Genomic DNA, 56,042 nt, shown 5'->3' with positions numbered 1-56,042 from the left:
ATGATGATGTCGCCCGCCGTCATCAGCTCGGCCAGGGCATTGATGGTGGTCTCGGTGGGCTCGCCGGCGGGCAGCATCACCCACACGGCGCGTGGCGCCTCGAGGCCGGCGACCAGTGCGGCCAGGCTCTCGGCGTGGCCGATGCCGTCGTCGTGCAGCGCCGCGACGGTGGCCGGGTTCTGGTCGTGGGCGATGACCGTATGGCCGCCGCGAGTCAGCCGGCGGGCGATGTTGCCGCCCATGCGGCCGAGACCGATGATACCGAGTTGCATGCGGATTCCTCGATGATACGGAATGGGGGAGTCGGGACGGCGGCAAGCCTACCGTCAGCCGGGGCGGGACGCAAAGCACGACCGCCCCACGCGATTCACGCTGTCCACTCGGGATACGCCAGCGGCAGGACGTGTTCCCGGGTCAGGGCCGCCAGGGCGAGTGTCCCGGCCTGGTGCCGCGCGACCCAGCGCAATTCCTCGATCTCCGCGGCCGCCACGGGTGGGGTGTCGATCGTTACCCGGAACAGCTCGGCGTGCACCGTGACACCGGGTTCGTTGGCCGCGGGGGCTCGGTAGGCGCCCAGGTAGCGGCACGCGGTGACCGCCGATCCCAGTTCTTCGCGAAGCTCTCGATGCAGGGCCTGCTCGGGCGTTTCGCCCTCATCGATCTTGCCGCCCGGTTGCATGAACCACGGACTGCCGCGCTTGCGCACCAGCAGCAGACGCTGGCGGTCGTCGACGATCACGGCGGCGGCGATGGACAGAACGGTGGGGGCAGGCATGGGGGCTCCAGGGGATAACACGAAGAAGCCCCGCCGTGGCGGGGCTCGTGGTCGCTTGCGTCGGGGCTCAATCCCAGCTCAGCGCGCCGCCGACCTGGTATTCGGTGACGCGGGTCTCGAAGAAGTTCTTCTCCTTGCGCAGGTCGATGATCTCGCTCATCCACGGGAAGGGGTTCTGCGCACCGGGGAACTGCTCCTTGAGGCCGATCTGGGCGAGGCGGCGGTTGCAGATGAAGTGCAGGTACTCCTCCATGATCGCCGCGTTCATGCCCAGCACGCCGCGGGGCATGGTGTCGCGGGCGTAGGCGACCTCCAGCTCGGTGCCCTCGAGGATCATCTGGGTGACCTCGTCTTGGAACTCGGCGGTCCACAGGTGCGGGTTCTCGATCTTGATCTGGTTGATCATGTCGACGCCGAAGTTCAGGTGCATCGACTCGTCGCGCAGGATGTACTGGAACTGCTCGGCGACGCCGGTCATCTTGTTGCGCCGACCCATGGAGAGGATCTGGCTGAAGCCGCAGTAGAAGAAGATGCCTTCGGTGACGCAGTAGAAGGCGATCAGGTTGCGCAGCAGCTCCTGGTCGGTCTCCGGGGTGCCGGTGTGGAAGTCCGGGCGCGCCAGCGACTGGGTGTGCTTGAGGCTCCAGGCGGACTTGGCGGAGACCGACGGCACTTCGCGGTACATGTTGAAGACCTCGCCCTCGTCCATGCCCAGCGATTCCACGCAGTATTGATAGGCGTGAGTGTGGATCGCTTCCTCGAAGGACTGGCGCAGCAGGTACTGGCGGCACTCGGGATTGGTGATCAGCCGGTAGACGGCGAGCACCAGGTTGTTGGCGACCAGCGAGTCGGCGGTGGAGAAGTAGCCCAGGCTGCGCTCGACGATGCGCCGCTCGTCGGCGGTCAGGCCGTCGCTGCTCTTCCACAGCGCGATGTCGGCGTTCATGTTGATTTCCTGGGGCATCCAGTGGTTGGCGCTGCCATCCAGGTACTTCTGCCAGGCCCACTCGTACTTGAAGGGCACCAGCTGGTTGAGGTCGGCGCGGGCGTTGATCATGCGCTTGTCATCGACATCGATGCGCGCGGCACCCATCTCGAGCTCTTCCAGGCCGGCGGCGACGTCGAGCTCCTCGAGCGAGGCGCGGGCACGCGCCAGGCGGTCGCTATCGGCGGCCTGGTAACGGCCGGCCGCTTCCTTCACCGCCGTGGCCTCGGGCTCGGCGGCAGGCGCCGCTGCAGGGGCCTTGGCCGGGCTCGGCTGTTCGGCGGTGGGGGCGTCGTCTTCGTGGAAATCGTCCCAGTTCAGCATGATCGTCCTCGTTCCTCGGAGGTGGAAGAGACAAGAGGGAAGCGCCCTTCGGGCGGAAGAGCAGGCGGCCATGAGCCTGCCTGCTGGGTCGGCGCGCAGCGCCGCCTTCCCTCTTCCTTCTTGGTCGTTACTGGCAGGCCTCGCAGCCCAGTTCGTCGATCTCGCCGGCCGACGGCGCGCGCGACCCGCTGCCGCCCTTGCCGGTCAGGAAGTCGTCGATGCCGCGCGGCTCGGACTTGGGCGCCTCGGCCGCCGGGGCGGGGGCCGGTTCGCCAGTGCCGCCGCCGGCGTTGCCCACGGCGTTGAGCTTGCCGCGGTCGACGGTCGATTTCTCCACCGAGGTGGCGCTCAGGGCGCGCAGGTAGTAGGTGGTCTTGAGACCGCGGAACCAGGCCATGCGGTAGGTGACGTCGAGCTTCTTGCCCGAGACCCCGGCGATGTAGAGGTTCAGCGACTGCGCCTGGTCGATCCACTTCTGGCGGCGCGCGGCGGCCTCGACCAGCCACTTGGGCTCGACCTCGAAGGCGCTGGCGTAGCGCGCCTTGATGTCGTCCGGCACACGGTCGATGGGCTGGACGCTACCGTCGTAGTACTTGAGGTCGTTGATCATCACCTCGTCCCACAGGCCGCGTTCCTTGAGATCGCGGACCATGTAGGCGTTGACTACGGTGAACTCGCCGGACAGGTTCGATTTGACGAACAGGTTCTGGTAGGTCGGCTCGATCGACTGCGAGACGCCGCAGATGTTGGAGATCGTCGCGGTCGGGGCGATCGCCATGACGTTGGAGTTGCGCATGCCCTGGCTGGCGATCTTGTCGCGGATGCGCTGCCAGTCCTGGGTCGTGGAGGTGTCGACCTCGATGTAGTCGGCACCGCGTTCGGCCTTGAGCTTCTCGATGGAGTCTATCGGCAGGATGCCCTGGCTCCACAGCGAGCCGTCGAAGCTCTGGTAGGTGCCGCGCTCGGCGGCGAGATCCGAGGAGGCCTCGATGGCGTGGTAGCTGACCAGCTCCATGGAGGTGTCGGCGAAGCTCACCGCGTCGTCCGAGGCGTAGGCGATGCCCTGCTTGTAGAGGGCGTCCTGGAAGCCCATGATGCCGAGCCCCACCGGGCGGTGCTTGAAGTTGGAGTTCTCGGCCTGGGGCACCGCGTAGTAGTTGATGTCGATGACGTTATCGAGCATCCGCACCGCGGTCTTGACGGTCTTGCCGAGCTTGTCGCCGTCAAGCTTGCCGTCGACGATGTGCTGCGCCAGGTTGACCGAGCCCAGGTTGCACACCGCGATCTCGTCGGCGCTGGTGTTCAGCGTGATCTCGGTGCACAGGTTGGAGGAGTGAACCACCCCGGCGTGCTGCTGCGGGCTGCGCAGGTTGCACGGGTCCTTGAAGGTGATCCACGGGTGGCCGGTCTCGAACAGCATGGACAGCATCTTGCGCCACAGGTCCTTGGCCTTGACGCGCTTGAAGAGCTTGAGCTGACCGGTGTAGGTCATCGCCTCGTACTCCTCGTAGCGCTTCTCGAAGGCGGCGCCGTACAGGTCGTGCAGGTCCGGGCAGGTGGACGGCGAGAACAGCGTCCAGTCCTTGTCGTCGAACACGCGCTTCATGAACAGGTCCGGCACCCAGTTGGCGGTGTTCATGTCGTGGGTGCGGCGGCGGTCGTCGCCGGTGTTCTTGCGCAGCTCGATGAACTCCTCGACGTCGAGGTGCCAGGTCTCGAGGTAGGCGCAGACCGCGCCCTTGCGCTTGCCGCCCTGATTGACGGCCACCGCGGTGTCGTTGACCACCTTGAGGAATGGCACCACGCCCTGGCTCTTGCCGTTGGTGCCCTTGATGTAGGAACCCAGCGCGCGCACCGGCGTCCAGTCGTTGCCCAGGCCGCCGGCCCACTTGGAGAGCAGGGCGTTGTCGCGGATCGCGCTGTAGATGCCGTCGAGCTCGTCGGGCACGGTGGTGAGGTAGCAGCTGGAGAGCTGGCTGCGCACGGTGCCGGCGTTGAACAGGGTCGGCGTGGAGGCCATGTAGTCGAAGCTGGAGAGCAGCTCGTAGAACTCGATGGCGCGCGCCTCGCGATCGTCCTCGTTGAGCGCCAGGCCCATGGCGACGCGCATGAACATCACCTGCGGCAGCTCGTAGCGGACGTCGTCGCGGTGGATGAAGTAGCGGTCGTAGAGGGTCTGCAGGCCCAGGTAGGTGAACTGGTTGTCGCGGGTGTGATCGAGCGCATCGCCCAGGCGCTCGAGGTCGAACTCGGCGAGTGCCGGGTCGAGCTGCTCGAATTCGATGCCCTTGGCGATGTAGGCCTGGAAGGCCGGCTTGTAGAGCTCGGCCATCTCCTGATAGGTGGCTTCCTCGGCGATGCCCAGGAAGGCCAGCGCCTCGCGACGCAGGTTGTCCTGCAGCAGCCGCGCGGTGACGTAGGTGTAGTTGGGTTCCTTCTCGACCAGCGTGCGCGCGGTCATCATCAGCGCCTGCGACACGCCGTCGACGCTGACACCGTCGTAGAGGTTCTTCAGCGAGTCGTCGACGATCTTCTTGGCGTTGACGTTCTCGAGCTCGGCGCAGGCGTCATGCACCAGCGTCTCGACGCGGCCCAGGTCGAGCGGACGCACGGTGCCGTCGGCGAGGGTGACGTTGAGCGTGGGGTGCGGCTTGGCGATGTCGCCGCCGGCGGCCTGGCGGGCGCGGGCGTGCTCCTCGCGGTAGAGCACGTAGGCGCGGGCGACCTTCTGCTCGCCGGCACGCATCAGCGCCAGTTCGACCTGGTCCTGGATGTCCTCGATGTGCAGGGTGCCGTTGTCCGGCGTGCGCCGCTCGAAGGCCTCGACGATCTGCGCGGCGGCCTCGGCGACGAAGTCGCGGATGCGCGACGAGGTGCCGGCGTTGTCGCCCTCGACGGCGATGAAGGCCTTGGTCATGGCCACCGATATCTTGCTGGCGTCGAAGGCAACGACGTCACCGTTGCGCTTGATGACTCGCAGTTGCTTGGGGGCGGTCACGTTCATGCCCGTCGGATCGGGAGCGAGAGTGGTTTCCATGGCGCCGGTCATCCGTAGTGAGGAATCTGTAGGAAAGACGTTCGCCCCGGCTCGCGGGGCGTGAAAACGCGGCCCGGAGCGTCGTCGGGACGCTCATTGACAGCGTTTCGCTAAATTGTTAGTAGCCACATCATCTTGTGGCCGTGCTAGGTGGTGACACAAGATAATGTGCTTTTAAGTGCCCAGCAAGCGGATAACTTGTGGATAAGTTGTGCCTCGTCTGGGGGCATTTCTGGCGTCCGGCGCGGGGCGGCATGGTTGCGCCTTTCGTGGCGGAAGATGAATTTTTCGAGGGGCCAAAGAGCGTTTGTCGGGAAATTTATCGGCATTAAAATGTCGAGAAAAAAGGTGTCACTCAGCGTGGTCGCCTGCCACGCCATGGCCCATACTCGGGGCGACAGGGAAAAGTCATAACGGATCAGGGGGTTGCGCGACCGGCGCCACGAACAAGAATGATTTCAGGTATCATCCTCGGCCATTCGCTAAGGTTGAGGGTGACCATCTCGTAACCCCCTGTTGCTCGGTGTAGCATTGGCAGGAGTTGCGGGGGGTCGACAAGACCTGATCGTCAGCGGCGGCGCGCCGCCCCAGTCAACAGGATGGATGACAGCTTGGACAGCAAACACAAGGACCACGTACTGATCATCGAGGACGATGAGCGCCTGGCGAATCTGACTCGCGAATACCTCGAGGCCAACGGCTTCCAGGTCACGCTGGAGGCGGACGGCACGCATGCCGTCGAGCGTATCGTCGAGCTGGAGCCGGACATCGTGATCCTCGACCTGATGCTTCCCGGCGAGGACGGGTTGTCGATCTGCCGGCGGGTACGCCCGCAGTATGCCGGTCCGATCCTGATGCTGACCGCGCGGACCGACGACATGGACCAGGTGCTGGGCCTGGAGATGGGCGCCGACGACTACGTGCCCAAGCCGGTTCAGCCCCGCGTGCTGCTGGCGCGCATGCGGGCCCTGATGCGTCGCAGCGACCCCGTCGAAAGCGGCAGTGGCGCGGTCCGCCTGACCTTCGGCAACCTCACCATCGACAGTGCCACGCGCGAAGCCTGGCTGGAAGGCGAGCGGGTCGACCTGACCAGCGCCGAGTTCGATCTGCTGTGGCTGCTCGCCGACAATGCCGGTCGGGTGCTGACCCGCGAGGAGATCTTCTCGTCGCTGCGCGGCATCAAGTACGACGGCCAGGACCGCTCGATCGACGTGCGCGTGTCGCGCATCCGGCCCAAGATCGGCGACGATCCCAACCAGCCGCACCGCATCAAGACGGTTCGCAGCAAGGGTTATCTATTCGTCAAGGACGCCTGAGTCCGATGCGCCGCACCCTGCGTGACAGCACGTTCCTGCGCGTCTATGCGTCGCTGCTGCTGGCCCTGATCCTGACCTTCAGCCTGGCGATGCTGGGGTATCTGGTGGTCGATCAGGTGCGCCGCGAGCATTATCGGGAACGGCTGGCCAGCGCGCCCATGGCACTGCTCACCACGCTGATCGGCGAGGTCCCCGAGAGCGAGCGGCCGGCCTGGCTGGCCCGCCAGAGCGCGCGTCTCAACATCGCCCTGATTCTGCATCCCGCCGAGCGCGTCGACTTCAATTACTTCCAGCGGGCCCGGCTCGACGAGGGACGTCCGCTGGTCAGGCAGGATGGCCTGGGTACCTGGCACCTGTGGCGGCGGCTGCCCAAGGAGCCGCTGGTTCTCGAGGCCATGTTCTCGGAGCTCACCGAGCAGCAGATGCGCGGTCTGGTCGACAGCCTGCGCGGCTGGCTCGAGTCGATGCCGGCCCCCGAGGTGCCGCTCAAGACCCTGGCCGACAAGCAGGCCCTGCCGATCACCCTGACCGACCAGCCGCCCGACGGGCTCGACGAGCGCCAGCGCGAGCGCCTGCGCGGTGGCGAGGTGGTGCTGCGTCTCGAGCCCGTCGAGCGCAGCCTGTCGGCCCACGCCCGGGTCCTGCTGCTGGGCGACTCGGAGGAGAGCGGCAAGCGCTGGCTGCAGGTGGGCCCGGTGCACGCCTTCGACACCATGCCGCTGACGCTGACCCTGGGGCTGGTGCTGGCGTCGCTGATGCTGCTGGCGGGGGCGATCTACCTGATCGTGCGCGGCGTCGAGGCGCGCATGGCGCGACTCGAAAAGGCAGCGACACGCATCGCCGGCGGTTATCTCGATACCCGCGTCAAGGTCGACAGCAGCGACTTCATGGGCCGGCTGGGGATGGCCTTCAACGGCATGGCCGCCCAGGTACAGTCGTTGATCCGCGCCCAGCAGGAGATGATCCGTGCCGTCTCCCATGAGCTGCGCACGCCGGTGGCGCGTATCCGCTTCGCCGTGCAGATGGTCGACGACATGACCGACGATGACGCGGTGCGCCGCCAGCTCAAGGGCATCGACAGCGACATCGAGGAGCTCGATCAACTGGTCGACGAGATTCTCACCTACGCCAAGCTGGGCAGCGACAACGCCAGCGGCGTGCGCCTGGAGACCGAGAGCATCGATTGCCGGGCGATGGCCGAGCGGGTCGTCGAGGCGCTCGATTCGCTGCACCCGCACATCGCGCTGTCGATCGCCCCGGGCGACGAGATCGAGGTTGTCGCCGAGCCGCGCTATCTGCAGCGTGCCCTGCAGAATCTGGTCGCCAATGCCTGCCGACACGCCGAGTCGCGCGTGATGATCGTGATCTCGCGGGATACCCGGGCGGTACGCCTGGATGTCGAGGACGACGGCCCCGGCGTGCCCGAGAACGAGCGCATGGAGGTCTTCAAGCCCTTCGCGCGGCTCGACGACAGCCGCACGCGACGTTCCGGCGGCTATGGGCTGGGGCTGTCGATCGTCCAGAAGATCATGCTCTGGCACGGCGGCAGCGTGGTGGTCGAGGAGAGCCACACGCTGGGCGGGGCCCGCTTCAGCCTGCTGCTGCCGGCGACCACCCAGCCCACGCTCGGCGGCCCCGTCTGACGTTCCGAGAATGGAGATTCGCCATGTCCGACCCCGTACTTCCCACCCCCGAGGCGCTGGCCGGCGCCTGGCGGTTGCAGCGTTTCGTCTACCGCTGGCCCGACGGACGCGAGCGGGCGCCGCTCGGCGAGGCCGCCGGCCAGCTCCTCTACCAGCTCGATGACGTCGGCCGACCGGGACGCATGGCGGTTCAGGTGGTCGCCCGCCAGCGGCCGCCGCTCGATCTCGGCAGCGACGCCAGCCTGGCCGCCCACTTCCAGAGCGGCTTCGCCTATGGCGGCGACTGGTCGCTGTCCGGCCGCGCGGTGCATCACGACGTCGACATCGCCAGCCTGCCCTTCTGGGAGGGCGCCCGCCTGACGCGCGAGGTGACGCTCGAGGCGGATCGCCTGGTGCTGGCCACCGACGCGCCCAGTCCGCAGCTCCCGGAGGGCGGCTACACGACTATCCTCGAGTGGACCCGCGACGCGCTCTGATTGAACGAGACGCCTAGGCCGGCTTGATCCCCGACAGCACCGCAAACGAGGTCTCGCGGGCGGTGCGCAGGAAATCCTCCATCCACGGCAGTTCGCGGCTGTCCTCGCGGATCGCCGCGAACAGCGTGCTCCACACGCCCTGCTCGCCCAGCGGCAGGGCGCGCACGTAGTCGCGTTCCAGGTATTCGGTCAACGCCCAGTTGGGCAGCGCGCAGACACCTCGGCCGCTGGCCACCAGCTGCATCATCATGATCGTCAGCTCGGCGGTACGCACCTCGCGCGGTGCCAGGCCGGCCGGGTCGAGAAACTGGGTGAAGACATCGAGCCGGGCGTGCTCCACCGGGTAGGTGATCAGCGTTTCGCCGGCGAGTTCCTCCGGCGTCACGTAGGGTCGGTCGACCAGCCGGTGCTGCTTGGCCACCGCCAGCAGCCCCTCGTAGCGGAACAGCGGCTCGTAGTGGACGCCGGCCAGCGGCTGCGGGTCGGCGGTGATCACCAGGTCGAGATGCTCGCGGGCCAGCGCCGGCAGCGGGTCGAAGTTGTGGCCGCTGGGAATGTCGACCTCGACCTCCTGCCAGTGATCGCGAAAGCGGTCGATGGTCGGCATCAGCCACTGAAAGCAGCTGTGACATTCGATGGCCATGTGCAGCCGGCCCTGTTCGTCGCCGGCCAGGCGCGCCAGGTCGCGTTCGGCCATGCGCACCTGGGGAAGGACCTGATCGGCCAGGGCGAGCAGCCGTTCGCCGCTGCGGGTGAAGGTCACCGGACGGGTCTTGCGCAGGAACAGCGGATTGCCCAGGCGCTCCTCGAGATCCTTGATCTGGTGCGACAGGGCGGACTGGGTGAGATGGACCCGTTCGGCGGCTTCCACCAGCGAGCCGGCATCACGCAGGGCGATCAGAGTGCGAAGATGGCGAAGCTCGAGCATATCGTGAAAGCCATTCAAGTTAATGATTAGTTAATTTAGTTTGATTCACCTTGCCTGGCCAGTGAGACTTGCCGTCAGCGCGGATGGCGAAACCTGTTCGCATCTTACCCGGTTAACGATGGCAAGGAATAATCATGACGCTGGCTCATACTCTGGGGTATCCCCGTATCGGCGCCCACCGCGAACTCAAGCGTGCCGTCGAGGCCTACTGGAAAGGCGAGACCGCCCAGGCCGACCTCGAGGCCACCGGCCGCGAACTGCGTCAGCGCCATTGGCAGGCGCAGCGTGACGCCGGTCTGGATTTCATCACCGCCGGCGACTTCGCCTTCTACGATCAGGTCCTCGACGTCTCCACGCTGATCGGCGCGGTACCGGCGCGCTTCGGTCCCGTCGACGGCGAGGTCGATCTCGACACCAGCTTCCGCATGGCCCGCGGGCGGGCGCCGACCGGCACCCCCGCGGCGGCCTGCGAGATGACCAAGTACTTCGACACCAACTATCACTACCTGGTCCCCGAACTGCATCGCGGGCAGACCTTCCGGGTGGCCAGCCAGCGGCTGTTCGACGAGGTCGACGAGGCCCTGGCCACCGGCCATCCGGTCAAGGTGGTGCTCACCGGGCCGCTGACCTGGCTGTGGCTGGGCAAGGCCCGGGACGCGGGCTTCGAGCGCCTCGAACTGCTCGATGAACTGGTCGCCGTCTACGGCGAGATCCTCGCCCGACTGGGCAACCAGGGCGTGACCTGGGTCCAGCTCGACGAGCCGGCGCTGGTCCAGGATCTGCCGCGGGACTGGCAGCAGGCCTACGAGTCCGCCTACAACGCGCTGCAGTCGGCGCCGGTCAAGGTGTTGCTGGCCACCTATTTCGGCGACCTGGGCGACAACCTGGGGCTGGCCACTCGGTTGCCGGTCGAGGCGCTGCACATCGACTGTGTGCGGGCGCCGGACCAGCTCGAGCGGGTGCTTGACCGTCTGCCGACCTACAAGATCCTCTCGGTGGGGGCGATCGACGGACGCAACGTCTGGCGCGCCGATCTGGCGGCGCTGCGCGAACGCCTGGCCACCGCGCGGATGCGGCTCGGCGAGCGCTTGTGGCTGGCGCCGTCCTGCTCGCTGCTGCACGTGCCGGTGGATCTCGCCAGCGAGACGCGGCTCGATCCCGAGCTCAAGGGCTGGTTGGCCTTCGCCCGCCAGAAGCTCGACGAGGTGGCGATCCTGACCCGGCTGCTCGACGGTCGTGGCGACGGCGAAGACCGTGCCGCGCTCGAGGCGGCCACCGCGGCGCTCGACGCGCGAGGGCAGTCGACACGGATCCACCAGCCGGCGGTGGCCGAGCGTCTCGCGGCGCTGCGTCCGGTGGACTCCCGCCGCGCCAGTGCCTACCCCGAGCGCGCCCGGGCGCAGCGCGCTCGGCTCGAGCTGCCGCTGTTTCCGACCACCACCATCGGCTCGTTTCCGCAGACCGCCGAGATCCGTGCCGACCGGCTCGCCTTCAAGCGCGGTGAACTCCCGGCGGCCGACTATGAGCGCCGCATGCGCGAGGAGATCGCGCATGTCGTCGAGCGCCAGGAGGCACTGGGCCTCGACGTGCTGGTGCATGGCGAGCCGGAGCGCAACGACATGGTCGAATACTTCGGCGAGCGGCTCGACGGCTTCGCCTTCACCGATTTCGGCTGGGTGCAGAGCTACGGTTCCCGCTGCGTCAAGCCGCCGGTGATCGTTGGCGACGTCAGCCGCCCGCGGGCGATGACCGTGGCCTGGAGCGAGTACGCCCAGTCGCTCACCGCCAAGCCGATGAAGGGCATGCTCACCGGGCCGGTGACCATCCTGCAGTGGTCCTTCGTACGCGACGATCAGCCGCGCGAGACCACCTGTCGGCAGATCGCCCTGGCGCTGCGCGACGAGGTCGCCGATCTCGAGGCGGCGGGCATCCGGGTCATCCAGATCGACGAGCCGGCGCTGCGCGAGGGGCTGCCGCTGCGCCAGAGCCAGTGGCAGGGCTATCTCGACTGGGCGGTGAACTGCTTCCAGTTGAGCGCGGCGGTGGCCCGCGACGAGACGCAGATCCATACCCACATGTGCTATTCGGAGTTCAACGACATCATCGCCGCGATCGCCGCGCTGGATGCCGACGTGATCACCATCGAGACCTCACGGTCGGACATGGAACTGCTCGATGCCTTTCAGGACTTCGCCTACCCCAACGAGATCGGCCCGGGCGTCTACGACATCCACTCGCCGAACATCCCCGAGGTCGACTGGATGGTCGCCCTGATGGAGAAGGCCGCCGAGAAGATTCCCGCCGAGCGGTTGTGGGTCAACCCCGACTGCGGGCTCAAGACTCGCGGCTGGGCCGAGGTGGAACCGGCCCTGACCGCGATGGTCGAGGCCGCCGGCGTGCTGCGTCGCCGTCTGGGGTAGCGCGCGCCGCATAGCGCCCAGCATCGGTCGTCAAAAGGGCCACTCGCTATGCGGGTGGCCCTTTTTCGGCGACTACCCGGGCCCGGCGACTGGTATGCTTGAGGCGTCACGGATCGATTTTCGTCAGTCTGGAGTTCCCATGCGTCTCAATCCCGTCACCTGTACTGCGGCCATTGTCTCCATCACGCTCGTGCTGGCCGGTTGTGCCACCTCGCCCGCTCCCGAGGTCAAGCGTCCCTCGGTCGCCGACCGGACGGTACAGCCGTCGGCGGCGAGCGCTTCCCGGGCGGTGCAACAGGAGCCGGCCGCCGAGCCGCGGTCGCCACTGCTGCCCTCGGCGTTCTTCGCCGACGGCGCCGAGGACTTCATCGCCTGGCGCTGCACGCCGGCCCAGGACCTGATATCGGCCTTCCCCGACGATCAACTGCGCCTGTGGTCGGCGCAGGGGCATTACCTGCTCGACCGGGCGGTGGTGGCTTCCGGGGCGCGCTACGTCAAGGACGATCTGACATTCTGGAACAAGGGCAAGGAAGCGGTGGTGACCAGCGACAACGGTCGGCTGACCTGCCAGGAGGATGTCCATCGCCGGACCCTGACCCGGGCCGACCATCCCGAGTCGATCTTTCATGCGCTGGGCAACGAGCCCGGCTGGACGTTGGATCTCGATCGCGATGCCCCGTCGATGACGCTGGTCACCGACAATGGCGAACGTTCACGGACGCTGGACTATCGGCTGGTCGCCCTCGACAACGGCGAGCAGGCCAGCGTTACCCTGCGGGCCGACGGCGCCGCCGAGCCGGTCGCCGTGCAGATGCAGGCCCGCGCCTGCTTCGACGCCATGAGCGGCAAGCCCTATCCGGTACGGGTCAGGCTCCAGGTCGGCGAGCGGGTGTTTCGCGGTTGTGGGCAGGGGATCGAAAGGGCACCGCGTTGATTCGATTTCATCGAATGAGCCGGGGAGTTTTTTGCGATTTTCATTGCAAAAAAACCAAGTAGCATGGGTGGCATCGACGCTTCACTACCGGAGACACGACGATGACCACCCCGACCAAGGTATTGCTGCTCAACAGTTCGATCCTCGGCGACAACGGCCAGTCCCGCGGCCTGGCCGAACACTTCAAGGCGCAGGCCGAGCGCCGCGGCGGCGTGACGATCACCGAGCGCGACCTGGTCGCCGAGCCGCTGCCGCACCTCGACGGTGTCGAGCTGGGCAGCTGGATGGTCGCCGAGGCCGAGCGCGACGCCGGCCAGCGTGAGCTGGCCAAGCGGTCCGAGACGCTGCTCGCCGAACTGTTCGCCCATGACGTGATCGTGCTGGCGACACCGCTGTACAACCTGGGGATTCCCACGCAGCTCAAGGCCTGGTTCGACCGCGTGCTGCGCGCCGGGCGGACCTTCCGCTACACCGAGAACGGCCCGCAGGGGCTGGTCGAGGGCAAGCGTGCCGTGGTGCTGGCGGCGCGCGGTGGCCAGTACGCGGGCACCGAACTCGACTCGCAGACGCCGCACATGACCCACATGCTGGGATTGATGGGCATCCAGGATGTCGAGTTCGTCTATGCCGAGGGACTAGCGATGGGCGACGAAGCCCGCGAGAGCGCGCTGGGCGAGGCGCGTCAGGCGATCGAGGCCCTCGTCGACCGGCTGTAATTTCTGGTTCTTCGCGGATCGACATGAAACGCTAAGTCACCGCTATGGGGCAAAATTCTCTCCCACGAAAACCGGGCTGGATGGCCCGCTGGCGCATGGGGATTCTTGTGGGAGGGAACTTGTTCCCGATTGACGCCGCAGGCGCCCGGCGTGTCCGGGGGATAGTGCCCGCCGCGATCGCGAATAAATTCGCTCCCACGAGGACAAGCCAACTGGGGGCTGTGGGAGGGAGCTTGTTCGCGATGATTCGCGCCGCATTTCCCAGCATAATGCGATGAACTTAGTTTCTTACCCGCCGACGCCGGGCCTCAGCGCCCGGCGTCGTCGTGTCCGGTGCGCGCCTCGACGAACGTCCGGTGGTCCTGGGCGACACAGTCGGCATAGCTCATCGCGAGCGTCGTCACCATGTCGACGAAGGCCTCCATGCGACCCTCCAGACGGCGACAGACATGCCTGGCAAAGCGCGCCGGCTCGCCCGGATTCAGGGCGCGCGAGCCGCGCAGATGTTCCCGGGCGAGAATCCGCCCCCACTGGCGGACCAGCTTGCGGTACGCCTTGCCGCCATCGATCTTGTGGGTCGGGTAGTCGGCCTTGAACGGTGAACGCTCGCGTACCGAGAACACCGTGTCGCCGAGATGCAGCCACCCCAGGTAGATGTCGGGATGTTCGGCGATGGCGCGAAACGCCGCGGCGTGGCGGATCCCCTCGTGGGGGAAGGCCGAGCGCCAGGCGCGCTTCTCCGCGCGATTCATCAGTCGCCAGCCTTCCGGCGGGGTCTGCTGCTTGACGTCGAGGATCACGTCGTCGTGGCCATGGGCCTCGTCGGCCTCGATCAGCACATAGAAGCGCTCCAGCCCCAGCGAGCCGGTGCCGGCATCCAGCCGGCGCGCCAGGTCCTTGACGCGAAAATGCCCGGCGGGGCTCTTGGCGGCACCGCCGGCGAGGGTCTGCGGGTATTCCGTTTCCACCGCCTTGCGCAGCTGGCTGGCGCGGTCGGCCGGCAGGTTGGCCAACTTGTTGGGCCGTTCGGCGAAGCGTCGGCCGTCGGCGTCGCGGCGGGTCCATTTGGCGAGCATGCGCGAGCGGCTCTGCTTGGCGCTGACCTCGCCGAGAAACCCCTTGAGCACGCCCTTGGCGGTGTCCAGGTCGACCGCGCCGGGGATATCGCCCTCGACATGGCGGGCCAGCTCGGCCTGATAGTGCTCGAGCAGGGTGGCCACGGCCTTGCGCGTGGCCTTGGCCGAGAGGCCGACGTTCTCGCGGGCGTCGAGCACCACGCTGATCGCCAGGCGCCAGACATCGTACTGGTAGTCGCCGATCAGCGCGTCGTCGAAGTCGTCCATGCCGTAGCGCACGCGGTCGTCGTGATGCCCGTAGGCGCCGAAGTTGTAGGCATGGGCGTCGCCCTGCAGCCAGGTCTGGGTTTCGGCGATGCCGCCGAACAGCGCGAAGCGCCAGTCGTACCAGACATCGTCCCAGTAGAGGTGATTGGTGCCACGAAAGAAGCGATAGGGCGATTCGGCCAGCTTGGCGTACTTGGCCTCGCGGTCGGCCTCGGCGAGATGGGCATTGGCCTGGGCGATGGCGTCCATCACCTGGCGGGGACGATTGTGCTGGGTCAGCGGTTGCGACATGCGGTGCCTTCTCTTGTGACGCGCCGGCGGTGCCGAACGGGATTCACGAATCGATCAGACTAGCATGCCACTGTGTCACGACGATGACGGCGGCGCGACGGCCTCGGCGCGCGCCCAGGGCGGCCGTTCGGCGCGGATGCGGGCCTGCACCGGACAATCCTCGCGGTGGGCGCCGGGCAGGTAGCCGGTACTCATCAGAAACTCGTTGACGATCTCGGGCCCGGTGAAACGGAAGGTGCGCTTGAACAGCTTGACCCAGTCGACCAGGGCCAGTGGGTGGTGGCTGTCCAGCCAGGCCTGGAAGCTGCCGTGCGTCGCCTGCAGCTCGCGGACCACCCCGGCATTGTGAATGGCGGCATCCACCTTCAGGCGATTGCGGATGATGCCGGCATCGCCGAGCAGGCGGGCGCGTTCGGCCTCGCCGTAGTCGGCGACCCGGGCGATGCGAAAGCCTTCGAAGGCGGCGTCGAAGGCCTGGCGCTTCTTGAGCACCGTCAGCCACGACAGTCCCGCCTGGTTGATCTCCAGCACCAGGCGCTCGAACAGCACGTCGTCGTCCGTGACCGGAAAACCGTACTCGTGGTCGTGGTAGGGGCCATGATGGGGATGGCCGGGGGCCAGGTCGCAGTAGTCGGACATGTCGGGTTCCCGCGCCGAGGTGAATGAGGCGCCGTGTGTGACGACGCGGCGATCATCGGGCATCATGCCCCAGGACATGGCGTCGGTGAAAGTTGTCCGACGCCCCGCCAGAACCAGGGAGGAGTGAACATGGAATACCTGCACACCATGGTCCGGGTCAGTGACCTCGACGAGTCGCTGCATTTCTACTGCAACCTGCTGGGACTCAAGGAGATCAGCCGCAAGGAGAGTGAAAAGGGGCGCTTCACGCTGGTCTTCCTGGCCACCCCGGAGGACGAACCGAGGGCTCGCGAGGAGCGCACCGCGATGATCGAACTGACCTGGAACTGGGACCCCGAGGAATACACCGGCGGGCGCAACTTCGGCCACCTGGCCTATCGGGTCGATGACATCTACGCCCTGTGCGAGCACCTCCAGGCCAATGGCGTAACCATCAACCGCCCGCCGCGCGATGGCCACATGGCGTTCGTGCGCTCGCCGGACGGCATCTCCATCGAACTGCTGCAGAAGGGCGATGCGCTCGAGCCGCAGGAGCCGTGGGCGTCCATGGAGAATACCGGCAGCTGGTAAGCGAAGAGGGGAGAGTCAAGAAATAAGAGCTAAGAGGCTATTGGCTCAAGCTCAGGGAGGAGCCCATGCAACTGGATGAGACCCTGCACGCCGCGTTCCGCCGCGAGGCGGAGCACCTGGATGGCGTCGATCTCGCGGCCTACGAGAAGTACGATCGCGACCCCTGCGAGCCGATCATCGGCCTGGGTCCGCGCGAGGCGCCGATCGGTTTCTTCGGCCGCGATCCGGGCGAGCAGGAAGTGCGCTGGGGCGAGCCGTTCATCGGCGCCGGCGGCCAGAAGGTTCGTGAGGGGCTGTATCGGGCGATTCACGGCACGGCGATGCCCGATTTCGCGGCCTCCCGCGAGATCGGCCGGTCGGCGTTCTGGGCCAACACCGTGCCCTACAAGCCGACCGGCAACAAGGCCTGGTCGATGGCCGTCAAGCGCCGCTTCCAGCCGTTGATGGCGGCGGTTCTGATCGACGGCTGGCAGGGGCGGGAGCTGATCACCCTGGGCCGCGAGGCGTTTCTGTGGTTCGGTATCGGCCAGTCGCGCGAGACGCGCCAGGCCCTGGAGGCGTTCTGGAAACGCGATGACCGTTTCGAGACCCACCATGACACGACGCTGACGCTGGAAAACGGCCACCAGGCGACCTTCCGGCTGCACCCGCTGCCGCACCCGTCACCGCTCAACCAGACCTGGTACAAGCGCTTTCCGGAGCTGCTGGCGGCGCGGCTCGAATCGCTCGATGCCGCGCGCCGGCTGGGGTGGGCCTGATCAGTCCGGGCGCACGGCCATCCGCCCGCTGCCCAGGAAGATCAAGGCCAGGGCGCCGATCAGGAACATGCCCTGCAGTTCCAGCGCCCAGCCGCCCCGGTCGGTGAGAGTGAGCAGTTGCCCGGTATGTACCAGGGCGATGGCGACGAGCATGTTGCCGGCCATCAGCGCCCCGGCGATGCGCGTCTGCCAGCCGAGGATCGCCATGACCGGCCCCACCACCTCGCCGAGCAGCACGCCATAGGCCAGGAAGGTGGGCAGGCCGTGATCGGCGACGAGCCCCCCGATCCAACTGAGCGTCCCCGGGTTGAGCAGCTTGGCGATTCCGTGCAGGAGTATCAGGCCGCCGACGCCGAGCCTCAGCAGCAGCTTGCCGAGGGCGTCGTTGTGGAGGGCAGAGAGCATCGTATTCCTCGTCGTGGGTGGTGGGCGTAACGCAGGCCCTACTATTCCACGATTGAGGCGCCGGGCCCAGCCGGGGTGATTCCACGCTGACGGCCGGTGTCGTCGGGTAGGCCCCCTGGCCATGAATCGCTCGGCCTTGCCGATTCGTCTAGCCGTGACGGTTGGCGATTCGCGCTTTCCGCTCGGCCGCCATTCCGGCCACCTCGACGACATCGAGGCTCAGTGCCAGGTCCTGACTTGCCAGGCCATCTACCGGGAACCACCGGGCATCCAGCGCGTCATCGCCGGCCACGGGGTCGCCGGATAGCCAGCGACACAACACGGCGATGAGCACGAAGTGCTGTCGAACATTACCGGATTCGTCGTGATCGAAGACATCGACCGCGGTGAAGGTTTCCAGGGCATCGGCGCGCACGCCGGTCTCTTCGTGGAGTTCGCGTAGAGCCGCGTGTTCCACGCTTTCGCCGAACTCGATCTTGCCGCCGGGAAAGCCCCAGTGGCCGGCATCCGGCGGGTTCTTGCGGCGGACCAGCAAGACATGACCTTCCCGAATGACCGCCGCGATTGTCGCGGGAATGGGGTGGTGAAAAGCCGCTTTCGCCGGCGAGTCGGTGCCGTGTGTCATGGGGTGTCCCGGCTCGATGTGTTCGCCTTTCATGATATGCGATCTGGCCCTGCTCGACAGTGGTGTCACGGTCGTCAGCGCGCCGGGAGAGGCGACCCCGGATGCCAAGGCACGGAGGACATCGATGTGGGATGGCCCGGCCTACGGGCGCGATCCCTGTCAGATATCCGTCATTGGTTGCCTTGATAGGTCAAAGGCCAGCGTGACTTCGGGGCCGTAACACGGAGAATAGGCGCGGTATCGGGCAAACGGTAGGCGGTTATGGACATCGAATATTTAAGAGACGTTCCGGAGACGATTCCGGTGCTGGCCGAAGCCATGGCGGCGCATTGGGAGCGTATTGTCGCCGGTGAATCCTTCGAGCGTCGCAAGGCGAGACTCGAAGCTCATGCGCAATACGATGGGTTGCCGATTGCCTGGGTGGCGATGGTGGCGGGCCAACCTGTAGCCACGAGCGCGCTTCGGGTGTGCGATCTTGACGGTCGAGAAGATCTCACGCCCTGGTTGGCCGGTGTCTTCGTGATGCCGGAATATCGTGGCCGCGGTATCGCCTCGAAGGTCTGTGAAGTCGCTGAACGTCAGGCATGGTCGTGGAATGTCGAGACGCTTTATCTGCATACGCCAGACCAGCAGGCGCTGTATCGAAAGCGAGGCTGGCGACGTCTCGAAACCGCTGACTGGAATGGCGTGGAGACGACGATCATGACCAAGCCGAACCCGAATGCCTGACCCTGGCGGCTCCCTTTCGGACACGGCGCCTGGATGCCTCAGCCGCTCGCCGTGCCCGGACGTTTGACTCGCAAGACGCTGTTCGATGAAGGCCCGGGGATGGTCCGAGTTTCTGTCACGGTGGGCTGACACCATTGGGCCTTGTGGCAGGGGCGCTTAGCACCCGAAACGCTCGCCATAGACCGCCGCCACCCAGTCGACGAACACCCGCACCCGAGCGGCGAGCTGGCGCCGCTGCGGGTAGACCGCCCATAGCGTCAGGTGCTGATAGAGCGCCTGTTTTTGAGTCGAATTGCGGGGATTGCTGCAGGTAATCTGGATGATCACCAAGCCCTGACTTCGCATGATGCCGAGATAGTGGGAGCTACAGTCGAAATCGGCTTCATCCTGCTGTGGCGATTGTAGCTCAACGACGAGAGGAACGCTTTCTGAGTTGAAGGGATATGCCTGTCTTGGCTTGCATAAGTATTAACTTTGTAAGATGCACATTGGCAATTTTTCGCTGCAGGCCGAAAAAGTAGCTGTATGGCGTTTTGTAACCCATGCCGTGTTTCGCTGGCTCATGAGACTAGTTTTTAGCGTTCAGGGCGAGTCCAGCGTCACCAGATCGTTACAGATGATGCGTGACTGGGCACCCGGTGCAACGTTATGGGATAGTCGATCGAGTCGGCGCCAGTATCGAGCGGCGCCTTCGATACGCGAAAAGTTATCCATCAGCCATGCGCGCGACTCGGAGTCCTGCGCCAGGGCGTTGTATGGCGAGGTGGAGACGAAGGCAGCGGGGCTGTCCGGAACGTCTGCCGATCTGCTCAGCAACTGGGACGCAAACTCGACGTTTAGGGCCTGCCGATAGCGAGTCGACTTCTCATGGCCGTCTAGACGTTGAACGTCCGCATTCACCGAGACAGCATCGAGCAGGTAGCGCTGGGCGGCGGTGGGAGATTCGGCCGCAAGAACGTCAGCCAGTTGAGATGCGACGCACTGCTCGATCTCATAAACAGGCGGCCCCAGGATTTCGGCGAAATAGGAGGCGCTCGATGCCTGCTCGAGACTCATTGGCTGCCATATCGTGGTTACTCCGCCCTCGGGAGTTATCATCCAGGTGTCGCCCCGGTTCCGGATGTCGAGTTTTTCAATGGCGAGCCGCTGGAAAAGTTCGCGGAAAATGGGAGTTCGTCTGGAGCTGGAAGCGGTAATAGGTTCATCGCGAGTGTCAGATGGCAGCGTATGCTGTGAGTCAGAATCATTGATATTGATTTGCAGCGTCAGTGCATCTGATACGTTGGGCAAGCAGCCTTCAGAGCCTGGCTCACAAGTCGGTGATTGCCCGAGCGGGCGTCGAATGAGATGCAGAACTGCCACTGTTTGGTCACCATCCTGCTTGAACTGCCCATGCACGAGACGCTGGATTTCAAGGCCTTTGCCGACGCTATCGAGTGGCGGTGCAACCATGACCATCGCCTCGGGCAGGCGTTGCGTTGCCGGTGATGCCCAGCTTATCTGCGTAGCCGATAAGCTCATGAGTGCTATCCATATTTCTCGTTTCATCAGCGGTGCCTCCGCACTCTATCACTGTGGCTGAACATGGAGTGTCCTATACCTTGTGGAATTCAATGGGGCAATAGGTATCATAACGACAGGTCGACTCAGTACCTGCATATTGCGCCGGTCGCTCGATGGTTTTTTATCATCCGAGATCTGCAGTAGATCCGTTGCTGATCATGATCAAAAGCCATTCTTGGATGGAGGGCAAAAGTGAATTTTTCTATGGTCTACCCGATCGAGGGCGAGCTTCGTTACACCTTTGTGGGCTATAGCCATACCGGCTAGAGTTTGAACATGACACCGTATCCTCGATTCGACGGGCATGGGAAGCTCATCGACCTCGATTGGGCATGCTGGAGTGAGGATCTGAAAAATATGTTACCGGATGGCTGTCAAAGAACGGCACCGTAGCGTTGGCACACAGGCCGAGCTGCATGAACGCTCCCGCCGAGTCGTGACGTTGATCGTAGCGTGGGAGGCTTTCCACCATGACCTGGATCGGCCTGGTCGCCGTTGATGAGCCGATGTCAGCCTCGGCGGCGCTGCCGGCGGTGAAGTGAAACTGACGGTATTCGGTGTTTACCCTTGCGCCGTTAACCTGGGCGGTATGTGACCCGCTCAGGCGGGAAAGCGCGCCGTGTAGAGCTCGCTAACCCAGTCGACGAACACCCGCACCCGAGCGGCGAGCTGGCGCCGTTGCGGGTAGATGGCCCACAGCGGCAGGCTCGGCTTCTGCCACTCGCCCAGCACCTCTTCGAGCACGCCCTGGGCCAGTTGCTCCTCGATGTGAAAGCGCGGCAACTGGATCAGCCCGCAACCCTGCCGGGCGGCTTCCACGTAGCTGCCGGCATCGTTGACCGTCAGCCAACCGCCGGCCGCGAACGCCTGTACCCGCCCGTCGATGAGCAGATCGAGGGTGTCGTCCGCGGCGTTGCTGCCGGAGAAGAAGCGCACCACCTGATGCTGCGTCAGCTCGTCCGGATGACGGGGCCGGCCGGCCCGGTCCAGATACGCCGGGCTGGCGCAGATCGTCTGGGGCAGTTCGGCGAGCCGGCGGCCGACCAGGCTGGAGTCCGCCGGTTCGCCGGCGCGCAGGGCGCAGTCGATGCCTTCGCCGACCAGATCGACCCGGCGGTCGCCACTGGTCAGCACCACGTCGAGCTTTGGATAGCGCTGGCGAAATGCCTGGATGCGTGGCAGCACGATATGCCGGGCATGCACGCCGTGCATCTCGATGCGCAGGGTGCCGGTCGGGCTTGCGGCGACCGGGCCCAGCGCCGCCTCCGCCTCCTCGAGTTCGGCGAGCAGATGCACGCAGCGTTCGTAGAAGGCCGCGCCCTCCGGTGTGGGGTGTACCTGACGCGTGGTGCGCGCCAGCAGACGGGCGCCCAGGCGCGCTTCGAGCTGCTGGATGGCCAGGGTGGCGGTGGCCCGTGGGATGCCGAGGCCGTTAGCGGCGCGGGTGAAGCTGCCGGTCTCGACGATTCGGGTGAACAGCGTCAGGGCGTCGAAGCGGTCCATGGCAATTGTTATGTCAGATTGAATGGTATTGCCAGTATAGAGGGGATTATTTTCCCTGGATGAATCTCGATACTGGTTCCGCAGGCAACACACTTTCCCGAGGAGCCCGATCATGAGTCATGCCAATACGCCACACACCGATCAACGGGTAGCCATCGTCACCGGCGGTTCCCGCGGCATCGGCTACGCCGTTTCACGCAAGCTGGCGACCGATGGCTTCGCCGTGGTGGTCAACTATGCCGGCAATACCCGGCGTGCCGAGGAGACCGTTGCCGAGATCGAGGCCGCGGGCGGCCGGGCGCTGGCGGTACAGGCCGATATCGCCGACCCGGCGGCGGTAGAACAGATGTTCTCGACCGCGCGGGAGGCGTTCGGCCGTCTCGACGTGGTGGTCAACAGCGCCGGGGTACTGGAGATGGGCCACGTGGCCAGCGACAACGTGGCGATTCTCGACCGCACCCTGGCGACCAACCTGCGCGGCAGTTGGCTGGTGATGGCCAGGGCCGCCGAGAGCCTCAGCGAAGGCGGGCGCATCATCGCCTTCTCCTCGTCGGTACTCGGCAAGTCGTTCCCCGGCTATGGTGCCTATATCGCCAGCAAGGCCGGCGTCGAGGGGCTGGTGCGGGTGCTCGCCAACGAGTTGCGCGGGCGCGGGATCAGCGTCAACGCCGTGGCCCCGGGGCCGGTCGCCACCGAGATGTTCTTCGCCGGCAAGAGCGACGAGCAGGTCGCCAACATCGCCGCCCTGTCGCCGTTCGAGCGCCTGGGCCAGCCGGCGGAGATCGCCGATGTCGTGGCCTTTCTCGCCGGGCCCCAGGGGCGCTGGGTCAATGGCCAGATTCTGCGCGTCAACGGCGGCATGGTGTGAGCGCCCTTCAGGTTCGATCTGGGGCCGCTTGACGCTGGCGGCGCATTCTCAGCATCAGTCGTGCGCCGATTACCGCGGCGACGAGACCCGACGCAGCGCCCACGCCAAGCGCCCAGCGCGGGCCGGCATGATCGGCGATGAAGCCGACGATGGGGGCGCCGATCGGCGTGCCGCCCATGGTCACCGCGATGCGCAGGGCCATGATGCGTCCGCGCATCGTGGGGGCCGTGGCGAGCTGCATGAGCGCGGTGGCCGCGGTCATGAAGGTCAACGCGGAGAGACCGATGACCGTCAGCGCCGCGGCGAACAGGTATTCGTTGGGGGCGAACGCCGCCGCGGCGCAAAAAATGCCGAAGCTCAGGGTGGCGAAGCACAGCAGGCGTACGCGCGGGCGTTCGCGGCGGGCGGCCAGCAGCGCGCCGACCACCGAGCCGACCGCCAGGCAGGAGGTCAAGATTCCATACTGCCCCGCGTCGCCGTGAAAGACGCTGACCGACATGGTCGAGATATAGATCGGGAAGTTGAAGCCGAAGGTGCCGATCAGGAACAGCATCAGCAGCATTGCCATCAGGTCCCGGCGCCGCCAGACGTAGCGGAAGCCTTCGGTCAGGTCGCCGGCCTGGCGCGGCGGTCGCTCGGTGCGGTGCAGTTCGTCGACGCGCAGCAGGCACAGCGAGCCGAGTACCACGGCAAAGGAGACAGCGTTGATCAGGAACACCCAGCCGGTGCCGACCGCGGCGATCAGCAAGCCGGCCACGGCCGGGCCGACCATGCGCGCGGCATTGAACGAGGTCGAGTTGAGGGCCACCGCGTTGGAGAGATACTGCTCGCCCACCAGGTCGTTGACGAAGGTCTGGCGCGCCGGGGCATCGAAGGCGCTGACGCAACCCAGCCCCAGGGCGAAGGCGTAGACCTGCCACAGCGTGACCACGCCGGTGACGGTGACCAGACCGAGTCCCAGCGCCAGCAGGCCGAGCAGGGCTTGCGTCAGCAGGATCAGGCGGCGTCGGTCGAAATGGTCGGCGGCATAGCCGGTCAGCGGCAACAGCAGCAGTTGCGGCCCGAACTGCAGGGCCATGGTGATGCCCACGGCGCTGGCGTTGTGCTGGGTCAATACGGTGAGCACCAACCAGTCCTGGGCCACCCGCTGCATCCAGGTGCCGGTGTTGGAGATCAGTGCGCCGGCGGCCCACAGGCGATAGTTGTAGATCCGCAACGAGCGGAAGAGTCGGGTGTCGCTCATGGCTGGCGGATGGCGATAACGTGACGACGGGACGGCATGGGGATGGCGTGGACTCCTTGTCTGGGACGGGGCGCGTCGCTGTGCCCGTGTGGCGGCCGGCATCGGTCCGATCGACGCCAGCGTCGTGAAGCGTCAAGGGGTCTAGATTATCAGAATCGCGACGGTGATTCGGGGCGAAGTGGGCTGTGATGGACGCCATGGCCTCGCTGTCGGGCGATAGACCGTCTTTTTCTTGCTGCCTTGTCGGCGTTTCCTTGTTGGCGATTTTTTCGATTGAGTTGCCGTTCATGCTGTTTTGTCAATGGGAAACGTCCTGACATCCTGTAAGATATTTCCGATGCTTAATGGGGTTTGATAACCCGGGTTAATCCGGGAAAAAGAACCATAAAATTCCTGTTTTCTTTCAGGGTGGTCTGTGGCAGGATGCCGCGCTCGTTTTGACCAATCAAAAAAGTACGCAAGGGAATCATGAAGAAAAAGTTCATTATTGGTGCCGTGCTTGGCGCCGTGATGCTGTCTGGCTGCGCAACGATTGTCGGTGACCGTGACGAGACCATTACGCTGAAAAGTCAGCCTGCCGATGCCGATATCGTCATTACCGACGAACGGGGCGAGACGATTTTTTCCGGCACCACGCCAACCACGACGCAGCTCAAGAAGTCGGATGGCTCTTATTTCGGTGGCAAGACCTATACCGTCGAGATTTCCAAGGCGGGTTACGAAGCGCGGACCTTGACGATCGATTCGACGGCCAACGGTTGGTATATCGGCGGTAATCTCTTGTTCGGCGGATTGATCGGCTGGCTGGTCGTGGATCCCATGACGGGGGCGATGTACAACCTGTCTCCCAATGAGATCAATGCCGAGTTGCACCAGGAGCTGGCGACGTCCACCGCCGATGAAGGGGCGTTGAATATCGTCCTTCTGGAAGACGTGCCGAGCCGTCTGCGTGACGAACTCGTGCTGATCGGACAGGCCTGATCGTCCGAGGCGTCGCATGAGCCCCGCTTCGGCGGGGCTTTTCTGTGGGCCGTGCTCCCATGGAGTGGGTGACGATCCGCGCTGTCGGCGAGGTCGTCAGGCCGGTCGAAACGGCGGCGGTGTGAGTGTCTTCCGGGAGCGGATTCGCCATAATCGGGATTCTTCCTACCGGCATTCGGAGTCCCGCACATGGAGCAGGCGTTCTGGCACGATCGTTGGCACAAGGGCCAGTTGGGCTTTCATCTGCCCTTCGTTCACCCGATTCTCACGCGGTATCTCCCTGCCTATGACCTGCCCGAAGGCGCGGGCGTCTTCGTGCCGTTGTGCGGCAAGACGCTGGATATCGGCTGGCTGCTGGCGCAGGGCCACCGGGTGATCGGTGCCGAGCTGAGCGAACGGGCGGTGAGTCAGTTGTTCGCCGAGCTGGGCGTCGAGCCGCATATCGAGGCCTGGAAGGGGGGGCGGTGCTTTCGACACGGCGACCTGACGGTCTTCCAGGGCGATATCTTCGCGCTGGAACCCGACGAGGTGGGGGCGGTGGATCTGGTCTACGATCGGGCGGCACTGGTGGCGATGCCGGCCCCCATGCGCAAGAGCTATGTCGCCCAGGTGTCGTCGCTCTCGGACGACGCGCCGCAGCTGCTGATCAGCTTCGAATACGACCCCCGCGAGATGGACGGCCCGCCGTTTCCGGTACTGCCGGTCGAGCTGGAGCGGCTCTATACCGGCACCCATGCCCTGGCAGAACTGTCGCGCAAGGATGTGATCGCCCATCAGCCGGTATTTCGCGAGGCCGGGGTGACGCGCTTCGTGGAAGTGGCCTGGCAGCTGCTACCCTCGGGCGTACGTGGCGTCTGAGCCTCGCCGGTACCAACAGGTCTTGTGGCTCGACAGGCCTGTCACCGCTGTCGGCCCCATGGCACGCCCGGGTGCGTCGACACGCCCGACAGCACTCGAACGAGGCTATGGGTAGAATGAGCGCCACGAGTCCCTTCGAGAGTCCCTCATGGAAATTCCCCTCTTTCAGGTCGATGCCTTCGCTTCCCGCCCCTTCGAGGGCAACCCCGCCGCCGTCTGCCCGCTGAGCGAGTGGCTGGATGACGCCACGCTGCAGGCCATCGCGGCCGAGAACAACCTGTCCGAGACCGCGTTCTTCGTGCGGGAAGCGACGGGATACCGGCTGCGCTGGTTCACGCCGACGGTGGAGGTCGACCTGTGCGGTCATGCCACGCTGGCGGCGGCATGGGTGATCTTCAACGAGTTGGGCGATACCGCCGATACCCTGGCGTTCATGACGCGCAGCGGCGAATTGCGCGTGCATCGCCACGAGGCGGGATTGGCGATGGACTTTCCGGCCCGGCATCCCCGGGCGATGGTGCCGTCCGAGGCCGTGTTGAGCGCCCTGGGGCTGGAGCGTGGCGAGGTGATGATGGCCGACGACCTGCTCGTCGTGGTCGAGGACGAATCCATCGTCGATGACGTGATCCCGGACATGGCCCGTCTGATGGCGCTACCGGGGCGTGGCGTGGCGGTTACCGCGCCGGGGCACGACTTCGACATCGTCACGCGCTGGTTCGGCCCCAAGGTGGGGGTGGAGGAGGATCCGGTGACCGGTTCGGCGCATACTTCGCTGGCGCCGTACTGGGCCGCGCGGCTGGGCAGGACGCGGCTGACCGCGCGGCAGGGCGGGCGTCGTCGCGGGCAATTGAGCTGCGAGGTCACGGGCGAACGGGTGATTCTCATCGGCCAGGTGGCGCCCTATCTGCGAGGCACGATCCGGATCGCGACCGGCCCTTGAGCGTCGCCCGCCCCCCGGCCGGGATGAGACAGGTGGCCGGCCAGGCGTCGTCGCCTGACCGGCCCGTGTCAGAAGGCTTCCGCGAGCGCCTCGCGGCGGGGGTGCTCGGCGCGTGCCTGGGGTAGCGCGGTGGGCATCGGCCGCCCGTCGTCGCCGACGGTGAAATGCTCGACCCTGACCACCATGTCGCTGGCCTGCTCGTTCAGCGAGCGGCTGGCGGCGGCGACCTGCTCGACCAGGGCGGCGTTCTGCTGGGTGACTTCGTCGAGCTGCGCCACGGCCTGGTTGATCTGCTCGATACCGCCGGACTGCTCGGTGGCGGCATGCGAGATATCCGTCACCAGTGACGACACCTTCTCGATGCGCGCGACGATCTCGGCGAGGGTGTCGTGGGTCGTCGAGACCAGGTCGTTGCCGCTGTCGATGGTGGCGACGTTGTGGGCGATGTGGTCGCGGATCCGCTTGGCCTCGTCGGCACTGCGGCTGGCCAGTTGGCGCACCTCGTCGGCGACCACCGCGAACCCCTTGCCGTGCTCGCCGGCGCGGGCGGCTTCGACCGAGGCGTTCAGGGCCAGCAGGTTGGTCTGGAAGGCGATGCCGTCGATGGCGCCGACGATGGTGGCGACGGTCTGGTTGGCGGTATGGATGGCCTGCATGGCGTCGCGTGCCTGATCCGCGACGGCCTGGGCCTGGACGGACTGTTCGGCGACCTGCGTGGCCAGGGTGCGCGCCTCGGCGGCATGCTGGGCGGTGTTGTGCACGGTCGAGGTCATCTGTTCCATGCTCGAGGCGGTCTCCACCAGCGACGCCGACTGCTCTTCGGTGCGCTGGGCCAGGTCCTGATTGCCCTGGGCGATCTCGCCGCTGGCCAGATCGATGGATCGTGCGTTGCCGCGAATACCGGCGACCAGGGTTTCCGTTTCCTCGGTGGCGCGATTGAAGGCCTGATAGAGGTTGGCCAGTTCGTCGCTACCGGCGGCATCGAGACGCTGGGTCAGGTCGCCGCCGCGGGCGTTGATGGCCTGCAGGTTACGCGTCAGCGGCCCGAGGATGCTGCGCACGACGAGCAGCGCCAGCGTCAGGGTGAGCAGTAGAACGGCCAGGGCCACGGCGATGTAAACCCACAGGTCGCTGCGTGCCGCGGCCCGCAACTGATCGGCCTGCGCGAGAATACCCGACGATGCCGCGTCCTCGACCTGTTTCAGGCGTTCGAGCTTGACGGTCTGCCAGTCGAACCACTGCTGCGGGTCGACGCCGAAGTTGCCCTGGTCGGCGCGCTCGATGGCTAGCTGGCGCAGCTTGTCGAGGCGATCGATCTCGGGGCCGGAAAGCGCCTGACGGTAGCGTTCGACGAGTGCCGGGCGGGCCAGCACCTGAAAACTGTCCAGGGCCGCGGCTTCGGTGCCCAACAGGCGCAGAAAGCGGTCGTAGGTGGCGTCCGTCATCCGGTCGGCGGCGAAGGTATTGGCCAGCAGGGCGCGTTCGATCCCTGCCAGGTCCTTGGCTTTCAGCAGTTCATAGTAGGCGGTCAGGCGCCTGGCGATGTCGGCATTGGCGGTCTGGTGGGCGAGCTGACCGGCCAGCCTCACCAGGGCATCGTCGATCCCGGTGTAGTAGGTCAGGGCCTGCGCCAGCGGGACCTGCAGGGTGTCCACGCGTTGGCGCATGGCGGAGAGTTCGCCGAGATCCTTCTCCGCCTTGGTGATGCTTTCTACGGCCGCCTGGCTGAGTTGCCCACGGTCGAGCGTGGCCAGGGTGTCGAGCAGGCGCTCGGCCCGCTGGTCGGAGGCGCCGCGCTGCGCTTGCAGCTTATCGCCGAAACTTTTTCCCTGGCTGCCGAGGAAACCGGCGGTCATCCCGCGTTCGCGCTGCAGCTCGTGAACCAGATTGCCCGCCTGCTGGGCCAGCGAGGTGAAGGTGTAGAGCCGATCCATACCCGTTGCGACCCTTTGGCGTTCGATCGCTCCGCTGACGGCGAAATAGAGCATCGCCAGGATGGGTAGCGCGAGCACCAGCAGGAATTTGCACTTCATCGAGAGGTGCTGCATGACATGCCTCATGAGAGATGTTCCCTATTGATTCATCTGATTCAGCGTTTGGAGATAGCGGTAGGGAGAGGCGTGTTTATTGTTGTGACGGGTGTTGTTTGTCTGTTGTGGGTGTTATCGGCCAGCGTGGTGGAAGCTTAAATCGATTGAGGTTCGGTGCGCTCGGCGCGGCAGAAAGCGAACGCCCCGAGCGTGCTCGGCTCGGGGCGTGCTGGCTCGACGTGGATCATCCCGACAAACGCCGAAAGGAGAACAACTCGGCCAGTGGATGCCCGCGGCCTTCGATCCGGGCACGCAACAGATCGGCACCGACCATGCTGTAGCTGATGCCGTTGCCACCGTAGGCCATGGCGAAGTGGACCCGGGGTCCATAGGTCGGGTGCGGGCCGAAGAAGGGCAGGCCGTCGTCGGTTTCGGCGAAGGTGCCGCCCCAGGAGAAGATGGGGTTGAGCGAGAGGTTCGGAAACAGCGCCTCCACCTTGGCGACGAGGGTTTCGGCCTTGGCGTGGACGCGCTGATCGCGTCGTGCGGGGATGTCGATGTCGTCGTCCTCGCCGCCGACCATCAGGCGGCCGTCGCCGGTGGTGCGCAGGTAGAGGTAGGGGCGTGCCGACTCCCAGATCAGGGTCGAGTTCAACGCACCCAGGCGTGCCGGCTCGATCGGATCGGTGATGAAGGCGTAGCTGCTGCGATTGACCGCCACCGACTGATCGAGCCAGCTCTGTGCCTCGTAGCCCGCGGCGACAATCAGGTGGCGGCAGGTCACGTCGGCCCCGCCCTGGGTGGTCAGGACGACGCGGTCGGCCTGCGGGCGGACGGCGGTGATCTCGGTGCGATCGTAGACTCTCCCGCCGGCGTCCAGCAGGCGGGCGAACAGTCGATGGGCCATGCGGTAAGGGTCGATGCGGGCGGCGAGCGGCGTGAGGATCGCGCCCGGTGCCTCGACGCCGAAATGCTCGCGAAGCGTATCGGGCTCCAGCCAGTCGGCGTCGAAGCCATGCTGGCGTCGGTACGCCCACTCCCGGCGCAGGCTGTCGACGTCGTCCGCGTCGCTGGCGAAATAGAGACTCTGCTGACGGGCGAAGTCGACATCGCCGACGCGATTCGCCAGTGCGTCGAGCGCGAGGATGGCATCGGCACAGGCCCGGTAGGCGTCGACGGCGCTGGCTTCGCCGACGCGCTCGGCGAGTTCGGTGAGGTGGGTGTCGATCTCGTACTGCAGCAGGGCGGTGCTGGCCGCGGAACTGCCCCAACCCACGTCGCGTCGTTCGAGCACGGTGACGTCATGGCCGTGCTGCGCCAGTTCATGGGCGATCAGTGCGCCGGTAATGCCGCCGCCGATCACCGCCACGTCGCAGGTTTCGTGGCTGTCGAGTCGGGGAAAGGCCTGGAACAGGCCGTTCTTGATGGCCCAGAAGGGGTAGCCGCTTTTCAGATCCATTGAAGGGCTCCGGTAGGGAATCGTCATGCGTCAGGCTTCAAGGTAGCCGGCTGGCGCTGAATGACCATCGCCGTCACCGGCGCCGCGCACCGAGATCCTTGCCCGAAGGTTCCATTGCATGGCGTTATTCGCAGTGATTATATTTCGCACTTCATATTTTGCCGATCGTTTAACGTCGATCAGATGAGAGAGTGGGGGCACCATGAACAAACCGGCAATACGCTACCTGTTTTCCGTGGGCTTGATGGGCATCGTCGGCGTCAGCCTGAATGTCTCGGCGGAGGTGGGTGAACGTGCATTGAAGGCGTGCCTCGCGCCGGACTTCGATCCGGCCGACGGGGCACCCTTCGTATCGCTGGACTCACCTACCTACCCGGCGATGGAGAAAAAGGTGGATAGGCTCGAAGATTCCGGCGATGCCACCTCCATGGAGGCGCTCGGGGCGCAGATGGAGGAAGCGCAAATGATGGGGGTGTTCGCCCTGCTGCCCATGAACAGTTTCTTCTTCTCGTTGGCCACCGCCCTGTGCAATCACGACATGTATGCGCAAAACGGCTGTGAAGGCATGTCGATGGCGTTTGGCGGCAAGGCGACGCTGGAAGACGTGACGATGGACGATGGGCAACTGAGCTACGTCATTCGGAGCCAGAAGGACGATAGCGTATACCGGATGACCATCGGAGACAGCGATTACAACACGGTCACGATGTCGGTGGTCGAGGGTGGCGAGACCACCGACTACGAACTGACACGGGATGCCGATGGCACGGAGCATTACCGGGCCGAAAGCAGCGATGGCGGTGCCATTCAATTCCTCGAGCGTCCGGACTGCTCCGGCACCTATACCCAGCGCGACATCCGCGACGGTCACCTGGACAGGGCGATCGACTTCGCGTGGACCTCCGCCAAGAGCGATGCGATGAAGGTCCAGTGGACGGATTGTCGATACGATAACGGCAAGAAAACCTGCAGTAGCGGCGAATTCTGAGAACGGACGAGCGCGGCCTCGTACTCCGTGTCGAGGCCGCGCCTGCCGGGGCTCGATTCAGGTGCCGGGGTCGACCAGGATCTTCACCTGCGCCTTGTCGGCGAGCAGCGCCTCGAAGCCCTGGCTGACCACGTCGCGAAGGGCGATGCGCGCGGTCACCAGGTCCTCGGCACGGTAGTAGCCCTGCTGCATCAGCGCGATCACCGCGGGGTAGATATGCCGGTAGGCGATGATGCCCTTGAGGGTACGCTCCTGGATCACCAGTTGATTGGGGTGAATCGCCGCTTCCGACTCCCAGATGCTGACGATCACCGTCTCGCCGCCGGCGTGGGTGCTGGCGATCGCCTGGTTGAGCACGGCGGGCAGGCCGGTGACCTCGAAGGCGACGTCGAAGCCACCGCCGCTTGCCGCCATGAGCCGCTCGACGATGTCGCCCTCGCTGGGGTCGTGCACGATCGCGCCCAGGTCGCTGGCGCGCTGCTTGCGCGCGGCGGAGACCTCGACGGCGTGAATCGATGCCGCGCCGGCGGCCTTGAGCGACTCGATCACCATCAGCCCGATCGGCCCGGCGCCGAACACCACCGCGTTGTCGCCTGCCTTGAGCGAACTCTGGCGCACCGCGTGCAGGCCGACCGCGGCGGGCTCGATCAGGGCGCCCTGCTCGTAGGAGAGCCCATCGGGCAGCCGATGCACCATGTGCTCGCCGACCACGGTGTACTCGGCGAAGCCGCCGCCGCCACCGGAGAGCCCGTGGAAGCCCAGTTGCGGGCTGAGGTTGTAGCGCTCCATCAGATAAGCGCCATCGCGGTTCGGCGAGAGGATCGGTTCGATGGCCACGCGGTCGCCCGGCTTGACGCGGCTGACCGCCTCGCCCACCTCGACCACCTCGCCGGCGAACTCATGGCCCATGATGATCGGTGCGCGCTGGCCACTGAGCGGATGCGGTGCGTCGACCGGAATGAAGATCGGCCCGGCGGCGTACTCGTGCAGATCGCTGCCGCAGATGCCGCAGGCGGCGACCTTCACCTTGACCTGGTGCGGATCGCTGAGGGTGGGCACGTCGACCGACTCGACGCGCAGGTCGCGGGCGCGGTACCACACGGCGGCCTGCATGGTGGAAGCATTGTTCATGGTAGGACCTCGCTGGTGTCATGAGGCGGGCCGGACTCGCGTTCCGGCCCGTAGCGGTTCAAGCCAGGTGATGGACGTCCTGCAGGCCGTACACGGGGGTGGGGATGCCCTCCATGCGCGCCTTGAGCTGCAGTGCCAGATAGCGGGAGTAGTGGCGCGACTGATGCAGGTTGCCGCCGTGGAACCATAGCGCCGGCTGCTGGGTGGGCTTCCACATGTTGCGCAGCTCGCCCTCCCAGGGGCCCGGGTCCTTGGTGGTAGCGGAGCCCAGTCCCCAGCATTTGCCCACCTTGTCGGCGACCTCCTGCGAGATGAGGCGCGCCGCCCAGCCATTCATCGAGCCGTAGCCGGTGGCGTAGACGATCAGGTCGGCGGGCAGTTCGCTGCCGTCGGTGAGCGTCACCGAGCGCGGGTTGATGCGCTCGATGCCCACCCCGCTGCGCAGCTTGATCTCGCCGTCGGCGACCAGTTCGCAGGCGCCGACGTCGATGTAGTAGCCGGAGCCACGGCGCAGATACTTGAGGAACAGCCCGGAGTCGTCGTCGCCGAAGTCGAGCATGAAACCCGCGCGTTCGAGACGCCGGTAGAAGTCGGCATCCTGCTCACGGATGGTGTCGAAGGCGGGGCGCTGGAAGTCGGGCAACAGTCGGTAGGGAATCGAGGCGAAGATCAGATCGGCCTTGTCGGTGGTGATGCCGTTGGCCACCGCCTCCTCGGAGTAGAGCGGGCCGAGCGCGTGTTCCATCAGCGAGTCGGACTTCACCACGTGGGTCGAGGAGCGCTGCAGCATGGTGACGTCGGCGTCGTTCTCCCAGAGTGCCGCACAGATGTCGTGGGCGGAGTTGTTGGCCCCCACCACGACTACCTTCTTGCCGCGGTAGGCATCCGGCCCCGGGTGCTGGCTGGAGTGCTGCTGCTCGCCCTCGAAGGTCTCGGCACCGGGGAAGTGCGGCACGTTGGGCACTCCCGACATGCCGGTGGCCAGGATCAACTGCTTGGGCTTGAGCGTGATCCGCTCGCCGTCGCGGTCGACGTGCACCGTCCATTCGCCGCTGGCCTCGTCGAAGCTGGCGCTCTCGCACTCGGTGGAACTCCAGTAGTTGAGCTCCATGACCCGGGTATACATCTCCAGCCAGTCACCGATCTTGTCCTTGGGCGCGAACACCGGCCAGTTGTCGGGGAAGGGCAGGTAGGGCAGGTGGTCGTACCATACCGGATCGTGCAGGCACAGCGACTTGTAGCGATTGCGCCAGGCATCGCCGGGGCGCGGATGCTTGTCGACGACGAGGGTCGGCACGTCGAGCTGGCGCAGGCGCGCGGCGAGGCCGATGCCGCCCTGGCCGCCACCGACGATCACGCAGTAGGGCTGGCGGCTGTAGCCGAGTTCGCGTGCCTCGCGCTGGCGTGCCTCCAGCCAGGTCTCGCGCGACTTGTCGGCACCGTGCTCGGCCCCCTTGGGGCGGCGCGTGCCGAGCGGCTCGGGGTGGTCCTTGAGTTCCTGCAGGGTGGTCAGCAGGGTCCAGCACTTGCCGGCTCTCAGGCGCAGCAGGCCCTTGCCGCGGGCCACGGCGGTCTCGAAGGTGAACCAGGCCTCGGTCACCCCGTCGCTCTCGGTAGCCTCGCCGTCGATCCGCCAGTGGGATGGGCGGGTCTCGTCCAGCGTGGCGTTGAGCATCGACTGAATGGCGTCCTTGCCTTCCAGGGTCTTGAGGTTCCAGGTGAAGGCGACCAGGTCGCGCCAGTAGCACTCCTCGTCGAACAGGGCCAGGACCCCGTCGATGTCGCGCTGTTTCAATGCGCTCTCGACGTCGTCCAGCCAGTGTTGGGCGTCCTGGGTTGGCGTGCGTGTCGTCATCGTTGTTCTCCGCTTGTTCAGGGGTGACACACCCCGGCCCTCGCAGAAAGCATGCCAACGCTCCACGCACGGCCGAAACCGACGATAACTCATTGAAAAGCGAAGGATGATAGATCGGGTTGGCGTCGCGGAGTCACGTCGTTTCGATCCTGAGACGTGACACCTGTCATGTAACGCCCGGGCCCTGGCGTTACACCTGTAACGCTCGACCAAGGATGGAGCGGGTGCCGATTGACGCTCGGCCCGAGCGGCATAGTCTGAAAGGGGTTCGATCGGATAACGACAAGGCCCGTCACCGGTGACCAACGACACGGCAAGGCGGGCGTGGAGAGGTAGCGATGCCGCTACGCGACGAGCAACGCCAGCATATCGAGACCCTGGTGCGCCTCAGCGCCGGCCAGGCGGGTGGCCTGGACGACTGTCGCGAGGTGATCCGGCGCTCCTGGGAGCGCTGCGTGGACGAGTACCGCCTCGACCCGGGGCGCCCCCGACCGGTACGCGTGCTGACCCAGCAGGCGCTCAGGGAACACCGCGAGTCGGTGGACGAGCTGTTGCACGTGGCGCGTGCCGGTGTCGACCAGCTCTTCACCCAGATCGCGCCGCTGGGCTATGTGCTGCTGCTCACCGACCGGCGCGGCATTACCGTGGACTTTCGAGGACAGCGCGGCCAGGACGCGGAGCTGCGCCGGGCCGGGCTCTACCTGGGGGCCGACTGGGACGAGCGTTACGCGGGGACCTGCGCGGTGGGCACCTGCGTTCACGACGCCCAGGCCATCATCTGTCACCAGCGCGAACACTTCGATGCCACCCATATCGGCCTGACCTGCACGGCGGCGCCGATCACCGACCCGCAGGGCAACGTCATCGCCGTGCTGGATATCTCCGCCCTGCAATCGCCGCGCAGCCAAGCGAGCCAGAATTTCGGGCTGCCGCTGGTCAGCCTCTATGCGCGGATGATCGAGGATGCCTACTTCCTGCATCGCTACCGCGACTGCCTGATCCTGCGTTTCGACGCCGCCCGCGAGTTCGTCCACCTCAATGGCCGGGGGCTCATCGCCATCGAGGAGGACGGCAGCGTGATCGCCGCCAATGGCGAGGGGCGCGCGTTGATCGAGGCGCACCTGCGCCGCTGGCCGGCCTGGACACCGGGCTGGGTGCCGGCGGTCACGCAGTTGTTCGACGCCGAACTCGGCGAGCTGCTGAGCATTCCCGCCACCCGCGAGGATCACATCCGCGCCTTTCGCGTGCGTGCCGGCGACACGTCCTGTTTCGCCACGCTGATCGAGCCGCGCAGCCGGCGACCGGCGGCGCGGGTCACGCCGTCGTCGCCCGCGCCGGTACCGGTGCTGGATCGCCTGGCCGCCGACGATGCGGCCATGCATCGGCTGCTCAAGCTGGCGCGGCGGCTGCGCAACGAGACGGTCAGCGTGCTGATCACCGGCGAGACCGGGACCGGCAAGGAGGTGCTGGCGCGGGCCCTGCATGACAGTGGCAGTCGCGCCGGCGGCCCGTTCGTGGCGGTCAACTGTGCGGCGATCCCCGAATCGCTGATCGAGAGCGAGCTGTTCGGCTATCTGCCGGGGGCCTTCACCGGCGGGCGCAGCAAGGGCATGCGCGGATTGATCCAGCAGGCCGACGGCGGCACGCTGTTCCTCGACGAGATCGGCGACATGCCGTTGTCGCTGCAGACCCGGCTGCTGCGGGTCCTGGCCGAGCGCGAGGTCATGCCGTTGGGCGCCGAGAAGGCCGTGCGCGTCGATCTGCGGGTGATCACCGCGACCCATCGCGACATGAACGCGTTGATCGCCGGTGACCGCTTTCGCGAGGATCTCTACTACCGGCTCAACGGGGCGCAACTGCATCTGCCGGCGCTGCGCGAACGCGCCGACCGACACTACGTGATTCGCTGTGTCTACGATGCCCTGGTGGCCGAGCGCGGCAGCGACGTTCGGCTGCGTGCCGATGCCATGAGTGCGCTGCTGGCCTATGCCTGGCCGGGCAACATTCGCCAGTTGCGCAATGCGCTGGACTTCGCGCTGGCCACGGTGGAGGGCGACGAGATCACCGTCCACGACCTGCCCGAGACGTGTCAGGGCGAGCTGGCCGGCGCGCCGCAGCTCATCGATGCCGCCCCGCCGGCGATGACGATGCACGAGGGCCGGGAATTGCAGGCGCTGCTGCAGGATGCTGGCTGGAACGTCAGCCGCGTGGCGCGCCGGCTCGGCGTATCGCGGCCCACCGTCTATCGACGCATGCGCCGCCACGGCCTGGTGCCGCCCAATCGCCGCGAGACACAGTGCCCGACCGAGTAAGGCGTGGCCGGTGGCCGAGTCGGCGCCGAGAAGACCCGGCACGCCAAGGAGGAGGTGGACATGGAACAGCGCATGAGCCTGGTCACGCTGGGGGTGGCCGATCTGACACGGTCACGCCGATTCTACGAGACGGGGCTGGGGTGGCGGGTCGGGCAGGCCGTCGCCGGCGAGGTGGTGTTCTTTCAACTCAATGGCCTGATCCTGTCGCTCTACCCGCGCGATGCCCTGGGTCGTGATGCCGGGATCGAGGCCTCGGGCAGTGGCTTTTCCGGTATCACGCTGGCCTACAACGCACGCCGACGCGAGGACGTGGACATGGTGTTGAGCGAGGCACAGCGGGCCGGCGGTCGCCTGGTGAAAGAGCCCCGTGAGGCCGACTGGGGCGGTTATTCGGGCTACTTTGCCGACCCCGACGGGCATCTCTGGGAGGTGGCCTACAATCCCTTCTTCCCGATCGACGACAAGGGCAGGACGACGCTGGACGGGTGACGCCGGCGCGACTACCAGCCCAGCCAGCTGCGCAGCCGCTGCCCCGGCGACGCCGGGCCGGCCACCGTGCGCTCGGGGTTGCCGGACAGCCGGTCGGCGGCGAGCCTGAGCGGCCCCATGATCGCCTCGAGGTGGTGCTGGCAGAGTCGCCGGCTGACGGCGCCCGGGCACTGTGCCATCAGCAGTCCGCAGTGATAGATGGCGGTATCCAGCGCGTCGCCGACCTCCGCGAAGGGCGCGGCTTCCTGGCGGCAGCGTTGCAGTTCCCCGGAGAGCATCTGGAGCAACCCGGCATCCAGCCAGCAGGGGGTGTCGTCACCTCCCGTCTTGGCGGCCACGGAGCGCTGGACCGCCTGGAAGGAGACATGCAGAAAGACACAGGTGTAGTAGAGCTGGGAGCGTTCTGCCGTCATGGGAATGCCATAGCGCTTTTCAATGAGACTGATTATTATTTTTGTTGACGGTGCCCGCCTTGTCAAACCCGGCGTGTGAGGGCCGCTGCCCGGAATGGCTCGAACAGAAATCCTTAACCCGCTATCTTTCCCTGACACACTCGTCGGCCGACGCTCACAATGACGGTCGACCTTGCACATCGTTCAGGAGGCTTCATGAGCCAGGACAGCGGCTACATTCCCCCGACAGTCTGGGAACCCAAGGAAAGCGGCGGCAAGTTCGCCAGCATCAACCGCCCGGTGGCGGGGCCCACCCACGAGAAAGCACTCCCGGTGGGCAAGCATCCGTTCCAGCTCTACTCGCTGGCCACGCCCAACGGCGTCAAGGCCGGGGTAATGTTCGAGGAACTGCTGGCCCAGGGCCACGACGCCGAGTACGACGCCTGGCTGATCGATATCGGCGAGGGCGACCAGTTCGGCAGCGGCTTCGTCGCGGTCAATCCCAACTCCAAGATCCCGGCGCTGATGGACCATGGCACCACGCCGGCGACCCGGGTGTTCGAGTCCGGCTCGATCCTCCTGTATCTGGCCGAGAAGTTCGACGCCTTCCTGCCCGGGGAACACGGTGCCCGGACCGAGACGCTCAACTGGCTGTTCTGGCAGATGGGTAGCGCGCCCTTCCTCGGCGGTGGCTTCGGGCACTTTTACGCCTACGCGCCGGAGAAGCTCGAATACCCGATCGACCGTTACGCCATGGAGACCAAGCGTCAGCTCGACGTGCTCGACCGTCGACTGGCGGAGTCGCGCTATCTGGCCGGCGACGCGTACACCATCGCCGACATCGCCAACTGGGCCTGGTACGGTCAACTGGTGCTCGGCCGGCTCTACGATGCCGCCGAGTTCCTGCAGGTGCAGACGTATACCAACGTGGTGCGCTGGGCCGAGGAGATCGATGCCCGTCCGGCGGTCCAGCGCGGGCGCATGGTCAACCGCACCTTCGGCGAGCCGTCGAGCCAGCTCCACGAGCGCCACGACGCCAGCGACTTCGAGACCAAGACCCAGGACAAGCTCGAGGCGCAGCGGTAACGTTCTCGTCGAGCCCGGCACCTGACGCGGGCTCGATGTCCGGCCTTCAGGTCAGCAGATCCGCCACCGAGTCGAGGATCTCGCGCGGTCGGAAGGGGTAGCGCTCGACATCCTCGCGGCTCGAGATCCCGCTCAGCACGAGGATCGTGTGCAGGCCGGCCTCGATGCCGGCGATCACGTCGGTGTCCATGCGATCGCCGATCATTCCGGTGCGCTCCGAATGGGCGCCGAGCTTGTTCATCGCCGAGCGGAACATCATCGGGTTGGGCTTGCCGACGTAGTAGGGCTCGCGCTTGGTGGCGGCGGTGATCAAGGCGGCCACCGAGCCGGTGGCGGGCAGCGGCCCTTCGGGGCTGGGTCCGGTGACGTCGGGGTTGGTGGCGATGAAGCGCGCGCCGGCGTCGATCAACCGGATCGCCCGGGTGATCGCCTCGAAGGAATAGGTGCGCGTCTCGCCGAGGACCACGAAGTCCGGTGCGACGTCGGTCATCACGAAGCCCGCTTCGTGGATCGCCGTGGTCAGGCCGGCCTCGCCGATGACGAAGGCCGAGCCGCCGGGCGCCTGGTCGCGCAGGAAGGCGGCGGTGGCCAGGGCGGAGGTCCAGAGCCTATCCTCGGGAACGTCGATGCCGATACGCATCAGGCGGGCACTCAGGTCGCGTGGCGTATAGATGGAGTTGTTGGTGAGCACCAGAAACGGCGTGGCCTGGCTGCGCCATCGCTCGATCAGTTCGGCCGCGCCGGGCAGGGCGCGGTCCTCGCGTATCAGTACGCCGTCCATGTCGGTGAGCCAGCAGTCGATCGTCCGTTGGGTCATGCCGGGTGTCCTGTCGTCGTGTCGATGGGTCCAGAATACGTTCAAGCGCGGCGCTCTGCAGCCGCGCGGTCGTTCTCGAAGAAACAGCAAGAGGGAAGTCCATGGCTCACGACTGGGTGGCCTTCGCCAAGCAGCTGCGTTCCATCGCCCAGACCGGGCAGACCTACACCACCAACAAGTACGAGCTCGAGCGCTACCGCCAGCTCGAGACGCTGACCAACCAGATGTTCGCGGTGCTCGGCGACGTGCCGATCGAGCGGGTGGAAAACTTCATCGTCCCCGACCGTGGCTACGCCACGCCCAAGGTCGACGTGCGCGGCGCGCTGTTCGACGGCGACCGCGTGCTGCTGGTGCGCGAGATCAAGGACGGACGCTGGACCCTGCCGGGCGGCTGGGCGGACGTCAACGAGGGGCCCTCGAGCTGCGTGCTGCGCGAGATCGCCGAGGAGGCGGGGCGATGCGCCAGCAACCCGCGCCTGGCGATGCTCAAGGACCGCAGCCTGCACCCCTATACGCCGGTCTCGCCGGATCATATCTACAAGCTGTTCTACGTCTGTGACGACGACGGCGGCGAGTTCGTGCCCAACAACGAGACCGACGCCGCCGATTTCTTCGCGCTCGACGCCCTGCCGCCGCTCTCCGAGGGGCGGACCCTGGCCGTGGACATTCACCAGTGCCGGGAATTCCAGCGATCCGGGGCGCCGAGCGTCTACAGTGACTGAGCGCAAGCCGCGACTCATGGACGAGGAGAAAGAGCGATGAAGACACTCTGGCAGGGCTACCTGAACAGCTCGCTGATTCTGCGGGTGACCCTCGCCCTGATACTCGGCGTGATCGTCGGCCTGGTCGGCGGGCAGACGGCCGCCACCTGGCTGGCGCCGTTCGGCGAGCTGCTGCTGCGGCTGCTGAAGTTCCTGATCGTGCCGATCGTGCTGTTCACGCTGATGGTGGGCATCAACCAGGGCGAACGCGGCAGCCTGGGGCGCACCGGCCGCAAGCTGCTGGCGTACTACGTCGTCACCTCGGCCCTGGCGATCGTCGTCGGGTTGGCCGTGGCCACGCTGTTCGAGCCGGGCAGCGGCATGACCCTGGATCAGAGCGCGCGAATCGAGGTGCCCGAGAATCCGGGTTTCGTCCACGTACTGCTGAGCATCGTGCCCGACAACATCGTCTCGGCGTTCGCCGAGGTCAACCTGCTGGGGATCATCTTCACCGCCATCGTCTTCGGCATCGCGCTGTTGATGCTGCGTGCATCAAAACGTCAGGGGGAACTGGGCGAGCACCTCTATCGGGTGATCGAAGGGCTCAACGAGGTGACTCTGCGGGTGATGGGCGGGGTGCTGCAGTACGTGCCCATCGGGGTGTTCGCGATCGTCGCCGGGACGGTGGGCCGACAGGGGCTGGACACCATTCTCTCGCTGGGCGACATGGTGGCGGTACTCTACATCGCCCTGGCGGTGCAACTGGTCATCTATACCGGGCTCATGGGGCTGTTCGGGGTGCGCCCGGGCGGTTTCTTCCGCGAGGCGCGCACGCCCATGGCCACGGCCTTCGCTACCCAGAGCAGCTCGGGGACCCTGCCGCTGACCCTCGATGCCGCGCGCCGCCTGCGACTGCCGCGCAGCATCTACGGCGTCAGCCTCCCGCTGGGGGCGACCATCAACATGGATGGCGCGGCGATCCGTATCGCGATCTCGGCGGTGTTCGCCGCCAACGTGATCGGTGCACCGCTGGATCTGACCAGCATGCTCGAGATCGTGGTGATCGGCACGCTGACCTCGATCGGCACCGCCGGGGTGCCGGGCGCCGGCATCGTGATGATCGCCACCGTCTTTACCCAGGTGGGACTGCCGATCGAGACGGTCGCGCTGCTGACCTCCATCGACGCGCTGGTCGGCATGGGCTGCACGGCGCTCAACGTCACCGGCGATCTGGTCGGCACGGCGATCATCGCCCGCAGTGAACGTGGCAACGCCGGTCGATCGGACGAGACCGTCCCCGAGGCGAGTGACTAGCACGGGGGGAGAGAGGGCGGCAGGGCCGCCGCCCTCTCGGCCGCGTTACAGTCGGACCAGCATCTTGCCGGTGTTGCCCCCTTCGAAGAGCTTGAGGAAGGCGTCGGGGGTGGCGTCCAGGCCCTCCTCGACGGTTTCCTTGTAGCTTATCTCGCCATTCGCCACGCGCGGGCCGACCTCCTCGAGGAACCGGGGATAGTGGTCCCAGTGATCCATGACGATGAAGCCCTCCATGCGCGCCCGGTGGAACAGCAGCTTCGACAGGTTGCTGGGGCCGGGGGTGGGGCCTTGGGCGTTGTAGCTGTCGATCAGCCCGCACACGGCGATGCGCGCGCCGAGGCGCAGGTTGTCGAGTGCCGCTTCCAGGCAGGCCCCGCCGACGTTCTCGTAGTAGACGTCGAAGCCGTCGGGACAGGCCTTGTGCAGATCGGCGGCGAGCTCGCGGGCATCCTTGCCCCGGTAGCTCACCGGCGTGACGCCGAGCGATTCCAGCCACTCGAGCTTTTGCGGGGCACCGGCGATGCCGACCACTCGGCCACCCTTGGCCTTGGCCAGTTGCACGGTGAGGGAGCCCACCGCGCCGCTGGCGGCGCTGACCAGCACGTTGTCGCCCTCGCGCATGTCTGCGATGCGATTGAGGCCGGTCCAGGCGGTCATCCCGGGCATGCCCAGCACGCCGAGATAGGCCTGCTCGGGGACGCCCAGGTCGGGCAGCTTGTGCACGGCCTCGCCGGAAAGCTGGGCGACGTCGCGCCAGCCGGCCCCGTGGCTGACCTTGTCGCCTTCCTGAAAGCGCGCATCGCGCGAGGCGATCACCTCGCCGACCGCCGCGCCGTCGAGCGGTTCGCCGGCGACGAAGGGATCGATATAGGTGCGCTGGCCGCTCATGCGTCCGCGCATGTAGGGGTCCACCGACAGCCAGGTGTTGCGAATGCGCACCTCGCCGTCGGCCAGCTCGGGCAGTTCGCGATGCCGTAGCGCGAACAGGTCGCGCGACGGCATGCCGGTGGGGTAGTCGATGATGGTGAAGTAGTTCGATTCCATGGCAATGGCCTGTCGTTTGGTGGCTAACGGCTTACAGCCTAACGCAATGCGCCGCCATGTCACGAACACCAGCGCTCACGACTGGCGCTGCTTGATCTGTTCCTTGAGCGCGCCGGGGACCTGCTTGATGATCAGCCGGTCCTGGCTCTCGTCGTATTCGATGCCGTTGCCCAGCAGGTGCGAGTCGAAACTGATCGAGACGCCGCCGGAACGCCCCGTCAGGCGCTTGAACTGTTGCAGGGTGCGCTTGTCGGGGGGGATTTCCGGGGCCAGGCCATAGTCCTGGTTGCGGATGTAGTCGTAGAAGGCCTTGGGCTGCTGCTCGTCGACCAGCTCGGAGAGTTCGTCGAGGGTGATCGGCTCGCCGCGCCGGGCCTGATCGCTGGCGTAGTCGATCAGTGCCTCGGTCTTCTCGCGACTCTGTTCCTCGGGCAGGTCCTCGCTTTCCACGTAGTCGCTGAAGGCCTTGAGCAGGGTGCGGGTCTCGCCGGTGGCATCCACGCCCTCCACGCAACCTAGCCAGTCGCGAAAGCCCTCGGCGAGCTTCTTGCCGCCGCGATCCTTGTTGTAGGCCACGTACTGGCGGGAGTTGCCGGCACGCATCTGGCCGAGGTCGATGCGCGCGGCGAGCGTCGCCTGGGCGACGTTGAGCTGCGACACGGGGGCCACCGCCAGCCGTTCGTCGATGCCGAAGCCCTCGCGATGGTGGAGCAGCGCCAGAGTCAGGAACTCGGCCTCGCCCTGGCGGTTGTGGACGAACAGCAGGTGCCCGCCGGTGGGCAGGTGGTCGTCGAGCAGGGGGCGCAGGCTCTCCGCTGCCGCTTTCGTGACGTCGACGAAGGCCTCGGCCGGCGGCGCCCCGTCGTCGGTGCTGGCCAGATAGCGCGGCAAGATCGCCGCCAGGGTGGCCGACGGAGCGTCCTCGGCGAAGTAACCCCAGGCCTTGGCCTTGGCGTGGAAACTGCTGGTCAGGCTGGCCAGCAGATCGTCCACGGGGCCCGCGTCGGTCAACACGGCAGTGGCGCTGACCAGGCTGGCCGGCGCGTCGCTCCCGGGTTTATCGATACGGTGGACGATGCTGTGAATAATCGGCATGACACTCGCCTGGCTGAGGATGGGGCGGCGATGGTAACTCGCCTGGGTGGCGATCAATAGCCCATGAACGAACCACCCCGCGCCGGATGGCGCGGGGTGATCGCAGGGACGTGGCCCAAGGTCCGGGAGCCGGCTCAGTCGTAGAGTTCCGCCTTGGCATCGCGCATGACGTCCTCGCAGGCGGCCTGATGGGCGAGCTGGGTGAGCAGCCCCTGGGTGACCTCGAACCCCTTGCCGAGACAGGTATCGACGTCAGCGCGGCTGACGATGGGGGTGACGTCGTAATCGATCTTCAAGGTTCTGCCGCTGCCGTCCAGCCTGTCGGCGAGCGATCGCAGACGCCAGGCGATGCGCTCCTTCCAACTGGATGATTCTTCTGCCCCGTCGCTGACGCTGAACGTGCATTGCCACTCAGGTTTGTAGACCTTCATGAGAACCTCCTGTATCGGCTTGGTAATCACTGTTGGATCGTGACCGCTACTCCCTCTTTGATGATGTTGCCGGGCCCAGCATAGCGAAAATCCCGGTTTGGCGCAGGTGGGCCCGATATTGCCGAGCTACATGGGCAGTGAGTCGTCACTTCATGTCATGGTGCCGAGGCATGCAGGCCCTGGGCGACGAGCGCATCCGCCAGCGCCCGGGACGCCAGGGCGAACTCAACCCGTGCCGCCGCCAGGGCGCTGTCATCCTTCGATGCAAAGTCGCGTTCCAGGCGGTCGAGTCGCAGCTTGGCGCAAGCCAGGCGGCGCGCCAGGGTCGTCGCGACCAGGTCGTCGGTCAGTTCGATCGTCATCGATAACGTATCCATCGGAGGCTCCTCGCCGGAAGTCAGCGGCCAGGGGATCAGGCAGTGTTCCTGGAGCGTATCAGCCGCATACCGCCATCACCGAGGCAGTAACGCTCTTGCAATATATCGACCGGAGGTAGGCTGGCTTGAGTGCGACGTCTCGGTATGCCCGAGCGACGACGCTATCGATGGCGGCTTCCCTGTCGCCTCCCCGACGAGCGGGGGCGGTGGGTTCCTCGCGTGGGAGGGTCACCTTGAATGTAGAAAGCCCCGTGGGCCGCCGTAAAGGATCGCCGCCGGAAAATTCGCGGGACCCGTGCGGCGGCGGTTTTTGACCCGGTTGGACGATGAATATTGCCCATGGCCGGGATCGAGGCCGCCTATGAGCCGCTACGCTCGCGGGGCGATCGCTTCGCCGCCAGCCCAGGCAGGGCGGGCGCCGCGGGGCGTGTCGCCGGGTTGGCCGGCGTGTGGCTCGCGCGCGTCGTACGCTTTTCGGGCGTCCCGGTCGGTCGGGCGCGTTGGACAGCCCCGGTGGTTTCACACTATACCTCCCACGATGCGTCGCACCCGGTCTCGCCGATGAGGGACAAAATCGCCAGGCATTGCCCGTCGGGTTGCGCGGGAGCAAGGATGGACGGCCCCGAACGCCGATCGAGAGCCACGGCGTGGCACAGCGCCACGCTTTCATGACAGGAGAGTAACTACCGTGACCAGCGATGATCGCAAGCCCACGACAACCGATGCCGGGATCCCGGTCGCCAGCGACGAGCATTCTCTGTCTGTCGGCCCCGACGGGCCGCTGCTGCTCCACGATCATTATCTGATCGAGCAGATGGCCAACTTCAACCGCGAGCGGATCCCCGAGCGTCAGCCTCACGCCAAGGGCGGCGGCGCCTTCGGCCGGTTCGAGACCACCGAGGACGTTAGCCGTTATACCAGGGCCGCGGTGTTCCAGAAAGGCACCAGGACCGATGTGGTAATGCGCTTTTCCACCGTCGCCGGCGAGCGCGGCAGCCCGGATACCTGGCGCGATCCGCGCGGGTTCTCGATCAAGTTCTACACCAGCGAAGGCAACTACGACATGGTGGGGAACAACACGCCGGTGTTCTTCGTACGCGACCCGATGAAGTTCCAGCATTTCATCCGCTCGCAGAAGCGCCGCGCCGACAATCACCTCCGCGACCATGACATGCAGTGGGATTTCTGGACGCTGTCACCGGAGTCGGCCCATCAGGTCACCTGGCTGATGGGCGACCGCGGCATCCCCAAGACCTGGCGGCACATGAACGGCTATTCCAGTCACACCTACATGTGGACCAACGCCCAGGGCGAGAAATTCTGGGTCAAGTATCACTTCAAGACCGATCAGGGCATCGAGTGCCTGACCCAGGACGAGGCGGACCGCCTCTGCGGCGTGGACAACGACTATCACACCCGCGACCTGTATGAAGCGATCGACCGCGGTGAATGCCCGAGCTGGACGCTGTACATGCAGGTCATGCCGTTCAAGGATGCGGATACCTATCGTCTGAACCCCTTCGACCTGACCAAGGTCTGGCCGCACGACGACTATCCGCTGATCAAGGTCGGCAAGCTGACGCTGGATCGCAACCCCACCGACTATCACACCGAGATCGAACAGGCGGCCTTCGAGCCCAACAACCTGGTGCCCGGTATCGGCATCAGCCCCGACAAGATGCTGATCGCCCGCGTGTTCTCCTACGCCGATGCGCATCGTGCGCGGCTCGGGGTCAACTACAAGCAGATCCCGGTCAACTCGCCGCTCGCGCCGGTACACAGTTACAGCAAGGACGGGGCGATGCGCGTGAAGAACGTCAGCGACCCGGTCTATGCGCCCAACTCCAAGGGCGGGCCGGCGGCGGACGGCGAACGTTACCCCACCGACTCCACCTGGCAGGCCAGCGGCGACATGGTCCGTGCGCCCTATACGCTGCGCCAGGACGACGACGATTACGGCCAGGCCCACGACCTGATCAACAAGGTGATGGACGAAGCGGCCCGCGACCGGCTGGTCGACAACGTGGTCGGTCACGTGCTGGGCGGCGTCAAGGAGCCGGTACTCTCGCGGGTCTTCGAGTACTGGAAGAACATCGACGCGACCATCGGCCGGCGCATCGAGGAAGGGGTGAAGGCGAAGCTGAACTGAACCGGTCGCGACCGATACCGGGACCACCAGCGGCCCGCCAGCCACCCGGCTGGCGGGCCGCTGTCGTCAGGGCGTGCAGCGGTAGAAGTGTGCCGGCAGGAAATTGATCGGCTCGAACTCGCGGGTCACCTTGGAGAAGGTCCGGCGCAGCGTGGGCAGCAGCTTGGGCGAGAACTGGTAGAGCAGGAAGGTGCCGGCGGGCGAGATCACCTGACGCGTCGCATTGAGGATGCTTTCGCCGACCGGGCCGGGCAACGTGCTGAAGGGGATGCCGGCAATGACGTAGTCGACCTGACCCAGTTCACGTTCGGCGAGAATCTGCTCGATATCGGCCGCCGAGCCATGGACCACCTGCATGCGCGGATCGGGATAGACGCGCTGGATGTAGTCGACGAAGTCCGCATTGGTCTCGATCACGATCAGCACCGCATCGGCGGGCATCTGGCGGAGGATCTCGCGGGTGAAGGTGCCCACCCCCGGGCCGTATTCGACCAGCACCCGGGTATGCTGCCAGTCGATATGAGTCAGCATGCGTCGCACCAGGAAGGGCGAGCTGGGGATGATCGAGCCCAGCATTTTCGGGTGCTTGAAGAAGTTGCGGGCGAACAGCGCCATCTGGCGGTGGCGGGAAGGGGGGGACTGGCGTCGGATCGGCTCGTCGGGCTTCATGGGTGGCGCTCTTGGTTCGCGAAAGCGTTTGGCAACGCTGTTCATCTCACCCTAGACCACCGCACCGCTTACTGAAAGGGGGCCGGCGACGGGGAAGGCGCCGCCGGGTTCGGGAGAACGGCGCGGCGGCTCGCCCGGTCGCCGTGCCGTCCGCGCCTCACTCGCCGGTCGAGTCGACCAGTTGCTGGCGCCGGGCACCGCCCTGGCGCTCGAGCATCCAGCCCGGGTATTCGGGGGGCAGTTCGCTGACGCGGTCGAGGGTGGCGAGTTCGGCGTCGTTGAGCCGGACCCGGGTCGCGGCGACGTTGTCGTCGAGCTGGTCGATGCGCTTGGCGCCGACGATCACGCTGGTCACCGCCGGGCGGTGCAGCAGCCAGGCCAAGGCGATCTGTGCCACCGAGACGCCGTGAGCCTCGGCGATGCCGCGCATCGCATCGATGCAGTCGTAGGCGCGCTCGACATTCACCGGCGGGAAGTCGAAGTGGGTACGGCGGCTGCTGCTCTCGGCCTGCGTGTCGCGCCCGTACTTGCCGCTCAACAGGCCGCCGGCGAGCGGGCTCCAGACCATCAGGCCGAGATTCTCGCTGTTGAGCAGGGGGATCAGTTCACGCTCGAGGTCGCGCCCGGCCAGGGTGTAGTAGGCCTGCAGCGATTCGAAGCGCGCCAGCCCGTGGCGTTCGGCGATGCCCAGCGCCTTCATGATCTGCCAGGCTGCCCAGTTGGAGACCCCGACATAGCGTACGTGGCCGTGGCTGACCAGATTGTCCAGGGCGCGCACGGTCTCCTCGATGGGCGTGGCCGGATCGAAGCCGTGAACCTGATAGAGGTCGATGTGATCGACCTGCAGACGCTTCAGGCTGGCCTTGACGCCGTTCATGATGTGATAGCGCGACAAGCCGCGCTGATTGACGCCCGGGCCGGTATCGCCGAACACCTTGGTGGCGAGGACCACGTCGTCGCGGGCCACGTCGAGATTCTTCAGCGCCTGACCGGTGATGACCTCGGCCTTGCCCTGCGAGTAGATGTCGGCGGTATCGATGAAATTGATGCCGGCGTCCAGCGCGCGACCGATCAGGGTATCGGCGTCCTTCTGCTGCAGGTCGCCGATCTGGCTCCACAGTTCGCCTTCGCCGCCGAAGGTCATGGTGCCGAGACACAACTCGGAGACGAATAGGCCGGTATTGCCGAACTGGCGATAGCGCATGCGATGGCTCCTCTTCAGGCCGGAAATCGTTTGCCGCTTTGCAGTATGGTCGTCACCCGCCGCCGGGGAATAGCGCGATCCTGCTGAATGCGTGTCGGATTCTATGGAGATTTCCGGGAGGAGAGTCGCGTGCCGTCTGGGCGGCCCGGTTCGTGCGACCGGGCCGGTGGTTCAGAGCTTCTTTCAGAACCGGTGGATGGGATGGGCTTCCTCGGTGGCAAGGCCCGAGGCGTCGGACCGTTGCGAGGGCGCTGTACACCCATCCCTGGGCGCTACCTTTGCCATCCATGGCAAAGGACCCTCGCTTCGCCTTGCCCCCGACGCCCATCATCATCGGGGTTTGGAAATGCGTTCTCAGAGAGGGTCACGACGACTTGGCATTGTGCTTCGGCTTTTGCTTCTGCGACGCCGAGGCCATCTGCTCGAGTTCGTCTTCGCTCATGGAGTCGTACATCGACTTGGCGGCGCCGTCGAGTTCGCTGGCCTTCTTCTCGCCGCGCTTGGCGGCGAGCGCGGCACCGGCGGCTTTCTGCTGGGCTTCGGATTTGGCGGGCATGGGATAACCTCCTGTCGTCCGGGGCGCCGGTCCGGTGGCGCCGAATTACCATCGCGGGCTGGCTACCCGCTGGTTATCAGACTAGATGGCTGGGTACGTCATGCCAATCGTCGGGCGGTCATCGTCGTTTGCTGGTGGCCTGACGCCCGGTCAAACGCCGCCCCGGCACAAGGCCGGAGGGCGGAGCAAGCGGCAGCGGCGGCACGTTTCAGGTCTCGGGCAGCTCGGCGTTGTGATAGACGTTCTGCACGTCGTCGAGGTCGTTGAGGGTGTCGATCAGCTTCTCGAACATCGCCACGTCGTCGCCCTCCACTGCCGTGGTGGTCTGCGGGATGAACTGGATCTCGTCGACATCGAACTCGATCTCGCCGAAGGCGTCGGTCAGCGCCTGCTTGGCCTTGGCGTAGTCGGTGTGCGGGGCGAAGACGGTGATCCGGCCGTCCTCGTTCTCGATGTCGGTGACATCGACGTCGGCTTCCATCAAGGCTTCCAGCGCGGTTTCCTCGTCCTCGCCCGGATAGGCGAGGATCGCGCAGTGATCGAACATGTGGCTGACGCTGCCCGGCGTGCCGAGCTTGCTCTTGGCCTTGTTGAAGCAGGCGCGCACGTCGCCGAAGGTGCGGTTGGGATTGTCGGTCAGGCAGTCGACGATCACCATGCAGTTGCCCGGGCCGAAGCCCTCGTAGCGGGCCGGCGAGTAGTCCTCGCCGCCGCCACCCTTGGCCTTGTCGAGCGCCTTGTCGATCACGTGCGAGGGCACCTGATCCTTCTTGGCGCGATCGATCAGCCCGCGCAGCGCTAGATTGCCGTTGGGGTCGACCCCGCCCGACTTGGCACAGACATAGATCTCGCGGCCATACTTGCTGTAGACCTTGGTCTTGGCGGCGGCCGTCTTGGCCATGGATTCCTTGCGGTTCTGGAAGGCCCTGCCCATCGTGCTTGTCCCGTCACGTCATCTGAAGGGGGGAATCTTACTCAACAAGCGCTGACGCGAACAGGGGCAATTGGTCGTCGCCATGGCGTCTCACGGGGCCGCCTGGCCGTCGTCCGCGTCGTTGCGGATCAGTTCGGCGTGGCGCTCGGCGAGAAAGTGGCCCAGCGGCTCCAGGGCCTCGATGTGCTCGCTGAGCGTCTTGACCGCGACCAGCAACGGCACGGCGACGATCATGCCGACGACCGACCACAGCCAGGCCCAGAAGGAGATGGTCAAGAAGACCACCACGGTATTGAGACGCAGGCTGCGCCCGACGAAATAGGGCGTGATGAGCTGACCCTCGAGGGTGGTCAGGAGAAAGTAGGTGCCGGCGACGATCAGCGGCCACCCCAGCCAGTCGAAGGAGACGATGGCGACCACCGAGGCGATGAGAATGCCGGCCAGCGCCCCGAGATAGGGGATGAAATTGAACAGGAAGGCGATCAGCCCGAAGCTCAGCGGGCTGGGCATGCCCAGTGCCCACATGGCGGTGCCGACCGCGATGCCCAGGCCGGCGTTGATCAGGGTGATGGTGAACAGGTAGCGGGACAGCTTGCGCTCGATGTCCTGGGTGATGCGTACCGCGCGTTTCTTGTCGCGCAGGGTCGGCATGACGTGAACGATCTTCTCGTAGAACATGTCGCCCGAGGCGAGCAGGAACAGCAGCAGTACCAGGGTGAACAGGGACTGGGTGATGAAGGTGGGAATCAGGCTGGCGAGCTTCTTGGTGAGACTGTCGTCCTGGGTTTCGACCTGCTGCACCTGATTATTGTCGGACTGGGTCATCGACTCGAGTTTCTCCTTGGCGGAGAAGAAGCCGCTGAAGGGGCCGGATACCTCGTTGAAGCGAATCTCGATCTTGCGCTCGATCGCCGGCGCGTTGTTGATCCAGCCACTGACCGGCACGGCCAGGGCGGTGGCGATCATCAGCAGCCCCGCGAGCAGGGTGGACATGATGATGACCGCCGACCAGCCCTGGGAGACGCCGCGCCGGTCGAAGAAGCGGCGGATCGGGCTGAAGACCATCGAGAGCAGAAACGCCAGCACCACGGGGACGAGGAACAGCTGGGCAAAGCCCAGGGCGAAGATGGAGAGGTAGAGAAAGATCCCGATGCCGACCCATCGGGGCATGGCTTCCATCCAGGGGCGTTTTTCGGTGTCGGGGGTCTTGCTGGTGGGGAATTTGTTCATCGTCATCGAGCCATCCGCTGTGCGTCCATTCGGGGAAAGCCGGGCTGTCTGGGGCGGGACTATGGGTCTCGCGGTCCTCGGCTCAGTATCGGAGCGTACTCGCCGGGGCGCCATTCGGGCACGCGAGGCGACTCGAACTCCTTTCGAATCGCCGGGTGCCAGCGCCGGGTGAGCCGTCCGGGGTTCTTGCGAGCGACACGGCCCCAGGTGCCGGAGGCTTCAGACTAGCCGAGACGGCGCGGTGCGTGCCAGCGGCAGGGCCTTCCGGCCGTGCCGCCGACCAGCGCGATGACCGCCGATCCGCTGATGGGAAAAAGCGGAGGCGACGTTGAAGTTTGCCGCTATCGATGGCACGTAAGGGAAGAATGACTCACACGAGCAGGAGACACGCATGAAAGTGGTGACACTCAAGCGGCCCGGTGGCCTGGACAACCTGCAGCTCGACGAGCGTGACGCGCCGGGCGAACCCGGCCCGGGGGAGATCCGCGTGCGCCTTCACGCCAGCTCGCTCAACTATCACGACTACGGCGTGGTGTCCGGGGCGATGCCCACCGAGGACGGGCGGATTCCGATGTCCGACGGTGCCGGCGTCGTCGAAGCGGTCGGCGAGGGTGTCGAGGCGTTCGCCACCGGTGATCGCGTGGTTTCGGTGTTCTTCCCCACCTGGGAGACGGGGCCCGCCATGGTGGGCGACTTCAAGACGGTGCCCGGCGATGGCGTCGACGGTTATGCCCGCGAGCAGGTGATTCGGCCCGCCGAATGGTTTACCCATGCCCCGGCGGGCTACAGCCATGCCGAAGCGGCCACGCTGACCACCGCCGGTCTCACCGCCTGGCGGGCACTGGTGGTCGACGGTGGCATCAAGCCCGGCGACAGCGTGCTGGTCCTGGGGACCGGTGGCGTGTCGATCTTCGCCTTGCAGTTCGCCAAGCAACTCGGCGCGACCGTGATCGCCACGTCGTCCTCCGACGAGAAGATCGCCCGCCTGCGGGAGCTGGGGGCCGATCACACGATCAACTACAAGGACGAGCCCGAGTGGGGCAAGCGCGTCAAGGCGCTCACCGACGGTCGCGGCGTGGATCACGTCATCGAGGTCGGCGGGCCGGGTACCCTGCCGCAATCGATCGACGCGGTGCGCATCGGTGGTCATATCGCGCTGATCGGTGTCCTGACCGGACGGGGCGGTGAAGTGCCCACTGCCAAGCTGATGGCCAAGCAGGCCAGGCTGCAGGGGCTGATCGTCGGTAGCCATCAGGAGCAGATCGAGATGATCCGCGCGATCGAGATCAGCGGCATTCGCCCGGTGATCGACCGTTCCTTCGGGCTCGACGAGATCGCCGACGCCTTCCGCCATCAGGAAGCCCAGAGGCACTTCGGCAAGATCTGCCTGGAGTTCTAGGCTCTGCACGAAAACTGCCTTCGCTCGTCGACTTTTCGTACAAACCCTAAGAGGTATCGCAGTCGGGGCCGCGCCTCGCTTGTCGTTCGCGGGAGGGCTTGCCATCCTTGGAGCCGGTGATTAGCCAACGAACGAGGAGCACGACATGAACGTGACCTTCATCGGCCTGGGGATCATGGGGCGGCGCATGGCCGCCAACCTGCTCGATAACCCGGACGTGACCCTGACCGTCTGCAACCGCTCGCTGGGCCCGGTCGCCGAACTGGAGGCGGCCGGGGCCAGAGCGGCCGACGATTGGACGACGGCGGTGCGCGACGCCGACGTGGTCTTCACCATGCTCGCCAGCCCCGATGTGGTGGAGGCCGTGGCCTTCGGCGACGGCGGTTTCGTGGCGGCGATGCGCGACGGAGCGCTGTGGGTCGACTGCTCCACGGTCAACCCGTCGTTCAGCCGGCGCATGGCCGAGCGCACCCGCGAACACGGCCGGCGTTTCGCCGACGCGCCGGTTGCCGGCACCCGGCAGCCCGCCGAGGAGGGCACCCTGACCTTCCTGGTGGGGGGCGACAGCGCCGATTACCAGCGCCTCGAGCCGTTGCTTCGGAGCATGGGCGAGAAGATCCTGCATGTCGGCGATACCGGCCAGGGGGCGAGCTTCAAGATGCTGGTCAATGCCATGCTCGCCCAGTCGATGGCGGTCTATTCGGAGACCGCGCTGCTCGGCGAGAAGCTCGGCTTTTCGCGGGACTTCCTCATGCAGACATTGCCCGGGCTGCCGGTATCGGCGCCGTTTCTCGCCGGCAAGGCGGGCCTGATTCGCCAGGGCGACTACCCGCCCCAGTTCCCGCTGGAGTGGATGCACAAGGACCTGCACCTGCTCGCGCTCACCGCCTACGAACACGACCAGCCGATGCATCTGGCCAACCTCGCCAAGGAGCTCTACGCCGGCGCCAAGCAGGCCGGACGCGGTCGCGACGACTTCGCGGCGATCTTCGAGTACCTCGACAACGGGTGAACGCCATTCCCTCGGCTACGCTTTGTCTGAAAAATGTCTGCGCTCGCCCATACGGCGTTAAAAATTAACTCAAAATGCTCATTTACGACTTGTAAACTGCGCTTTTTCGTCAATTTTTGCCTTGTCTGGCCATCGCTCGCCGACTTTTCAGACAGAGCTTAGTGGTCGAGCCGAAAGGAGAGCGCAAACGGGAAACGGACCGCCCGAAGGCAGTCCGTTCACGAGGGGATCACATCAGCGGGTACCTGGCGGTCACGGGCTGATGTCGTAGCGGAAATATTTCTTCATGATCCTGTCGTAGGTGCCATTGTCGCGAATGGTGGCGAGCGCCTCGTTGAACCGCTCGACGAGTTCCTTGTCGCGCTTGCGGAAGGCGATGCCGACGCCCTTGCCGAAGAATTTCTCGGGGCCCTTGATGAAGCCGCTGATGCGCTTGAATTCGCTCTTGCCCGAGTCGATCTCCAGGTACTTCTCGGCGATCGGGTAGTTCATGAAGGCCAGATCCAGCCGCCCGGCCCGCATGTCGGTGATGACGTCATCGATATCGTCGTAGCGACGCACGTCCAGCACATCGCCGTAGAGCTCGGTCACGTAGCGGTCCTGGAGGGTGGCGCGCTGTACGCCGACGCTCCGGCCCTCGAGCTGCTGCTTGTTGTGAATATCGATCTTGCTGTCCGCCGGGGCGATCCAGGCGCGTGGCGTGGCGGAGTAAGGGTGGGTGAACAGCACCTTACGCTCGCGTTCCGGGGTGATCACCATGGATGACATGATGGCGTCGTACTTGCGGGCCAGAAGACCGGGAATGATCCCGTCCCAGGGCTGGGTCACCCACTCGCACTGGACGCCGACCTCCTTGCACAGGGCGTTGCCCAGGTCGATGTCGAAGCCTTCCAGGGTCCCGTCGGGTGTCTTGTATTCGAACGGTTCGTAAGGCACGTCCACGGCGATGCGGACCGTGTCGTCGGCCTGGGCGCCGGTCGCCATGACGGACAGGCCGATCAAGGTGCTGGCCAAGAGCTTTTTCATGAGTCGTCTCCTTGTTGTTGCACTTTCGCGGTTGTGTTGCATTGCTGCGATCAGCACCGAAAGGGAGGCCCTTCAGCGCTGCTAGAGGCCCGGGGCCCGCCGGTCACGGGCTGATGTCGTAGCTGAAATACGTCTTCATGATCTCGTCGTAGGTGCCGTTGTCCCTGAGGGTGTCCAGCGCATCGTTGAAGCGCTCGACCAGGGCCTTGTCGCGCTTGCGGAAGGCGATGCCGACGCCTTTGCCGAAATACTTCTCGGGCCCTTTGATGAACCCGCTGACCCGTTTGAACTCGCTGCCCTGGGCATCGACGTGCAGATGGGTTTCGGCGATCGGATAGTTCATGAACGCCAGTTTCAAGCGACCGGTCTGCAAGTCGACGATCATGTCGTCGACCGTGTCGTAACGGCGTACGGTCATGGCATCGCCGTAGAGGTCGGTGATGTACCGATCCTGCAGGGTTGCGCGCTCGACGCCGACGGTCATGCCTGCCAACTGTGGCTTGTCGTCGATATCGATGGTCCGGTCGGCCGGCGCGATCCAGGCGCGTGGCGTGGCGGAGTAAGGGTGGGTGAACAGCACCTTGCGCTCGCGTTCTGCGGTGATCACCATCGACGACATGATGGCGTCATACTTCCTTGCCATGAGCCCGGGGATCAGGCCATCCCAACGCTGGATGACCCACTCGCATTCGACGCCGGCTTCTTTGCAGAGCGCATTGCCCAGATCGATGTCGAATCCCGTCAGTTCGCCATCGGCATCCCGATATTCGAAAGGTTCATAGGGGACATCGAGCGCGATGCGTACCGTGTCATCGGCGTGAACCGTACCCGTGACGATAGCCAGGCCGATCAATGAACTTGCCAACAGCTGTCTCATGACGTTGTTTCCTTGTTGTTTCACTGGTTTTCACGATGGGGCCCGATTTTTTGTTGTTCAGGGCCTCATGTCGTGTCATGGGCTGACGGTTTCCAACGCGCGTTCGATCTCGTGATTCAGGCTTGCGGCTTGAGATGCGCCAGCAGCCGGGCCTCCAGGAAGCGGAACAGATAGAGGATGGCGAACGTCAGGCACAGATAGATGGCCGCGACGAACAGGAAGGCATCGAAGGGCGCGTAGAAGCGGGCATAGACGAAGCGCGCCGCGCCGGTGAGGTCCATAATGGTCACCACGCTGGCGATGGCGCTGGCGTGAAGCATGAAGATCACCTCGTTGCCGTAGGCCGGCAGCGCGCGACGGAAGGCGCTGGGCAGCACGATGCGCCGCATCATCTTGGCCCGGGACATGCCGTAGGCCCGGGCGGCCTCGATCTCGCCGCGGGGCGTGGCCTTGATCGCGCCGCGGAAGATCTCGGTGGTGTAGGCCGCGGTGTTCAGCGTGAAGGCGATCAGCGCCGGGTAGAAGGGCTTGTCGAGGATGACCCACAGCCAGGTGTCCTGGATGCCCTCCACGAAGACCACGCCGTAGTAGATGA

The 56,042-nt window shown here is 65.7% G+C and carries 52 protein-coding genes and 1 pseudogene (1 of these 53 running past the window's edge); 22 read left to right on the top strand and 31 right to left on the bottom strand.

All coding sequences use genetic code 11. The features are described 5' to 3' along the window. The 4 genes from gnd to D0901_RS06365 form a co-directional block, all read right to left on the bottom strand. A protein-coding gene (gene gnd / locus D0901_RS06380; protein ID WP_129139464.1) for a phosphogluconate dehydrogenase (NAD(+)-dependent, decarboxylating) crosses the window boundary here: on the bottom strand, positions 1-272 show its 5' end (the start). 706 nt of this gene lie to the left of the window's left edge; 272 of the gene's 978 nt are visible here — the first part of the coding sequence; its start codon is at positions 270-272; its stop codon lies beyond the left edge, outside the window. 95 nt (positions 273-367) lie between these two features. Then, entirely contained in the window at positions 368-775 is a 408-nt protein-coding gene (locus tag D0901_RS06375; RefSeq protein ID WP_129139463.1) for an NUDIX hydrolase, read from the bottom strand. 67 nt (positions 776-842) lie between these two features. Further along, positions 843-2,084, bottom strand: coding sequence for a ribonucleotide-diphosphate reductase subunit beta (locus tag D0901_RS06370; RefSeq protein ID WP_129139462.1), 1,242 nt, complete (start codon positions 2,082-2,084; stop codon positions 843-845). Between the two features lie 127 nt (positions 2,085-2,211). Continuing rightward, entirely contained in the window at positions 2,212-5,121 is a 2,910-nt protein-coding gene (locus D0901_RS06365) for a ribonucleoside-diphosphate reductase subunit alpha (protein WP_129139461.1), read from the bottom strand. Between the two features lie 599 nt (positions 5,122-5,720). Here D0901_RS06365 and D0901_RS06360 point away from each other — a divergent pair. From D0901_RS06360 to D0901_RS06350, 3 genes are read left to right on the top strand one after another with little or no spacing between them, the layout of a single operon-like run. After that, positions 5,721-6,437 carry a response regulator gene (locus D0901_RS06360; protein WP_129139460.1) on the top strand — a complete coding sequence of 239 codons (717 nt, stop codon included), beginning with the start codon at positions 5,721-5,723 and terminating at the stop codon, positions 6,435-6,437. A 5-nt stretch (positions 6,438-6,442) separates the two neighbouring features. Continuing rightward, on the top strand, positions 6,443-8,080 hold the full coding sequence (locus tag D0901_RS06355; protein ID WP_129139459.1) for an ATP-binding protein: 1,638 nt from the start codon (positions 6,443-6,445) through the stop codon (positions 8,078-8,080). Between the two features lie 23 nt (positions 8,081-8,103). Beyond that, complete coding sequence (locus D0901_RS06350; protein ID WP_129139458.1) at positions 8,104-8,556, top strand: lipocalin-like domain-containing protein; 453 nt, start codon at positions 8,104-8,106, stop codon at positions 8,554-8,556. Between the two features lie 13 nt (positions 8,557-8,569). Here D0901_RS06350 and D0901_RS06345 read toward each other — a convergent pair whose 3' ends face one another. Then, positions 8,570-9,484, bottom strand: coding sequence for a LysR family transcriptional regulator (locus D0901_RS06345; protein ID WP_129139457.1), 915 nt, complete (start codon positions 9,482-9,484; stop codon positions 8,570-8,572). A gap of 134 nt (positions 9,485-9,618) precedes the next feature. Here D0901_RS06345 and metE point away from each other — a divergent pair, with 134 nt between their 5' ends. From metE to D0901_RS06330, 3 genes are all read left to right on the top strand, one after another. Further along, a complete protein-coding gene (gene metE / locus D0901_RS06340; protein WP_129139456.1) occupies positions 9,619-11,904 on the top strand; it encodes a 5-methyltetrahydropteroyltriglutamate--homocysteine S-methyltransferase in 2,286 nt (761 codons plus the stop codon). 139 nt (positions 11,905-12,043) lie between these two features. Then, the gene (locus D0901_RS06335) at positions 12,044-12,838 is read left to right on the top strand and encodes an MliC family protein (protein ID WP_129139455.1); all 795 of its coding nucleotides are present in this window, start codon (positions 12,044-12,046) and stop codon (positions 12,836-12,838) included. Between the two features lie 101 nt (positions 12,839-12,939). Further along, positions 12,940-13,554, top strand: a complete 615-nt coding sequence (locus D0901_RS06330; protein WP_129139454.1) for an FMN-dependent NADH-azoreductase — start codon at positions 12,940-12,942, stop codon at positions 13,552-13,554. A 308-nt stretch (positions 13,555-13,862) separates the two neighbouring features. Here the strand turns inward: D0901_RS06330 and D0901_RS06325 are convergent, their stop codons facing one another. Next, on the bottom strand, positions 13,863-15,188 hold the full coding sequence (locus D0901_RS06325; RefSeq protein ID WP_129139453.1) for a DUF2252 domain-containing protein: 1,326 nt from the start codon (positions 15,186-15,188) through the stop codon (positions 13,863-13,865). A 75-nt stretch (positions 15,189-15,263) separates the two neighbouring features. Continuing rightward, positions 15,264-15,827, bottom strand: a complete 564-nt coding sequence (locus D0901_RS06320; RefSeq protein ID WP_129139452.1) for a DNA-3-methyladenine glycosylase I — start codon at positions 15,825-15,827, stop codon at positions 15,264-15,266. 129 nt (positions 15,828-15,956) lie between these two features. Between D0901_RS06320 and gloA the strand changes: the two genes are divergently transcribed. Then, complete coding sequence (gloA, locus tag D0901_RS06315; RefSeq protein WP_129139451.1) at positions 15,957-16,397, top strand: lactoylglutathione lyase; 441 nt, start codon at positions 15,957-15,959, stop codon at positions 16,395-16,397. A gap of 65 nt (positions 16,398-16,462) precedes the next feature. Then, positions 16,463-17,155 carry a uracil-DNA glycosylase family protein gene (locus D0901_RS06310; protein WP_129139450.1) on the top strand — a complete coding sequence of 231 codons (693 nt, stop codon included), beginning with the start codon at positions 16,463-16,465 and terminating at the stop codon, positions 17,153-17,155. Here the strand turns inward: D0901_RS06310 and D0901_RS06305 are convergent, their stop codons facing one another. Then, positions 17,156-17,560: a DoxX family protein gene (locus tag D0901_RS06305; protein ID WP_129139449.1), complete on the bottom strand. Its 405-nt coding sequence runs from the start codon at positions 17,558-17,560 to the stop codon at positions 17,156-17,158. Positions 17,561-17,708: 148 nt separating this feature from the next. Then, a complete protein-coding gene (locus D0901_RS06300) occupies positions 17,709-18,185 on the bottom strand; it encodes an NUDIX hydrolase (RefSeq protein ID WP_129139448.1) in 477 nt (158 codons plus the stop codon). A 261-nt stretch (positions 18,186-18,446) separates the two neighbouring features. Here D0901_RS06300 and D0901_RS06295 point away from each other — a divergent pair, with 261 nt between their 5' ends. Next, positions 18,447-18,914, top strand: coding sequence for a GNAT family N-acetyltransferase (locus D0901_RS06295; protein WP_129139447.1), 468 nt, complete (start codon positions 18,447-18,449; stop codon positions 18,912-18,914). 156 nt (positions 18,915-19,070) lie between these two features. Here the strand turns inward: D0901_RS06295 and D0901_RS06290 are convergent. From D0901_RS06290 to D0901_RS06280, 3 genes and pseudogenes are all read right to left on the bottom strand, one after another. After that, a pseudogene (locus D0901_RS06290) lies at positions 19,071-19,292 on the bottom strand (tautomerase family protein); the annotation flags it as partial. Positions 19,293-19,496: 204 nt separating this feature from the next. After that, positions 19,497-20,435 (bottom strand): hypothetical protein, encoded by a 939-nt coding sequence (locus D0901_RS06285; RefSeq protein ID WP_129139446.1) that lies wholly within the window; start codon positions 20,433-20,435, stop codon positions 19,497-19,499. Between the two features lie 642 nt (positions 20,436-21,077). After that, positions 21,078-21,980, bottom strand: a complete 903-nt coding sequence (locus D0901_RS06280; protein ID WP_129139445.1) for a LysR family transcriptional regulator — start codon at positions 21,978-21,980, stop codon at positions 21,078-21,080. A gap of 112 nt (positions 21,981-22,092) precedes the next feature. On the opposite strand from D0901_RS06280, the gene D0901_RS06275 reads away from it, so the two are divergent. Further along, on the top strand, positions 22,093-22,848 hold the full coding sequence (locus tag D0901_RS06275) for an SDR family oxidoreductase (protein WP_129139444.1): 756 nt from the start codon (positions 22,093-22,095) through the stop codon (positions 22,846-22,848). Positions 22,849-22,855: 7 nt separating this feature from the next. Here the strand turns inward: D0901_RS06275 and D0901_RS06270 are convergent, their stop codons facing one another. Continuing rightward, positions 22,856-24,091: an MFS transporter gene (locus D0901_RS06270; RefSeq protein ID WP_129139443.1), complete on the bottom strand. Its 1,236-nt coding sequence runs from the start codon at positions 24,089-24,091 to the stop codon at positions 22,856-22,858. Between the two features lie 468 nt (positions 24,092-24,559). Between D0901_RS06270 and D0901_RS06265 the strand changes: the two genes are divergently transcribed. The 3 genes from D0901_RS06265 (at position 24,560) to D0901_RS06255 (ending at position 26,870) form a co-directional block, all read left to right on the top strand. Then, positions 24,560-25,072, top strand: coding sequence for a hypothetical protein (locus tag D0901_RS06265; protein ID WP_129139442.1), 513 nt, complete (start codon positions 24,560-24,562; stop codon positions 25,070-25,072). 189 nt (positions 25,073-25,261) lie between these two features. Next, positions 25,262-25,930 carry a thiopurine S-methyltransferase gene (gene tmpT / locus D0901_RS06260; RefSeq protein WP_129139441.1) on the top strand — a complete coding sequence of 223 codons (669 nt, stop codon included), beginning with the start codon at positions 25,262-25,264 and terminating at the stop codon, positions 25,928-25,930. A gap of 148 nt (positions 25,931-26,078) precedes the next feature. Further along, positions 26,079-26,870: a PhzF family phenazine biosynthesis protein gene (locus D0901_RS06255; RefSeq protein ID WP_129139440.1), complete on the top strand. Its 792-nt coding sequence runs from the start codon at positions 26,079-26,081 to the stop codon at positions 26,868-26,870. A 68-nt stretch (positions 26,871-26,938) separates the two neighbouring features. Here D0901_RS06255 and D0901_RS06250 read toward each other — a convergent pair whose 3' ends face one another. Further along, positions 26,939-28,918 (bottom strand): methyl-accepting chemotaxis protein, encoded by a 1,980-nt coding sequence (locus D0901_RS06250; protein WP_233440372.1) that lies wholly within the window; start codon positions 28,916-28,918, stop codon positions 26,939-26,941. A gap of 226 nt (positions 28,919-29,144) precedes the next feature. Continuing rightward, positions 29,145-30,359, bottom strand: coding sequence for an NAD(P)/FAD-dependent oxidoreductase (locus tag D0901_RS06245; protein ID WP_129139439.1), 1,215 nt, complete (start codon positions 30,357-30,359; stop codon positions 29,145-29,147). A 202-nt stretch (positions 30,360-30,561) separates the two neighbouring features. Between D0901_RS06245 and D0901_RS06240 the strand changes: the two genes are divergently transcribed. Further along, positions 30,562-31,347 carry a hypothetical protein gene (locus D0901_RS06240; protein WP_129139438.1) on the top strand — a complete coding sequence of 262 codons (786 nt, stop codon included), beginning with the start codon at positions 30,562-30,564 and terminating at the stop codon, positions 31,345-31,347. 57 nt (positions 31,348-31,404) lie between these two features. On the opposite strand, the gene D0901_RS06235 is transcribed toward D0901_RS06240, so the two are convergent. Together D0901_RS06235 and D0901_RS06230 are read right to left on the bottom strand one after the other, a co-directional pair. Further along, complete coding sequence (locus D0901_RS06235; protein WP_325051832.1) at positions 31,405-32,478, bottom strand: 2,3-butanediol dehydrogenase; 1,074 nt, start codon at positions 32,476-32,478, stop codon at positions 31,405-31,407. A gap of 58 nt (positions 32,479-32,536) precedes the next feature. Next, positions 32,537-34,333 carry an NAD(P)/FAD-dependent oxidoreductase gene (locus D0901_RS06230; protein ID WP_129139437.1) on the bottom strand — a complete coding sequence of 599 codons (1,797 nt, stop codon included), beginning with the start codon at positions 34,331-34,333 and terminating at the stop codon, positions 32,537-32,539. 338 nt (positions 34,334-34,671) lie between these two features. Between D0901_RS06230 and D0901_RS06225 the strand changes: the two genes are divergently transcribed. Together D0901_RS06225 and D0901_RS06220 are read left to right on the top strand one after the other, a co-directional pair. Then, positions 34,672-36,645, top strand: a complete 1,974-nt coding sequence (locus tag D0901_RS06225) for a sigma-54-dependent Fis family transcriptional regulator (RefSeq protein ID WP_129139436.1) — start codon at positions 34,672-34,674, stop codon at positions 36,643-36,645. A 3-nt stretch (positions 36,646-36,648) separates the two neighbouring features. Next, positions 36,649-37,134, top strand: a complete 486-nt coding sequence (locus D0901_RS06220) for a VOC family protein (protein WP_325051831.1) — start codon at positions 36,649-36,651, stop codon at positions 37,132-37,134. Positions 37,135-37,145: 11 nt separating this feature from the next. Here D0901_RS06220 and D0901_RS06215 read toward each other — a convergent pair whose 3' ends face one another. Continuing rightward, positions 37,146-37,547 carry a hypothetical protein gene (locus D0901_RS06215; protein WP_129139435.1) on the bottom strand — a complete coding sequence of 134 codons (402 nt, stop codon included), beginning with the start codon at positions 37,545-37,547 and terminating at the stop codon, positions 37,146-37,148. 195 nt (positions 37,548-37,742) lie between these two features. Here D0901_RS06215 and yghU point away from each other — a divergent pair, with 195 nt between their 5' ends. Beyond that, positions 37,743-38,612 carry a glutathione-dependent disulfide-bond oxidoreductase gene (gene yghU / locus D0901_RS06210; RefSeq protein WP_129139434.1) on the top strand — a complete coding sequence of 290 codons (870 nt, stop codon included), beginning with the start codon at positions 37,743-37,745 and terminating at the stop codon, positions 38,610-38,612. Positions 38,613-38,658: 46 nt separating this feature from the next. Here the strand turns inward: yghU and D0901_RS06205 are convergent, their stop codons facing one another. Then, complete coding sequence (locus tag D0901_RS06205; RefSeq protein WP_129139433.1) at positions 38,659-39,429, bottom strand: HAD-IIA family hydrolase; 771 nt, start codon at positions 39,427-39,429, stop codon at positions 38,659-38,661. 101 nt (positions 39,430-39,530) lie between these two features. Here D0901_RS06205 and D0901_RS06200 point away from each other — a divergent pair, with 101 nt between their 5' ends. Together D0901_RS06200 and D0901_RS06195 are read left to right on the top strand one after the other, a co-directional pair. After that, on the top strand, positions 39,531-40,151 hold the full coding sequence (locus tag D0901_RS06200) for an NUDIX hydrolase (protein WP_129139432.1): 621 nt from the start codon (positions 39,531-39,533) through the stop codon (positions 40,149-40,151). 36 nt (positions 40,152-40,187) lie between these two features. Beyond that, on the top strand, positions 40,188-41,444 hold the full coding sequence (locus D0901_RS06195) for a dicarboxylate/amino acid:cation symporter (protein ID WP_129139431.1): 1,257 nt from the start codon (positions 40,188-40,190) through the stop codon (positions 41,442-41,444). A gap of 45 nt (positions 41,445-41,489) precedes the next feature. On the opposite strand, the gene D0901_RS06190 is transcribed toward D0901_RS06195, so the two are convergent. The 4 genes from D0901_RS06190 to D0901_RS06175 all read right to left on the bottom strand — a co-directional run bounded on the left by D0901_RS06190 (position 41,490) and on the right by D0901_RS06175 (position 44,391). Continuing rightward, complete coding sequence (locus D0901_RS06190) at positions 41,490-42,488, bottom strand: NADP-dependent oxidoreductase (RefSeq protein ID WP_129139430.1); 999 nt, start codon at positions 42,486-42,488, stop codon at positions 41,490-41,492. A 75-nt stretch (positions 42,489-42,563) separates the two neighbouring features. Further along, the gene (locus D0901_RS06185; RefSeq protein ID WP_129139429.1) at positions 42,564-43,583 is read right to left on the bottom strand and encodes a nucleoid-associated protein; all 1,020 of its coding nucleotides are present in this window, start codon (positions 43,581-43,583) and stop codon (positions 42,564-42,566) included. A gap of 134 nt (positions 43,584-43,717) precedes the next feature. Next, positions 43,718-44,014 (bottom strand): hypothetical protein, encoded by a 297-nt coding sequence (locus D0901_RS06180; protein ID WP_129139428.1) that lies wholly within the window; start codon positions 44,012-44,014, stop codon positions 43,718-43,720. 155 nt (positions 44,015-44,169) lie between these two features. After that, a complete protein-coding gene (locus D0901_RS06175) occupies positions 44,170-44,391 on the bottom strand; it encodes a hypothetical protein (protein WP_129139427.1) in 222 nt (73 codons plus the stop codon). Between the two features lie 688 nt (positions 44,392-45,079). Between D0901_RS06175 and D0901_RS06170 the strand changes: the two genes are divergently transcribed. Next, entirely contained in the window at positions 45,080-46,540 is a 1,461-nt protein-coding gene (locus D0901_RS06170; RefSeq protein ID WP_129139426.1) for a catalase, read from the top strand. Positions 46,541-46,606: 66 nt separating this feature from the next. Here D0901_RS06170 and D0901_RS06165 read toward each other — a convergent pair whose 3' ends face one another. The 5 genes from D0901_RS06165 to D0901_RS06145 all read right to left on the bottom strand — a co-directional run bounded on the left by D0901_RS06165 (position 46,607) and on the right by D0901_RS06145 (position 51,139). Beyond that, the gene (locus D0901_RS06165; RefSeq protein WP_129139425.1) at positions 46,607-47,209 is read right to left on the bottom strand and encodes a class I SAM-dependent methyltransferase; all 603 of its coding nucleotides are present in this window, start codon (positions 47,207-47,209) and stop codon (positions 46,607-46,609) included. Positions 47,210-47,366: 157 nt separating this feature from the next. Continuing rightward, positions 47,367-48,413 carry an aldo/keto reductase gene (locus D0901_RS06160; protein ID WP_129139424.1) on the bottom strand — a complete coding sequence of 349 codons (1,047 nt, stop codon included), beginning with the start codon at positions 48,411-48,413 and terminating at the stop codon, positions 47,367-47,369. A 364-nt stretch (positions 48,414-48,777) separates the two neighbouring features. Beyond that, positions 48,778-48,969: a DUF3008 family protein gene (locus D0901_RS06155; protein ID WP_129139423.1), complete on the bottom strand. Its 192-nt coding sequence runs from the start codon at positions 48,967-48,969 to the stop codon at positions 48,778-48,780. Between the two features lie 208 nt (positions 48,970-49,177). Next, positions 49,178-49,903, bottom strand: a complete 726-nt coding sequence (locus D0901_RS06150; protein ID WP_129139422.1) for a YebC/PmpR family DNA-binding transcriptional regulator — start codon at positions 49,901-49,903, stop codon at positions 49,178-49,180. Between the two features lie 90 nt (positions 49,904-49,993). Then, positions 49,994-51,139, bottom strand: coding sequence for an AI-2E family transporter (locus D0901_RS06145; RefSeq protein ID WP_203234807.1), 1,146 nt, complete (start codon positions 51,137-51,139; stop codon positions 49,994-49,996). 385 nt (positions 51,140-51,524) lie between these two features. On the opposite strand from D0901_RS06145, the gene D0901_RS06140 reads away from it, so the two are divergent. Both D0901_RS06140 and D0901_RS06135 read left to right on the top strand, forming a co-directional pair. After that, the gene (locus D0901_RS06140) at positions 51,525-52,532 is read left to right on the top strand and encodes a zinc-dependent alcohol dehydrogenase family protein (RefSeq protein ID WP_129139421.1); all 1,008 of its coding nucleotides are present in this window, start codon (positions 51,525-51,527) and stop codon (positions 52,530-52,532) included. 145 nt (positions 52,533-52,677) lie between these two features. Further along, positions 52,678-53,544 carry an NAD(P)-dependent oxidoreductase gene (locus D0901_RS06135; RefSeq protein ID WP_129139420.1) on the top strand — a complete coding sequence of 289 codons (867 nt, stop codon included), beginning with the start codon at positions 52,678-52,680 and terminating at the stop codon, positions 53,542-53,544. Positions 53,545-53,796: 252 nt separating this feature from the next. Here the strand turns inward: D0901_RS06135 and D0901_RS06130 are convergent, their stop codons facing one another. The 3 genes from D0901_RS06130 to D0901_RS06120 form a co-directional block, all read right to left on the bottom strand. After that, positions 53,797-54,570 carry a transporter substrate-binding domain-containing protein gene (locus tag D0901_RS06130; RefSeq protein WP_129139419.1) on the bottom strand — a complete coding sequence of 258 codons (774 nt, stop codon included), beginning with the start codon at positions 54,568-54,570 and terminating at the stop codon, positions 53,797-53,799. A gap of 103 nt (positions 54,571-54,673) precedes the next feature. Further along, on the bottom strand, positions 54,674-55,447 hold the full coding sequence (locus D0901_RS06125) for a transporter substrate-binding domain-containing protein (RefSeq protein ID WP_129139418.1): 774 nt from the start codon (positions 55,445-55,447) through the stop codon (positions 54,674-54,676). A 116-nt stretch (positions 55,448-55,563) separates the two neighbouring features. Further along, positions 55,564-56,042, bottom strand: a 479-nt coding sequence (locus D0901_RS06120; protein WP_129139417.1) for an ABC transporter permease, incomplete at its 5' end; no start/stop codon positions are given.

The organism is Modicisalibacter coralii, assembly GCF_004117855.1.
GTDB classification, from domain to species: domain Bacteria; phylum Pseudomonadota; class Gammaproteobacteria; order Pseudomonadales; family Halomonadaceae; genus Modicisalibacter; species Modicisalibacter coralii.
This window is presented reverse-complemented; position numbering and strand designations above follow the sequence as displayed.

Bases quoted from the DNA above. Each gene is read 5' to 3' on its own strand.
- D0901_RS06375 (WP_129139463.1), bottom strand. From the start codon at position 775: ATGCCTGCCCCCACCGTTCTGTCCATCGCCGCCGCCGTGATCGTCGAC.
- D0901_RS06370 (WP_129139462.1), bottom strand. From the start codon at position 2,084: ATGCTGAACTGGGACGATTTCCACGAAGACGACGCCCCCACCGCCGAA.
- D0901_RS06365 (WP_129139461.1), bottom strand. From the start codon at position 5,121: ATGGAAACCACTCTCGCTCCCGATCCGACGGGCATGAACGTGACCGCC.
- D0901_RS06360 (WP_129139460.1), top strand. From the start codon at position 5,721: ATGGATGACAGCTTGGACAGCAAACACAAGGACCACGTACTGATCATC.
- D0901_RS06355 (WP_129139459.1), top strand. From the start codon at position 6,443: ATGCGCCGCACCCTGCGTGACAGCACGTTCCTGCGCGTCTATGCGTCG.
- D0901_RS06350 (WP_129139458.1), top strand. From the start codon at position 8,104: ATGTCCGACCCCGTACTTCCCACCCCCGAGGCGCTGGCCGGCGCCTGG.
- D0901_RS06345 (WP_129139457.1), bottom strand. From the start codon at position 9,484: ATGCTCGAGCTTCGCCATCTTCGCACTCTGATCGCCCTGCGTGATGCC.
- metE (WP_129139456.1), top strand. From the start codon at position 9,619: ATGACGCTGGCTCATACTCTGGGGTATCCCCGTATCGGCGCCCACCGC.
- D0901_RS06335 (WP_129139455.1), top strand. From the start codon at position 12,044: ATGCGTCTCAATCCCGTCACCTGTACTGCGGCCATTGTCTCCATCACG.
- D0901_RS06330 (WP_129139454.1), top strand. From the start codon at position 12,940: ATGACCACCCCGACCAAGGTATTGCTGCTCAACAGTTCGATCCTCGGC.
- D0901_RS06325 (WP_129139453.1), bottom strand. From the start codon at position 15,188: ATGTCGCAACCGCTGACCCAGCACAATCGTCCCCGCCAGGTGATGGAC.
- D0901_RS06320 (WP_129139452.1), bottom strand. From the start codon at position 15,827: ATGTCCGACTACTGCGACCTGGCCCCCGGCCATCCCCATCATGGCCCC.
- gloA (WP_129139451.1), top strand. From the start codon at position 15,957: ATGGAATACCTGCACACCATGGTCCGGGTCAGTGACCTCGACGAGTCG.
- D0901_RS06310 (WP_129139450.1), top strand. From the start codon at position 16,463: ATGCAACTGGATGAGACCCTGCACGCCGCGTTCCGCCGCGAGGCGGAG.
- D0901_RS06305 (WP_129139449.1), bottom strand. From the start codon at position 17,560: ATGCTCTCTGCCCTCCACAACGACGCCCTCGGCAAGCTGCTGCTGAGG.
- D0901_RS06300 (WP_129139448.1), bottom strand. From the start codon at position 18,185: ATGACACACGGCACCGACTCGCCGGCGAAAGCGGCTTTTCACCACCCC.
- D0901_RS06295 (WP_129139447.1), top strand. From the start codon at position 18,447: ATGGACATCGAATATTTAAGAGACGTTCCGGAGACGATTCCGGTGCTG.
- D0901_RS06285 (WP_129139446.1), bottom strand. From the start codon at position 20,435: ATGAGCTTATCGGCTACGCAGATAAGCTGGGCATCACCGGCAACGCAA.
- D0901_RS06280 (WP_129139445.1), bottom strand. From the start codon at position 21,980: ATGGACCGCTTCGACGCCCTGACGCTGTTCACCCGAATCGTCGAGACC.
- D0901_RS06275 (WP_129139444.1), top strand. From the start codon at position 22,093: ATGAGTCATGCCAATACGCCACACACCGATCAACGGGTAGCCATCGTC.
- D0901_RS06270 (WP_129139443.1), bottom strand. From the start codon at position 24,091: ATGAGCGACACCCGACTCTTCCGCTCGTTGCGGATCTACAACTATCGC.
- D0901_RS06265 (WP_129139442.1), top strand. From the start codon at position 24,560: ATGAAGAAAAAGTTCATTATTGGTGCCGTGCTTGGCGCCGTGATGCTG.
- tmpT (WP_129139441.1), top strand. From the start codon at position 25,262: ATGGAGCAGGCGTTCTGGCACGATCGTTGGCACAAGGGCCAGTTGGGC.
- D0901_RS06255 (WP_129139440.1), top strand. From the start codon at position 26,079: ATGGAAATTCCCCTCTTTCAGGTCGATGCCTTCGCTTCCCGCCCCTTC.
- D0901_RS06250 (WP_233440372.1), bottom strand. From the start codon at position 28,918: ATGCAGCACCTCTCGATGAAGTGCAAATTCCTGCTGGTGCTCGCGCTA.
- D0901_RS06245 (WP_129139439.1), bottom strand. From the start codon at position 30,359: ATGGATCTGAAAAGCGGCTACCCCTTCTGGGCCATCAAGAACGGCCTG.
- D0901_RS06240 (WP_129139438.1), top strand. From the start codon at position 30,562: ATGAACAAACCGGCAATACGCTACCTGTTTTCCGTGGGCTTGATGGGC.
- D0901_RS06235 (WP_325051832.1), bottom strand. From the start codon at position 32,478: ATGAACAATGCTTCCACCATGCAGGCCGCCGTGTGGTACCGCGCCCGC.
- D0901_RS06230 (WP_129139437.1), bottom strand. From the start codon at position 34,333: ATGACGACACGCACGCCAACCCAGGACGCCCAACACTGGCTGGACGAC.
- D0901_RS06225 (WP_129139436.1), top strand. From the start codon at position 34,672: ATGCCGCTACGCGACGAGCAACGCCAGCATATCGAGACCCTGGTGCGC.
- D0901_RS06215 (WP_129139435.1), bottom strand. From the start codon at position 37,547: ATGACGGCAGAACGCTCCCAGCTCTACTACACCTGTGTCTTTCTGCAT.
- yghU (WP_129139434.1), top strand. From the start codon at position 37,743: ATGAGCCAGGACAGCGGCTACATTCCCCCGACAGTCTGGGAACCCAAG.
- D0901_RS06205 (WP_129139433.1), bottom strand. From the start codon at position 39,429: ATGACCCAACGGACGATCGACTGCTGGCTCACCGACATGGACGGCGTA.
- D0901_RS06200 (WP_129139432.1), top strand. From the start codon at position 39,531: ATGGCTCACGACTGGGTGGCCTTCGCCAAGCAGCTGCGTTCCATCGCC.
- D0901_RS06195 (WP_129139431.1), top strand. From the start codon at position 40,188: ATGAAGACACTCTGGCAGGGCTACCTGAACAGCTCGCTGATTCTGCGG.
- D0901_RS06190 (WP_129139430.1), bottom strand. From the start codon at position 42,488: ATGGAATCGAACTACTTCACCATCATCGACTACCCCACCGGCATGCCG.
- D0901_RS06185 (WP_129139429.1), bottom strand. From the start codon at position 43,583: ATGCCGATTATTCACAGCATCGTCCACCGTATCGATAAACCCGGGAGC.
- D0901_RS06180 (WP_129139428.1), bottom strand. From the start codon at position 44,014: ATGAAGGTCTACAAACCTGAGTGGCAATGCACGTTCAGCGTCAGCGAC.
- D0901_RS06175 (WP_129139427.1), bottom strand. From the start codon at position 44,391: ATGGATACGTTATCGATGACGATCGAACTGACCGACGACCTGGTCGCG.
- D0901_RS06165 (WP_129139425.1), bottom strand. From the start codon at position 47,209: ATGAAGCCCGACGAGCCGATCCGACGCCAGTCCCCCCCTTCCCGCCAC.
- D0901_RS06160 (WP_129139424.1), bottom strand. From the start codon at position 48,413: ATGCGCTATCGCCAGTTCGGCAATACCGGCCTATTCGTCTCCGAGTTG.
- D0901_RS06155 (WP_129139423.1), bottom strand. From the start codon at position 48,969: ATGCCCGCCAAATCCGAAGCCCAGCAGAAAGCCGCCGGTGCCGCGCTC.
- D0901_RS06150 (WP_129139422.1), bottom strand. From the start codon at position 49,903: ATGGGCAGGGCCTTCCAGAACCGCAAGGAATCCATGGCCAAGACGGCC.
- D0901_RS06145 (WP_203234807.1), bottom strand. From the start codon at position 51,139: ATGACGATGAACAAATTCCCCACCAGCAAGACCCCCGACACCGAAAAA.
- D0901_RS06140 (WP_129139421.1), top strand. From the start codon at position 51,525: ATGAAAGTGGTGACACTCAAGCGGCCCGGTGGCCTGGACAACCTGCAG.
- D0901_RS06135 (WP_129139420.1), top strand. From the start codon at position 52,678: ATGAACGTGACCTTCATCGGCCTGGGGATCATGGGGCGGCGCATGGCC.
- D0901_RS06130 (WP_129139419.1), bottom strand. From the start codon at position 54,570: ATGAAAAAGCTCTTGGCCAGCACCTTGATCGGCCTGTCCGTCATGGCG.
- D0901_RS06125 (WP_129139418.1), bottom strand. From the start codon at position 55,447: ATGAGACAGCTGTTGGCAAGTTCATTGATCGGCCTGGCTATCGTCACG.